This is a genomic window from Pseudomonas sp. NPDC088429, from assembly GCF_044753305.1.
Classification (GTDB): Bacteria; Pseudomonadota; Gammaproteobacteria; order Pseudomonadales; family Pseudomonadaceae; genus Aquipseudomonas; species Aquipseudomonas rustica.
This window is the reverse complement of sequence record NZ_JBIVMX010000028.1, coordinates 1-57,671: the sequence shown is the minus strand read 5'-3', so window position 1 is coordinate 57,671 and position 57,671 is coordinate 1. Positions and strand designations below refer to the sequence as shown.

Annotated in this window: 43 protein-coding genes and 1 pseudogene (1 of these 44 running past the window's edge); 22 read left to right on the top strand and 22 right to left on the bottom strand. The window is 58.7% G+C overall.

What is annotated here, in order from left to right:
- The 4 genes from ACIP66_RS15860 to ACIP66_RS15845 all read left to right on the top strand — a co-directional run.
- Window positions 1-4,449, top strand: the final stretch of a protein-coding gene (locus tag ACIP66_RS15860) for a retention module-containing protein (RefSeq protein ID WP_400649078.1). It extends 4,929 nt beyond the left edge of the window; 4,449 of the gene's 9,378 nt are visible here — the last part of the coding sequence; its start codon lies beyond the left edge, outside the window; its stop codon occupies window positions 4,447-4,449.
- 251 nt (window positions 4,450-4,700) lie between these two features.
- Window positions 4,701-6,635: a hypothetical protein gene (locus ACIP66_RS15855; RefSeq protein ID WP_400649076.1), complete on the top strand. Its 1,935-nt coding sequence runs from the start codon at window positions 4,701-4,703 to the stop codon at window positions 6,633-6,635.
- A 101-nt stretch (window positions 6,636-6,736) separates the two neighbouring features.
- Entirely contained in the window at window positions 6,737-8,662 is a 1,926-nt protein-coding gene (locus ACIP66_RS15850) for a hypothetical protein (RefSeq protein ID WP_400649074.1), read from the top strand.
- Window positions 8,663-8,950: 288 nt separating this feature from the next.
- A complete protein-coding gene (locus tag ACIP66_RS15845; RefSeq protein ID WP_400649072.1) occupies window positions 8,951-12,940 on the top strand; it encodes an autotransporter outer membrane beta-barrel domain-containing protein in 3,990 nt (1,329 codons plus the stop codon).
- A gap of 93 nt (window positions 12,941-13,033) precedes the next feature.
- On the opposite strand, the gene ACIP66_RS15840 is transcribed toward ACIP66_RS15845, so the two are convergent.
- A complete protein-coding gene (locus ACIP66_RS15840; RefSeq protein WP_400649071.1) occupies window positions 13,034-16,315 on the bottom strand; it encodes an Ig-like domain repeat protein in 3,282 nt (1,093 codons plus the stop codon).
- Window positions 16,316-16,850: 535 nt separating this feature from the next.
- Here ACIP66_RS15840 and ACIP66_RS15835 point away from each other — a divergent pair.
- Window positions 16,851-17,215 (top strand): annotated as a pseudogene (locus ACIP66_RS15835) (DUF6124 family protein).
- Window positions 17,216-17,630: 415 nt separating this feature from the next.
- Here ACIP66_RS15835 and ACIP66_RS15830 read toward each other — a convergent pair.
- The 3 genes from ACIP66_RS15830 to ACIP66_RS15820 all read right to left on the bottom strand — a co-directional run bounded on the left by ACIP66_RS15830 (window position 17,631) and on the right by ACIP66_RS15820 (window position 22,376).
- Window positions 17,631-21,263: a hypothetical protein gene (locus ACIP66_RS15830; RefSeq protein ID WP_400649069.1), complete on the bottom strand. Its 3,633-nt coding sequence runs from the start codon at window positions 21,261-21,263 to the stop codon at window positions 17,631-17,633.
- A gap of 119 nt (window positions 21,264-21,382) precedes the next feature.
- The gene (locus ACIP66_RS15825) at window positions 21,383-21,778 is read right to left on the bottom strand and encodes a YbaN family protein (protein WP_400649067.1); all 396 of its coding nucleotides are present in this window, start codon (window positions 21,776-21,778) and stop codon (window positions 21,383-21,385) included.
- Window positions 21,779-21,788: 10 nt separating this feature from the next.
- Entirely contained in the window at window positions 21,789-22,376 is a 588-nt protein-coding gene (locus tag ACIP66_RS15820; RefSeq protein ID WP_053118230.1) for a YecA family protein, read from the bottom strand.
- Window positions 22,377-22,754: 378 nt separating this feature from the next.
- Here ACIP66_RS15820 and recQ point away from each other — a divergent pair, with 378 nt between their 5' ends.
- From recQ to ACIP66_RS15805, 3 genes are all read left to right on the top strand, one after another.
- A complete protein-coding gene (gene recQ, locus ACIP66_RS15815) occupies window positions 22,755-24,884 on the top strand; it encodes a DNA helicase RecQ (protein WP_053118234.1) in 2,130 nt (709 codons plus the stop codon).
- Between the two features lie 415 nt (window positions 24,885-25,299).
- Window positions 25,300-25,734, top strand: coding sequence for a MarR family transcriptional regulator (locus tag ACIP66_RS15810; RefSeq protein ID WP_053118236.1), 435 nt, complete (start codon window positions 25,300-25,302; stop codon window positions 25,732-25,734).
- A gap of 127 nt (window positions 25,735-25,861) precedes the next feature.
- Complete coding sequence (locus tag ACIP66_RS15805; protein WP_400649064.1) at window positions 25,862-27,538, top strand: FimV/HubP family polar landmark protein; 1,677 nt, start codon at window positions 25,862-25,864, stop codon at window positions 27,536-27,538.
- Between the two features lie 125 nt (window positions 27,539-27,663).
- Here ACIP66_RS15805 and ACIP66_RS15800 read toward each other — a convergent pair whose 3' ends face one another.
- Complete coding sequence (locus tag ACIP66_RS15800; protein WP_282359075.1) at window positions 27,664-29,853, bottom strand: patatin-like phospholipase family protein; 2,190 nt, start codon at window positions 29,851-29,853, stop codon at window positions 27,664-27,666.
- A gap of 71 nt (window positions 29,854-29,924) precedes the next feature.
- Here ACIP66_RS15800 and ACIP66_RS15795 point away from each other — a divergent pair, with 71 nt between their 5' ends.
- On the top strand, window positions 29,925-30,212 hold the full coding sequence (locus ACIP66_RS15795; protein ID WP_400649062.1) for a SelT/SelW/SelH family protein: 288 nt from the start codon (window positions 29,925-29,927) through the stop codon (window positions 30,210-30,212).
- Here ACIP66_RS15795 and ACIP66_RS15790 read toward each other — a convergent pair.
- Entirely contained in the window at window positions 30,206-31,099 is an 894-nt protein-coding gene (locus ACIP66_RS15790; protein ID WP_400649060.1) for a DMT family transporter, read from the bottom strand. The two genes, ACIP66_RS15795 and ACIP66_RS15790, sit on opposite strands and share 7 nt — an antisense overlap.
- 180 nt (window positions 31,100-31,279) lie before the next feature.
- Complete coding sequence (locus ACIP66_RS15785) at window positions 31,280-32,044, bottom strand: AraC family transcriptional regulator (RefSeq protein WP_212550875.1); 765 nt, start codon at window positions 32,042-32,044, stop codon at window positions 31,280-31,282.
- A 133-nt stretch (window positions 32,045-32,177) separates the two neighbouring features.
- On the opposite strand from ACIP66_RS15785, the gene ACIP66_RS15780 reads away from it, so the two are divergent.
- Window positions 32,178-32,993 (top strand): UDP-2,3-diacylglucosamine diphosphatase, encoded by an 816-nt coding sequence (locus tag ACIP66_RS15780; RefSeq protein WP_053118250.1) that lies wholly within the window; start codon window positions 32,178-32,180, stop codon window positions 32,991-32,993.
- 77 nt (window positions 32,994-33,070) lie between these two features.
- Here ACIP66_RS15780 and ACIP66_RS15775 read toward each other — a convergent pair whose 3' ends face one another.
- Together ACIP66_RS15775 and ACIP66_RS15770 are read right to left on the bottom strand one after the other, a co-directional pair.
- Window positions 33,071-33,661 carry an HD domain-containing protein gene (locus tag ACIP66_RS15775; protein WP_212545153.1) on the bottom strand — a complete coding sequence of 197 codons (591 nt, stop codon included), beginning with the start codon at window positions 33,659-33,661 and terminating at the stop codon, window positions 33,071-33,073.
- Between the two features lie 25 nt (window positions 33,662-33,686).
- A complete protein-coding gene (locus ACIP66_RS15770) occupies window positions 33,687-33,998 on the bottom strand; it encodes a DUF962 domain-containing protein (protein WP_053118254.1) in 312 nt (103 codons plus the stop codon).
- Window positions 33,999-34,162: 164 nt separating this feature from the next.
- Between ACIP66_RS15770 and ACIP66_RS15765 the strand changes: the two genes are divergently transcribed.
- On the top strand, window positions 34,163-35,224 hold the full coding sequence (locus ACIP66_RS15765; RefSeq protein WP_218187425.1) for an AraC family transcriptional regulator: 1,062 nt from the start codon (window positions 34,163-34,165) through the stop codon (window positions 35,222-35,224).
- On the opposite strand, the gene ACIP66_RS15760 is transcribed toward ACIP66_RS15765, so the two are convergent.
- A complete protein-coding gene (locus tag ACIP66_RS15760) occupies window positions 35,181-36,635 on the bottom strand; it encodes a TrkH family potassium uptake protein (RefSeq protein WP_008087314.1) in 1,455 nt (484 codons plus the stop codon). The genes ACIP66_RS15765 and ACIP66_RS15760 overlap by 44 nt on opposite strands.
- A gap of 121 nt (window positions 36,636-36,756) precedes the next feature.
- On the opposite strand from ACIP66_RS15760, the gene ACIP66_RS15755 reads away from it, so the two are divergent.
- The gene (locus ACIP66_RS15755; RefSeq protein WP_400649058.1) at window positions 36,757-37,323 is read left to right on the top strand and encodes a nitroreductase family protein; all 567 of its coding nucleotides are present in this window, start codon (window positions 36,757-36,759) and stop codon (window positions 37,321-37,323) included.
- A gap of 224 nt (window positions 37,324-37,547) precedes the next feature.
- Here ACIP66_RS15755 and ACIP66_RS15750 read toward each other — a convergent pair whose 3' ends face one another.
- The 6 genes from ACIP66_RS15750 to ACIP66_RS15725 all read right to left on the bottom strand — a co-directional run bounded on the left by ACIP66_RS15750 (window position 37,548) and on the right by ACIP66_RS15725 (window position 42,216).
- Complete coding sequence (locus ACIP66_RS15750) at window positions 37,548-38,888, bottom strand: sensor histidine kinase (RefSeq protein ID WP_400649057.1); 1,341 nt, start codon at window positions 38,886-38,888, stop codon at window positions 37,548-37,550.
- A 196-nt stretch (window positions 38,889-39,084) separates the two neighbouring features.
- Complete coding sequence (locus tag ACIP66_RS15745; RefSeq protein ID WP_053118259.1) at window positions 39,085-39,534, bottom strand: Spy/CpxP family protein refolding chaperone; 450 nt, start codon at window positions 39,532-39,534, stop codon at window positions 39,085-39,087.
- A 254-nt stretch (window positions 39,535-39,788) separates the two neighbouring features.
- Window positions 39,789-40,466, bottom strand: a complete 678-nt coding sequence (locus ACIP66_RS15740; RefSeq protein WP_053118261.1) for a response regulator transcription factor — start codon at window positions 40,464-40,466, stop codon at window positions 39,789-39,791.
- A gap of 7 nt (window positions 40,467-40,473) precedes the next feature.
- Entirely contained in the window at window positions 40,474-40,884 is a 411-nt protein-coding gene (locus ACIP66_RS15735; RefSeq protein WP_400649055.1) for a translation initiation factor 2, read from the bottom strand.
- A 431-nt stretch (window positions 40,885-41,315) separates the two neighbouring features.
- Window positions 41,316-41,615, bottom strand: a complete 300-nt coding sequence (locus ACIP66_RS15730) for a YciI family protein (RefSeq protein ID WP_122661555.1) — start codon at window positions 41,613-41,615, stop codon at window positions 41,316-41,318.
- A 1-nt stretch (window position 41,616) separates the two neighbouring features.
- Window positions 41,617-42,216, bottom strand: a complete 600-nt coding sequence (locus tag ACIP66_RS15725; RefSeq protein WP_400649053.1) for a septation protein A — start codon at window positions 42,214-42,216, stop codon at window positions 41,617-41,619.
- An 87-nt stretch (window positions 42,217-42,303) separates the two neighbouring features.
- On the opposite strand from ACIP66_RS15725, the gene ACIP66_RS15720 reads away from it, so the two are divergent.
- From ACIP66_RS15720 to arfB, 8 genes are all read left to right on the top strand, one after another.
- Complete coding sequence (locus ACIP66_RS15720) at window positions 42,304-43,167, top strand: PHP domain-containing protein (RefSeq protein ID WP_159812589.1); 864 nt, start codon at window positions 42,304-42,306, stop codon at window positions 43,165-43,167.
- Window positions 43,168-43,180: 13 nt separating this feature from the next.
- On the top strand, window positions 43,181-43,810 hold the full coding sequence (locus tag ACIP66_RS15715; RefSeq protein ID WP_038363745.1) for an L-threonylcarbamoyladenylate synthase: 630 nt from the start codon (window positions 43,181-43,183) through the stop codon (window positions 43,808-43,810).
- Complete coding sequence (locus ACIP66_RS15710) at window positions 43,811-44,632, top strand: segregation and condensation protein A (protein WP_400649051.1); 822 nt, start codon at window positions 43,811-43,813, stop codon at window positions 44,630-44,632.
- Between the two features lie 11 nt (window positions 44,633-44,643).
- Window positions 44,644-45,636, top strand: a complete 993-nt coding sequence (gene scpB / locus ACIP66_RS15705; RefSeq protein WP_400649049.1) for an SMC-Scp complex subunit ScpB — start codon at window positions 44,644-44,646, stop codon at window positions 45,634-45,636.
- Window positions 45,637-45,740: 104 nt separating this feature from the next.
- Window positions 45,741-45,932 (top strand): DUF1289 domain-containing protein, encoded by a 192-nt coding sequence (locus tag ACIP66_RS15700; protein ID WP_016771121.1) that lies wholly within the window; start codon window positions 45,741-45,743, stop codon window positions 45,930-45,932.
- 143 nt (window positions 45,933-46,075) lie between these two features.
- Window positions 46,076-47,296, top strand: coding sequence for a 23S rRNA pseudouridine(2605) synthase RluB (rluB, locus tag ACIP66_RS15695; protein ID WP_400649047.1), 1,221 nt, complete (start codon window positions 46,076-46,078; stop codon window positions 47,294-47,296).
- 860 nt (window positions 47,297-48,156) lie between these two features.
- Window positions 48,157-49,569, top strand: a complete 1,413-nt coding sequence (locus ACIP66_RS15690; RefSeq protein ID WP_400649046.1) for an amino acid permease — start codon at window positions 48,157-48,159, stop codon at window positions 49,567-49,569.
- Between the two features lie 235 nt (window positions 49,570-49,804).
- Complete coding sequence (gene arfB, locus ACIP66_RS15685) at window positions 49,805-50,218, top strand: alternative ribosome rescue aminoacyl-tRNA hydrolase ArfB (protein ID WP_007920134.1); 414 nt, start codon at window positions 49,805-49,807, stop codon at window positions 50,216-50,218.
- Here the strand turns inward: arfB and ACIP66_RS15680 are convergent.
- The 6 genes from ACIP66_RS15680 to phhA all read right to left on the bottom strand — a co-directional run bounded on the left by ACIP66_RS15680 (window position 50,215) and on the right by phhA (window position 54,674).
- Entirely contained in the window at window positions 50,215-51,402 is a 1,188-nt protein-coding gene (locus ACIP66_RS15680; protein ID WP_178124172.1) for an MFS transporter, read from the bottom strand. The genes arfB and ACIP66_RS15680 overlap by 4 nt on opposite strands.
- A 115-nt stretch (window positions 51,403-51,517) precedes the next feature.
- Window positions 51,518-51,700, bottom strand: a complete 183-nt coding sequence (locus tag ACIP66_RS15675; RefSeq protein WP_053118279.1) for a hypothetical protein — start codon at window positions 51,698-51,700, stop codon at window positions 51,518-51,520.
- A 70-nt stretch (window positions 51,701-51,770) separates the two neighbouring features.
- The gene (locus ACIP66_RS15670; protein ID WP_008088845.1) at window positions 51,771-51,902 is read right to left on the bottom strand and encodes a hypothetical protein; all 132 of its coding nucleotides are present in this window, start codon (window positions 51,900-51,902) and stop codon (window positions 51,771-51,773) included.
- 361 nt (window positions 51,903-52,263) lie between these two features.
- Window positions 52,264-53,457 carry an amino acid aminotransferase gene (locus ACIP66_RS15665; RefSeq protein WP_400649044.1) on the bottom strand — a complete coding sequence of 398 codons (1,194 nt, stop codon included), beginning with the start codon at window positions 53,455-53,457 and terminating at the stop codon, window positions 52,264-52,266.
- A complete protein-coding gene (locus tag ACIP66_RS15660) occupies window positions 53,457-53,813 on the bottom strand; it encodes a 4a-hydroxytetrahydrobiopterin dehydratase (RefSeq protein WP_016771115.1) in 357 nt (118 codons plus the stop codon). The genes ACIP66_RS15665 and ACIP66_RS15660 overlap by 1 nt, the downstream gene beginning before the upstream one ends.
- A gap of 69 nt (window positions 53,814-53,882) precedes the next feature.
- On the bottom strand, window positions 53,883-54,674 hold the full coding sequence (phhA, locus tag ACIP66_RS15655; protein ID WP_400649043.1) for a phenylalanine 4-monooxygenase: 792 nt from the start codon (window positions 54,672-54,674) through the stop codon (window positions 53,883-53,885).
- 374 nt (window positions 54,675-55,048) lie between these two features.
- Here phhA and ACIP66_RS15650 point away from each other — a divergent pair, with 374 nt between their 5' ends.
- Both ACIP66_RS15650 and ACIP66_RS15645 read left to right on the top strand, forming a co-directional pair.
- Window positions 55,049-56,614 (top strand): sigma-54-dependent transcriptional regulator, encoded by a 1,566-nt coding sequence (locus ACIP66_RS15650; protein ID WP_400649041.1) that lies wholly within the window; start codon window positions 55,049-55,051, stop codon window positions 56,612-56,614.
- A gap of 326 nt (window positions 56,615-56,940) precedes the next feature.
- Window positions 56,941-57,671 (top strand): flagellar basal body rod protein FlgF (locus ACIP66_RS15645; protein ID WP_400649040.1); only part of this gene is annotated, 731 nt, incomplete at its 3' end.

The following is a 57,671-nucleotide window of genomic DNA, read 5'->3' as shown; positions in this document are numbered from 1 at the left end:
AGCAATCCCAATGCGGTGAACGGCCCGGGCGCGGTGGATGTGTTTACCTACACCGTGCGCGATTCCGACGGTGATGAAAGCACCACAACCATCACCATCGACGTCGCCAACAGCAAACTGTATGCGACCAGCGACACCGATGTGACCGTGTTCGAGAAAGCACTCGACCTGACCAAGGACGGCGCGGATCTGGCCCCCGGTACGGTCACCGGCAGCGACCCGAGCAACACCGGCGAAACCGCGTCCGGCACCCTGGTCGGCTCGGTCACTGGCGCGGTTGGCGCGATCAGCTATGCATTGGTCGGCAGTGCCACCGGCAACTACGGACAGATCGTCCTCAACCCCAACGGCACGTACACCTACACCCTGACATCGCCGGCGACCACCACGCCGCATGCCGACGACGGCGCCAACATCCTGACCGAAAGTTTTACCTATCAGGCCACCGATTCGCTGGGCAATATCGTCACCAGCACCATCGTCGTCAGCATCGTCGACGACGTGCCACATGCAGTGAACGACAGCAACGCCAACAGCGCTTCGGAAAGCCTGTTGACCCTCACCGGCAACGTGCTGACCAACGATGTGCAAGGCGCCGACGTGGTCGCGAGCGGGCCGATTACTCCCGGCACCTTCACCGGCACCTACGGCAAACTGGTGCTCAACGCCGACGGCTCGTACACCTACACGCTGGACACCAATGATGCCGACTTCAAAAATCTGCACGGCGGTGGCAACGGCACCGAGACGTTCACCTACACCCTGACCGATGCCGATGGCGACGTCAGCACCGCCAACCTGGTGCTGAACATCCACAACAATGACGATCCGGTGGTGCTCAACGGTCTCGACGTCAACGGCGGCGAACTCACCGTTTACGAGAAAAACCTCAGCGACGGCACCAGCCCGAACACAGCTTTGCTGACCCAAAGCGGCACCTTCACCGTGACCGCCCTCGACGGCCTGCAAACCCTGACGGTCGGCGGCATTGCCGTGGTGACCAACGGTGTCGCCGCAGGCTTCCCGCAATCGGTGGTTTCGCCGCTGGGCAGCACCTTCACCATCACCAATTACAACCCGACCACCGGTGTCGTGAGTTACAGCTACACCCTGGTCGACAACGAAACCCACCCGAACGCCAATGGTGCCAACAGCCTCACCGAGAACTTCAACGTGGTGGCGACGGACACCGACGGCAGCACTGCCAACGGCCAGATCAACGTCAACATCATCGATGACCTGCCGACTGCCAAAGCCGACACCGGCTCGGTGGCCGAGGGCGGTACCGTCAACATCAGCGTGCTGGGCAATGACGTCACCGGCGCCGATGGCGCAGCAACAGGCGGGGCGGTGGTCGGCGTGCGCGCCGGCAGCAACACCGGCACTTCGGCCATTGGCGGGCTCAACAGCAACATCAACGGCAACTTCGGTTACCTGACCCTCGATGCTGCAGGCAACGCCGTTTATCACAGCAATCCGAACTCGGTGAGCCCACCGGGCGCGACGGACACCTTCACCTACACCATTCGCGACAGCGACGGCGATGAAAGCACCACGACCATCACCATCAACGTCGCCGACAGCAAACTGATTGCCTCGGTCGATCAGGACGTCACGGTCTACGAAAAAGCCCTCGACCTGACCAAGGATGGCCAGGATCTGGCCGCCGGTACGGTCACCGGCAGCGAGCCGACCAACACCGGCGAAACCGCGACGGGCACGCTGGTTGGCGCGGTCACCGGCGGCAGCGGCGCGCTCACTTACACCTTGGTCGGCAGCGCCACCGGCAGCTACGGGCAGATCCAGCTGAATGCCGACGGCACCTACACCTACACGCTGACTTCGGCGCCGAAAACCTCGCCGAACGCCAACGACGGGGCGAACAGCCTCAGCGAAAGTTTCACCTACAAAGCCACTGACGCACTGGGCAACAGCACCACCAGCACCATCGTCGTCAACATCGTCGATGACGTGCCAAAAGCCGTGGCTTCCGATCGTTCGGTGGCGGCGGTGGAGATCGATTCCAACCTGCTGATCGTCCTCGACATCTCCGGCAGTATGGCCGACGCCTCCGGCGTGCCGGGTCTGTCGCGGCTGGCGCTGGCCAAGCAGGCCATTAGTGCCTTGCTCGACAAATACGACGATCTCGGCGACGTGAAGGTGCAACTGGTGACCTTCAGCAGCAGCGCTACCGATCGCACCTCGGTGTGGGTCGATATCGCCACTGCCAAGACGATACTGGCGGGTTTGACCGCGGGCGGCGGCACCAACTACGACGCCGCCGTGGCGACCATGCAGACTGCGTTCAACACTTCGGGCAAACTCACCGGCGCGCAGAATGTTGGCTACTTCTTCTCCGACGGTAAACCGACCACTGGCCAGGAAATCGGCACGGCGGATGAAACCGCGCTGAAAGCTTTCCTCGATGCCAATAACATTCGTAACTACGCGATCGGCCTGGGCAGCGGCGTGAGCAACGCCAACCTCGATCCAGTCGCCTACGACGGCATCACCCACACCAACACCAACGCGGTGGTGGTGACCGACCTTAACCAACTCAACTCGGTGCTCTCGGGCACGGTGGTCGGCGCACCGGTCACCGGTTCGCTGCTGGGTGAGGGCGGTACGTTCGGCGCGGATGGCGGCTTTATCAAAACCATCGTCGTCGACGGCACCACCTACACCTACGATCCGAAAGCCCTTAGCGGTCAGGGTTCGTTGACGGCGACGGTTGGCACCAACCACGGCACCTTCAACACCGTAAACAACTCGGTGAGCATTGCCACCAACAATGGCGGCACGCTGGTGGTCAACCTCGACACCGGCGACTACACCTACACTTCGCAGAAAACCACCGCCGTGGTGATTACCGAGAACATCGGCTTCACCGTCAGCGACAACGACGGCGACCTCGCCAGCTCGACGCTGACCGTGAAAGTCATCCCCAATGCGCCGCCGGTAGCGGCGGACGATCACGTCATCACCAACGTGCTGTCGAGCAACGTCGTGGTGCCGGGCGAATTGCTGCTGGCCAACGACACCGATCCGAATGGCGATACGCTCAACGCCACGCCGACGACGTTCAATACCGGTTGGATCTCGAAAGCGGCGGACTTCACCGGCACCGGGGCGATCAACTTCACTGGCACCAACGCCAATACCGCGGCCAACCAGAACCTGGCTAACGTGCGCAATTCGTTCAGTGCCAACGCGGCAACCATGACCGCTGTGCTGGTGGTCAGCGGTTATCTCGGTGCTGTGACCAACAGCAACGCCAACGATGAAGACCGCATCACCGTCAATCTGCGTCAGGGTGAGACCCTTAATCTGGATCACAACCTGGCGGCCGGTCACGTCACCATGGAGTACTCGATCAATGGCGGCGCTTACACCACGCTGGCAGACGGGCAAACGCTGACGGCAGCCGCGAATGGGACCTATCAAATCCATATCACCAACATCAACGACACCACGGGCAGCGGCGGTAACTCAGCGGAAAACTACCAACTGACCATGACCCTCAACTACGCCGGGGCCCACGACATCACCCCGGACTTCAACGGCACCTACACCGCCAACGACAACCATGGCGGCAGCGACACTGCCAACGTCAGCATCAGCTATCAGGATGGCCACACCCTCACCGGTACCTCCGGCGATGACATCCTGGTTGCAGGCACCGGTAACAACATCATCAACGCCGGCGACGGCAACGATGTGCTCACTGCAGGCTCTGGCAACAATGAAATGCACGGCGGCGCCGGCAACGATTTGCTCTACAGCGGCCCGGGCAATGACCTTCTCGATGGCGGCACCGGCACGGACACGGCGAGCTATGCCCACGCCACCGCCGGCGTCACGGTCAACCTCGGCCTGCTCGGTGCGCAAAACACCCTCGGTGCCGGAACTGACACCCTGACGGGCATCGAAAACCTCGTCGGCTCGAACTTCAACGACACGTTGACCGGTGACAACAATAACAACGTGATCAATGGTGGGCTGGGCAACGACATCCTCAACGGTGGCGGCGGTGACGACTTGCTGATCGGCGGCCTGGGCAACAACACCCTGACCGGCGGAGCAGGGGCCGACACCTTCCAGTACCTCAAGGGCAACAGCGGCCACGACACCATCACCGACTTCACCCCCGGCACCGACAAGCTCGACCTGTCGCAACTGCTGCAAGGTGAAAACGGCACCACGGCGTCGCTCGATGACTACCTGCACTTCACCGTCACCGGCACGGGCGCGTCGGTGCTCACCAGCATCGACGTCAGCGCCATGGCCGGTGCCACGCCAAACCAGACCATCGACCTGGCCGGCGTCAACCTCGCCAGCCACTACGGTGTAACACCGGGGGCCGGCGGGATGATTGCCAGCGGGCACGACACGGCGACGATCATCACCGGCATGCTCAACGATCATTCGTTGAAGGTCGATACCGTCTGATCCGAGGCTGAAACGACAAAACCCGCGCTCCCGGTTGAAAGGGAGGGCGGGTTTTTTTACGTCTGAAAATAATGGATCTCAATGATATTCCCGGCGTGTGAGGAAGCTCAGGTGGGCAGTTCTCCGACGAACGGTCGTAAAACCTGTAATTTCTGACAGTAGTCAGAACCTGCCCTCGCGCATTAAATGAAGCCATGCAGTGACGGCGCAAATCGCGCCGCTCCGCAACTTTCATAAGGGAAGGCCGGGAAATGGACAAGCATGAACATCCTGCCGAGCCGCCGATCGATGGCCTCGCTGAAATAGCTGCCGCGATGGAAGCACCCAAAGTCCCCGCTGTGCTCGATCCGGATGATCCCAGGGGATTGCTGCCGCTGACAGCATTGGGTGACAGGCTGGCGGTGACCTTCGAAGACTTCGGCCAAGGAATGGCACCGGGTGAGCTCGACCTTGTTGAATTGGGTTTTATGCCCAAAGGCGGGGTCTTCAATAACGTCGATGAGCGTTGGTACCCGACCAGCGACCCCATCAGCTGGCCACAAACCCTTTATGTGCCCCGGGATCTTCTGTCGCACGGCGTGTATGAAGTGGCGATCCGCGTCTCCATTTACGGCAGTAATCCGAATCCCGGAGACCGTAAAACCCTGACGATCGATACCAACAAGCCCAATTTCGGCAACAAGCCAGGGGCCGTGATATTCCCCGCCGAATTGGGCGGCACTGTCGACGAAATCTTCTTGGAGCAAGAGGGTGAGGTCAACGTGCTGGTGCCTTGGTATATCGACGCCGAAAGCGGCGATCGGGCAGTGTATTACTGGACATCGGAGCAAGACCCTCCGGACACCGAGACCCCGGTTCGTGAGCAGGAATTCAGTGCCGAAGACATCGCCGCGAAACGCCTGAACATCACGGTGTACGCCGATGAAATTCGTGCTGGTGGCGCGGGTAAACGCTTCCTTTATTACTTCCTCAGAGATCGCGCGGGGAATGAAGGGCGACACTCCTTTCTTTCGCCGATCAATGTTGATCTGACTCCCGCTCCCGGTGCCCTGCCACCTCCAAGGGTTCCGCTGTCCGCCAGAGGTCTGGTGGACCGGCAGCAGGCCCGGGACGGGCTGTTTGTTGAGATCGATCAATACGACCTTGCGGATTCGGCGCAATGGGTCGCGGTTTTCTGGGACGGTATCGCGCTTGCCGAGATTCCCGTGGATCTTGCCGGTTTTCCGTTGAAAGCCCCCGTGCCCTGGCCGGCGTTGCACGACAGAGGCGACGGGCCATTTCGAGCAAAGATTTACTACAAAATAAGGCAGGGAGCGGCGTACGGAAGGCCTTCGCCAGAGATATCGGTCGCAGTCAACCTGACGCTGGCGGGCCAGGATCATGACAAGGCACCCGCCCTGATTAATGAAGACCTCGCGTTGGTTGAGGTGTATGGGGAGCATTCAGCCACCCTCAACACGTTGCTCACTGAGGATCACGGATTCCCGGCCACTGTGTCACTGACGCTGTACGACGCACCCGAAGCGGGACAGTTGCTGGAACTTCACTGGGGCAGTTACACAGGGGCTGTTGCTCAGTACAAAGTTCAGCCTGGCGATGTGGCCGGTCAACCGATCTCCTTTATCGTGCCGTGGCATGTAATCGACAGCGATAAAAAGAATCCGGCCTTGCCGGTGTTCTACACCACCGACAACGGAGTGAATCAGCAACAGTCGCTACCGACCCATGTCAGGGTCGACATTGTCGTCATCGACAACATGAAGGAACCACTGTTTCCCCATGCCGGAAAGGAAGGCGTGCTCCATTGTTGCGCCAGACCCCGATTGTGGGAGGGCGTCACGGTAAGAATTCCCGCCGACCCGAATATCGAGCAGGGCGATACGCTCATTGTTATATGGCAAGGATGCGCGGGGCCCAACGGTACACGTCCTATTCCCGGAACTTACCGGGAAATTGAACACCCGCTGCCGACACGGGTACCTGGCACAGACATCGATATTGTCGTTGCGGATTACGACACGTTGATCGCCCCCATGGTCAATAACGGTTCCGCACTGGTGTATTACAAATTGCGTAAGTCAGGAGGAGGGCGCGGAACGTCTCGACCGGACTTTGTCATCATCAACCGGACTATGCCCAGCGGCGACATCTGTTCGCCAACTAATGATGTGTGTCAGGAAAACTGAAGCAGTTTCAAATCGTGTAATGCAGTGAATGCCGAGTCCGCTTCGTCAATCAGTAGTGGAAGCAAATGACTTGGCGCGTCTATTTGATCAGGAGATCGGTTATGACTTATTTGAAAGTGTTGTCGGCGGCAAAAAAATCTTCTCGCAAACAGTTGAGTGCCTTGCGTAAGTCCTTATTGACAGCCGGTGCGGCGCCGCAAGTTGAAGGGATGTTGGGCCCGATCGCGGGGGACGATATTCACAAGTTGCCAGTTATCCTTCAGGGGAAAGACTGCCCCGTTAAACTAAATAATGTGCAAGTTCCTCCTGGCGCAAAACCCGACGAAACATTTATCTCCCTTTGTAAAGACGGGGTACCGTTTGGGGGATGGGTAGACCTTCCAATGGTGCCAGACAATCCATTTCTAATGACATTGGGCGGAGCCTTTACGACGACGTCAGGGTTGTTCAATTTGTCTTACCAAATCGAATACGGGGGTAATGAAAGTCAATCAGAATCGTTGATATTTTTTATCGATACTACGGCTCCCGGTTTTGGATTACCCGCTACGCCGGGTACTCCTCCGGTTGAAGTTATTGATGGTCTGGTGACACGAGATATTCTGGCTGACCTCGATGGCATCACCATGACGCTTGATGCCCCAGGTGATATTAAGCCAGGTGATATTTACAACGGATATTATGGGAAGAGCGACCCTGGTGTGTCGGTGGGTTTTTATAAAGTCGTCGAAGACACGACGTTGCCCATTAAAATAAAAATTGAAAAAAACATTATCGAAACGATGGGCGAAGGCCAGCATATTTTTTATTGTAAATACGAAGATCGGGTCGGCAATATCGGGCCGTCATCCAATCCGTTTACATTCACTATTCAGCTTCGACCCACCCCAAGTGCTTTGAAGCCTCCAGAGGTTCCACTACATGAAGATGATGATCTGATAGATCTGGACGATGCAGTTCCCTCGTTAGGGGTCGTCATTCCGGTGTTTGATAATGGCATTCCAGGGGACGCCGTTCGCGTAACTTTTGATGGGAAAATTCAACCACTTCAACCTACTGACGGTAAGACTGCGGTGATTGTTGATGTGCCGTTTCTGGATGTGAAGGGTACTGATCCCGGGCCGAAAGACGTAACGCTTACTTACGAGATTGTACGGGAGGGCAAACCCTATCCCGAAGGAACCGCAGTGCCCCTCAAGGTTGACTTGTCTATTGCAGGTCCGGTTAACCCTGAGCCCGATCCGGAGTTGGGCAATCCGAACCTGACAAAACTGATTGTCAAAGGCAGCACCGGCAATGACAAGTTGGTAGAAGCGGACGTGGGCAACGATATTGATATTGATCTGACTATTTACACCGGTTACAAGGACGGCGATATCGTCGATCTTGTCTGGGAAGGCGTTAAGGTGCCACCGCCCAACGGGCAATACGAGGTTGACGGGACGGAGGCCGCAGGATTTAAAATTCCTTTCAAACTGCCCAAGGCAGTGTTCCTGGACAGTGGTAATGGTATTAAGTCAGCGCGGTATGTTATTTCCAACCCAACGGCAAATGGTGACAATGAAAACCCGTCGCCACCGACCGCGGTGGACGCTTATATTATTCCAATCGTCTTGCCAGCTCCCAAGATTCTGAATCTGTACACCAATCCTGCCAATCGCGAGTTCCTTAACTGCAGTTCACTTCGTAGTATTCCGGTGGTGGGCTGGGGTGCCATCGTTAAAGTTGACGGTGATACGGATTTTGCACCGAACATGAAATTAAAGTTCAAGTGGGTTGGTAAGTCCTCGGATCCAGGTGCTGATCCCATTGAGGATTTTCTGTTTGAAAAAGAGCTGAAGGGGCTAGAGCATGTTCTTGGGTTTGAGGTTTATTTGCCGTTCGAAACAGCGCTGAAAACGATCGTCGATGGAGATGGGGAAATCAGCTATGTCGCTGAGATTGATGGCAATGATCGATCGGGAGGGTCACATAAGGTCAGGGTTGTAATGATCAATAATGAAGGTGGTTTCTGCCCTCTTCCTTAAATATTTTGTGTGCATTTTGAAGTTGACAGGCGGGGGGCTTTGTCGTCTGTCAATTTCTTACATTTGCGGAGGTGAATTCTTGCTTAACTTAAGATTAGTCCTACAGAGTAATTACCTGATTCCTTGTATCGTGCGCCCGTCTTAATCATCTGCTTCGTGGGAAGGCTTGTCTTCTGGAAGTTTCAAGGAGGTTTCATGGACGTCTGTACACGTCATTTCTCGTTACGATTGATCAGTAAAAACTTTATCTGGTTAACCTTGGTACCCATTTTTTCGTCAAGTCCCTCAGTGTTCGCAGCGACCTTTATCGAAGCGGGCGAAACGCTGAATATTGATCAGACTACGGCGCAGGACAACTACCTCGCACGCAACGGCGGTGTATTGAATGCCAACGGTGCCAATACGTTCGAGGTGTTAATAAACAGCGGATCCGTTCTTAACGCAGTAGGTGGAACCTATGCCGGACGCTCCGGCAACGCTGGCGTATCCGTCACCAACGCCAGTGCCAGTCTGACCGATGCCATTGTGACGGGTGATCGTATGGGTATGTCGGTCAATCGGGTGGCGGGCAGCCCCACCGGCTCCAGCGCAGTAATCAGTGGTAGCCAGATCACTGGCCGAACGGCAGGGCTCGAAACGTCCGGCGGCAGCACGACCGTCATGACCGATACTCACCTCACGGCCACTGCGGCCACGGGGGTGGGCCTGAATTCCTTTGGGGGAGAAGTGCATGCCAAAGGCGGCAGCATCACGGGTGGTTTGCATGGCATTCGCTTGCGGCCCGACACTCAAGGCATAGGCAACGGCGCCAACGTGATTCTTGATAATGTCCAGGTGCAAGGACAGACCGGCGCGGCGATCCTCGCGACATCCGGGGTGACCTCTCATATTCAAGTGCTTAATTACACACGCCTGCTTTCCGGCAATGGCATCTTGCTGGACGTTCAGGAAGCTTCGAATGTAACGATGGAGGTGGTCGGCAGTACGCTTGAAGGCAAGCTGAACGTCGCTGACAACAGCACGGCCAATCTCGCGTTCCAACATGGTCTTATGGCGGGCGACGTGCTGGTTGGTGAAGCCTCCACCACTGCCCTGCACCTTGACCGCAGCGAACTTCGCGGCAATATCGATATCGCAGATAACAGCAAGGGCGACCTTATCTTCGACCAGTCTCAAATGACAGGCGACGTGTTGGTCAATGACTCGACCGCGACCGTCGTGTTTACCAACGGCAGCAATCTGGAAGGCAACGTCAGCTTCACCGGCAACAGCAGCGCTGGCCTGACCTTCGATCAGAGCCAGATGAAAGGCGATGTACTGATCGATAGCCTGCCCGACACGACAACCCTGAACTTCGCTAACAACAGCAGCCTCACCGGCAATGTGGACGTTGCGGGTGGCAGCCACGTCGATCTGAACTTCGATCAAAGTCAACTCGCCGGCGATGTCCGGGTCGCCGGTAACTCGACGACGCAGATGGCGCTGAACAACAGCACGTTTCTCGGCAACCTGAATATCAGCGATGGCAGCACGGGCCATCTCAACTTCGATCGGGGCAGCCTGGCCGGTACCGTGCTGGTCGATGGCTCTACTGCAACCCTGACCATGGGTAGCGGCAGTGTCCTGGAAGGCAACGTCAATATTGCGGGCAACAGCATTGCTGAACTCGCCTTCGATCAAAGCCGAATGACCGGTGACGTGATCGCCACGGGTGGTTCGACGACAAACCTTTACGTGAGCGCCGACAGTTTATTAACCGGCGCCGTGGACATCGCCGACGGCAGCACTGGCAACCTCAAATTCAATCAGGGCCACATGGCGGGCGATGTGCGGGTCAATGATTCGACTGCCACCGTTGCGTTTGCCAATGGCAGCAGCCTGGAAGGCAACGTGAATTTCACGGGCGACAGCGTTGCTGAACTTACCTTTGATCAGAGCCAGATGAAGGGCGATGTGCTGATCGATGGCTTGCCCGACACGACGGCCGTGAACTTTGCCAACAACAGCGTACTCACCGGCAATGTGAACATCGCGGGCGGCAGCAACGTCGATCTGCGCTTCGATCAAAGTCAGCTCACCGGCGATGTCCGGGTCGCCGGGAACTCGACGACGCAGATGGCGCTGAATAACAGCACGTTTCTCGGCAATTTGAATATCAGCGATGGCAGCACGGGCCATCTCAACTTCGATCGGGGCAGCCTGGCCGGTAACGTGCTGGTCGATGGCTCTACTGCAACCCTGACCATGGGTAGCGGCAGTGTCCTGGAAGGCAACGTCAATATCGCGGGTAACAGCATTGCTGAACTCGCCTTCGATCAAAGCCGAATGACCGGTGACGTGATCGCCACGGGTGGTTCGACGACAAACCTTTACGTGAGCACCGACAGTTTATTAACCGGCGCCGTGGACATCGCCGAAGGCAGCACCGGCAACCTCAAATTCAATCAGGGCCACATGGTCGGCGATGTGCGGGTCAATGATTCGACTGCCACCGTTGCGTTTGCCAATGGCAGCAGCCTGGAAGGCAACGTGAATTTCACGGGCAACAGCCGCGCCGAACTCACCTTCGATCAGAGCCAGATGAAGGGCGACGTACTGATCGATAGCCTGCCCGACACGACGGCCGTGAACTTTGCCAACAACAGCGTACTCACCGGCAATGTGAACATCGCGGGCGGCAGCAACGTCGATCTGCGCTTCGATCAAAGTCAACTCGCCGGCGATGTCCGGGTCGCCGGTAACTCGACGACGCAGATGGCGCTGAATAACAGCACGTTTCTCGGCAACCTGAATATCAGCGATGACAGCACCGCCAATCTGACGCTCAATCAAAGCCAGATGACAGGTGACGTACGGGTCGATGGGTTAAACACAACTGAGTCGGTCACCCTGGAAAATCAGTCGCAACTCACCGGGCGTCTCGACAAGGTCAACAGCGTTAACATCAAAAGCGAATCAAACTGGACGCTGACGGGTAACGACAACATTGGTACGTTGGCCATGAATGGTGGCAGCGTCACGTTTGGCGCTGCCGAGGCAACCAGCACTTATTACACGCTCAACGTCGGCACGTTGGCAGGTACCACCGGTACGTTTGTGATGAAGGGCGATTTTGTCAGCGGTGACAGTGACAAACTCATAGTGGCTGGACAATCGACGGGGACTTACGGGCTTGCCGTCGCGGCCTCCGGGCGGGATGCGGTAGCCCCCGAGCAGGTTGTGCTGGTGCGTACCGGCACCACCGATGGCGCCAGTTTTACGTTGGCGGGCGATCGTGCGGTGGATCTCGGCACCTGGTCTTACAGCCTGGCCAGTCGAACCAATGCCGAGGGCGGCAAAGAGTGGTATCTGGATCCGACTACCGAAGTCATCAGCCCCGGTGCGCGGTCGATTCTGGCCTTGTTCAACACCCCGGTCACCAGTTGGTATGGCGAACAGTGGTCACTGCGCACTCGCATGGGCGAGCTGCGTCTTAACGGCGGACAGTCCGGCGGCTGGATGCGCACCTACGGCAGCCAGTACAACGTTGCTGATGGCTCGGGCGTGGGCTATCAGCAAAACCAGCAAGGGATCTCGCTGGGCGCTGATGCGCGAGTCGGCGACAGTCAGTGGCTGGTCGGTGTGCTGGCGGGGACGAGCAAGTCGGATCTGAATCTCGATCACGGCACCACGGGCACCGTAAAAAGCTACTACGTCGGGCCCTACGCAACCTGGCTGGACGCCGACACCGGCTACTACTTCGACGGTGTGCTCAAGTTCAACCGGTTCCGCAACGAGTCCAAGGTTAACCTCAGCGATGCCACCCGCGCCAAGGGTGATTACGACAACTGGGGCCTCGGCGCTTCGGCGGAATTTGGTCGGCAATTCAAACTCGCCGACGGCTACTTCATCGAACCGTTCACCCAATGGTCTGCGGTGCAAATTCAGGGCAAACGCTACACCCTGGACAATGACATGACCGCCGATGGGGACACCACACGTTCATTGCTCGGCAAGGCGGGCGTTACGGTTGGCCGTAACTTCGAGTTCGGCAAGGCCAGTATTGCGCAGCCTTATCTGCGCATGGCGGTCGCTCATGAGTTTGCGAAGAATAATGAAGTGAAGGTCAACGACAACGTGTTCAACAATGACCTGTCTGGCACACGCGGCGAGTTTGGCGCAGGTGTGGCAGTGGCGATGTCCGAGAAGTGGCAGGTGCATGCGGACTTTGATTACTCAAATGGGGAACATATTGAGAAGCCGTGGGGGGCGACACTTGGATTTAGGTTTTATTGGTAATCGTGTGGTTTAGCCTGTTAAAAAACCGCTTTTCCTTTAAGGGAACAGCGGTTTTTTTGTGCCGTAAATCATGTTGTGTTCGAACGTGCTCCCTTAACGCTCAAATGTGAAGTGATCGAGTAAATAGGCGTCATTGGCGCCACGAATTTCGATGGCGGTTATTCCGGCGTAGGCACCCTCAATTCTTTCCAGCGTCGATGGGCTTTCTGATTGAGTGAAGGGTTTCGAGCCGAGTAGCTCATTTTTTTTGAAAAAGTAGACCGACGTAGAGTTTTTGGTTTGGTTATACCAAAAGCTGACTTTGGAAAACTCTGCTTTGAAGTCCAGGCGAATGGTGGATTGCACGCCGGACGAGGGTTCAAGAAAAAGCACATTGTTTTCCATCTTTCCAGGCTGAGGTGACGGTTTGGGATAAGGCGGAGCAGCTTTGCTTAATGCAATGACCCGTAATGCAGCTTGTTGTGTCAGCAGACGTATTGTCATAAGCGGAGTTTCGATACTTCCACCGAACCCCACTGACTGTTCCGGGACGTTATCGAAGTTTTCCTGGGGGAGTTCAACGGTAAAGGTGCGTGGAGGGGCGGAGATGTTCCCATCGCCATAGAGTGCGCGCGCGGTGAGGCTGTAACGCTTGACGGCCAATGAGCTCATCACTTTGCTCCAGCTACCGCTGTCTGTGACATCTGCGGTTTCGTGTGAAGCGGTACCATCGAGCAACTCGATCCGCTCTCCTCGGGTTGCTGTCCCTTTGACAGTTACCTGTTTATCAAAAGTCTTGCCGCCCTCAGCGATCAGACCTTTTGAATCATGTACTTCGGTAATCGTTGGAGTGACGTAGTCGTAACGCGTTCTAACGGTCAATTCCAATACCGGAAAAACAATCGCTGCCGATTCCACCGTCCCGCCATCGAAGGCAACCTTGCAGATCACCTTCGCCGACGTGGCATGTCCCAATTTCACCAATTCGCTTCTGAGTAACCCTGCATTGAGCCCGTTGCTGACCTGCGCATCAGACATTTCAACGCCGTCGAGCAAGATCACTCGATGGCCTGCGCCGGTGCTTGTTTGCCCCTCGAGTGCCAGCCACACGCGTTGCTTGAGCGCAATTAACGGCCAGACAGACACGCGTGTCGTCGCATCGCCAGTAAACGTCGTCAAGTCGAGGACATTGCCCGTTGCCTGTACGACCAGGGGGCGGGGCAGTTCGGTTTCGGGGTTTTGAAATCCCGAGACCAACAGATCCAGGGTTTGCGAAGGGGTTGGCCGTGAATGACGCTTCACTTCGTATTCAACCTCGACGCGCTTGGAGAGGTTGGCAGCGACCACGGTCGGAGGCAGGTGAAACGCAACGGTGCCACTCGCGTGGCCTGGCAGTTCCAGGTCGTCGGAAGTTCCCGCGTCCGGCGTGCCAAGCCATTTCAGCCGGATGATGTCTTGATCAGGCTTCATGTCGGGATAGCTGACGTTGATGTCGACACCCTTCAATGCATCCATCGGGTTTAGTGTGCCGTCAGCGGCCTGAATAACGGTCGGTGCAGGCAAAACGCCGACCTGTTCGCCGATCAGCAGGTCGAGCGTCGTTGAATATTCAAACTGATTTGTTGCCGCGCGCAGCAAGGTATAGCGCACCTTGACTGTCTGCCCGATATTGGCGTGTACGTATTGAGCTGCGACCCGAAAAGGTACGGGTTTGCCCACAATCAATGTTCTAATCGGTATCCAGTCGGAAGTACTGGCACCGGGGCCAGTCCAATAGTAGGTGAGGATGTCATCCTTGTGCGTTCCGGGGAAATTCACCAGTACGGTGACGTTGTCGCTGACGTTGTCAGGGTCGAGCACGCCGTTGATTGCCTCCGGAACTTGGGGCGCCGGCAGTGTCGCGTGAATGGCTTGAACCTTGGCCAGCAGCCGATCGGACTCGCTCACGCCATACAGCGTCACGTTGTCATTGCTCACGCGATAGGACAAATCCAGGCTGCCGCCATCAAGCACCTTGATATGTTGGTGCTTGATCTGAAAGGTAATGAGCTTCGCTTCGGCTTCATTGCTGCTGACCGTGTGTTGTTCTTCATGCGGGTAAGGCGCGCCGTCCGCTTGAGTGCCCAGCCAGATCAAGTTGATGAAGTCGCCGTTGGCCATGCCCGGATAGCGGACATCCACAGTCGCCAGCGGGGTATCCGGTTCGAGCGTATCGCCGATCAGCTCACGGATCGTCGGCTCCGGTAGCATCACCACCGCCCCCACCACATCGGCGAACGTGCGCTTGGACGACAACGGCGGGCCACCACTGTTTTTGCGCAGCACATAAGAAGCATCAGCGCGGCCCATGGCAATGGCGCGGACATCCTCGTAGGGCACGTCTATTTCCACAATGCTCGGGACAGATTCGATCGTGCGCGACTCGCTGTGAATCAGCGGCTGGCCGCTAAACGGCGTGCCGATCCACGTCATGGTCAGCGTATCGCCCCGCGCGAAATCCGTACCCGCTACACGCACCTGAACCGTGACCGGCTGCTTGTTCAGATCCTTGACGGTAATGATCCCGTTGATGGCTTCTTTGATGATCGGCGCGTCCAGTCGCCAGGCACCGGCGTCCACGTCGATGTGGGTGCGCTTGGAATGGCGCACCGCCCAGTTCCAGGTTTCATCGTAAAGGTCGTATTTGATCTCCAGCTTTTTGCCATCGCCGCCCGCCAGAATCGCCTCCTGATCAACCACGATGACGATCGGTTGCAGTCGGTCGACATGCGCCTGGGTGACCCGATAAGGGGTCAGCGCGACACTGCCCCAACGCAGCAAAATCGAGTCGCGCAGGGTCATGTCCGGGTAGAACGGAATCGTCACAGGCACACCTTTTTCCGCCCATGCGGCATCGATGACACCTTGGTCGACCAGATCCGGGGGCAGTTGCACAATCTTCAATTCCGAGTGGCCATCCGGCAGATGCGGTTCCCGGTCGCGCCCGCCCGGTCGAAAGAGTTTGACCAGCAATCGCAAGGGCACAGAAGGATCGTCCGGCACCGTTGCACCGGCGCGAGTCAGTTGGTAATAACACTGCTCGACCCAACCTGAGGCCAGACCATCGACGGGCAGGAAAAAGTACATCGGCTTATCGACGTCGCCGGGCTCGACGATCCTGCGGAAAATCACTTTGGTTTCCCAATAAATGTCATGGGTGTCGCCAGCGCGCATGCCCAGATACGGATTAATCAAGCAGAGCAAGCCTTCGGCATGGTCACTGACGACGGCAATATTGATCCCGCCATCGCCCTCGACAATCGGCTGCACCATGCCCGCGATCAGTAAGGGGCGCAGGGTAAACGGCGCGTTTTGGTCATCGCAAGGCGGGAACAGAAAGGGCGAGTGGCTGGGCATGGCAAGCTTCCTTGCTGGGGGAGGGGGCGATCGTTGGCAGACGCGCCGGGTCTTGTGATTGAGCCTTACGGGTGGCGGGTTGGCTACTGTCAGATCTGACAGGGGCGGGGTGGTTTGAGACGAACGGTCGGTGGGGGTGGGGCGAAGTCTGTCGGACGGTTCGCCAAATCGCATAGGCAATGAGCGCCGTTTAATGTGCGCGTTTAAAAGACACCGGGTGTTACGTCCTGAAGCCCACAAAACGTTGCGCCATTGCCTACGCGTAAGACAGAATCCGCCGGCTTGTGCGTCTTGGGGCGGGTCGGTAACGTTGATCGGGTCACTGATTTCCAGTGATCGGGCTTAGCGGCTCGGTATGTTCTCGGTTGCATAGGTCTTACCAGACAGGCATACGCCTGAGCTTGATGGTGGCTGTGCGCTTGGCACCTTCGGGTGCGCCGGGTTTCGAGAACTTACCGGTCCGCTAACTTGCGCACAGCTGCCACCCCTATGCTTAGCGGCGAGGAGGAAGCGGCTTTATAGAGGTAAGTTCTTTATTTTCAAGGTAACGCCAAACCCGCCGGCCACCGATCCGGCATCGCCCTACGAATCCCCCGAATCAAAGAAATTCCACGAAGCCGCCGAGCGCGCCCTCGACCACTACCTCGGCCCTCCAACTGCCGAAATCATGGCCGCACCGTATGTGTCCAATCGTTTGTTCATGGTTAACCCAGCCAGCGCAAACGAACCTCTATTGGCCGACGCCAGTGAGAGCCTCGGTTCGGCTTGCGTAATGATTACGACTTGGCGGGGATGCTTGAAGGCACTCATCGCAGGACGTTGTTAGGGATTGCGCAGGTTGTGATGCTTGGCGAACTAGCCGTCAATCAGGTATTGGATAATCTGGTTCCGGTGGGTTAGGTCTGGTTGCGGCGAAGTCGTTTACCCCGCCAACATTCTGATGTGGGGACAGATTTATTGTCTGAAGATAAATCTGTCCCATTTTTATTTAGTATTCATCTACGCTCGCTGTTGGCTTCGCAACTTCTTGCGGGCTGGATTTGAGAGAAGGGCGACTGCTCTGTTCATTCGCTCAGCGCAGGCGTCCTTTCCCTCAGTGCTTACCCGGACGTGTCCGCGCTAGAGTTTGGTACACAATTTATGAAGTTACGCCAGCTCACCCGCTCCTCGATCCATTATCATCCTGCAAATGATCTGAATAAAAATAAATCTCAGTAGGTCACGGTGCTTGGTATCATATTCGTATCGGATTGATTAAGTTGCTATAAATTAATGGAAAATTTGTTGCCTATGCTCACGGGGTGGCTGTTTTTTTTCAGCTCCAGATAATATTTGTGACTGCAATGCCGTTAATTCTTTCGTTTGCAATGTAAAGCTTAAATCTTGAGCAACCGCCGTCATGTTCAAAAGTAAGGGTCTGGGGTATTTCGAAGGGCGCTATAATGAGGTTTTCTTGATGAATTAAGGCATGTGATTGGTTGTAAAATCCTATTTCGTTTGTGGCGTCTAACGATTGTCGGTAAGTAATGCTTATTTTTCTCGCAGGGCCCCCAAATTCATATTCAGTAATAGTGTACGCACCGGTAGCGAGCATCTTTCCTAACTCTGGTGCCGAATGCGGTATATAAATTTCGGACTCGGTTGCTTGTGTTGTCAATTTAGTTACAGTGAATGTCAATCCACTGGAGAGTTTCCATGGAGCATCGAAGGGTATCAAACCTAGTGGTAAAAGAGCCCAATTCTCTGATCCAGACACGGCTTTTATGATCGTGAATGTTCTAGCTGAAGACACCGGTTCAGATTCATAGAGAGCTTTAGCGGTGAAGTTATGCACGGCCACGCCCAAGTTCCTGACCGTCGCTGTCCAGATCCCTGTCTCCACACTGGCATGCGGCTTGTCTTTGGAGATCGTGCCATCCAGCACATCGACCTTTTGTCCTTTGCTCGCCGTCCCGGTGATCGTCACGCTGGTATCAAAGGTTCTGCCACCCTGTGGAATCTCGACACCCTTGCTGTCCTTGATTGAGGTGATAGTCGGCGTGACCAGTGGCGTGACGATGATTTTCCACTCGGCTGACTCTAGACCGGTGCCGTACTGTGCGACAGCAGTAAGTTTGCATTCACCCTGTACCAGTCCGATCAAATCCCGGTTCCAGTTGCCCTGGTCATCTGCTGTCGCAGAACCTCCAGTGCTGACACCGTTGTTGTAAATCAGGATGGTCTGATTGCGAGCTGCGGTGCCGCTGACCTTGACGTTGGGGTCGACGGTGAAGCTGTTCTGGGGAATTGCGATGCCTTTGGAGTCTTTGATCGAAGTGATCGTGGGTTTTAGATCTTCCACCGCCAGAATTTTATAGCGTTTAACCGGGGCGATAATCGCGTCTGTTTCTGTTGGGCTCAAGCTCAGCGCAGCTTTGAAGTGCAGCTCCAGATCCGTGCCATCCGCCAGATCCTTGATGTCGTTGTAAGCCAGCGTGTGGGCATATCGGCCGCTGTCAATCCAGTTCTGATTAACATTGGAACTCGGCCACGGCCACACGTCCAGATTCAACGCTTCGCCGTTATTTTTTTTACCCGTGAGAGTCAGCTTGACTCGCTGCTGCACGGCAATAAACGCCCAGATTCCCGAGACAATCGTTGCCCCCGCCGTTACCTTCGACAGATCCAGTACCAAGCCCTCGGCTTGTTCGATGCTGATTTTGTCCAGTTCGGCTGCCGGCAATGGCGTCACCGTTACCGTCAACGGCAGCGACGGAATTTTGTTGCTGCCCAACGTCACTTCGTACGAGAGCGTGAACGTTGTCGAGCCGTTGCCGATGTTCGCGGCGATGGCTTCCGGCCCAATCAAAAACTCGATGCTGCCGCTGCTTGAACCCTGTTTGGCCGGGATGATTGGCGAACCTGCTCCGGGTTTGCCGACCACGGTCAGTTGGATGGAGTGGCCGTCGTTCATGCCGGTGTAAGCCACGATAACTCGGGCACCCGTGATCGCGTCGAGTGGCGCCAGCGTCACACTGGCGCCGGTTCCTGAAGCCTGCGGGAGCCGGGCGACGGGCAACGGATTCTCAAGCGCGTTGCCGACACTGAATTGCAGCGCATTCGAATAACTGGTTGTGTTCGTCTCCGCACGCCAAATCCGGTAACTGGCGGTGATCCTTTTGCCGCGGTTGGGCTCGATGTGTTTGGCGACGAACGCGGCGTCAAGACGGAAGTTCACATCCTTGCCTGCGGAAAGCGAGCTGAGCGTGATCGAGCCTTCTTCCTTGCCGCTAGCGTCGCCGATCCAGGTGTACGTCACCACATCCCGAGGTTTGGTCGGATTGATGGCCGCTTTCGGCGCGGTCAATTGGCTGGTGCCGTTGGGCAGATCGTTGGGTTCCAGCGCACCATTCTGCTCGCCGAGCACCAGCGGTGCGACGAGTTCCAGTGCCGGTTCGCCTACGGTCAATTGCGCAGCCTTGTGCGATTCTCGACGCTGGATGTCGCCGTTGTCTTTTTCGCTCAGCAAGGTATACGACAGATCCAGTTGGCCGCCCTCAAGGGTCTTGAGGTGAATGCCGTCAACCGTGATAGAAAAGCCTTGCGGGTCGTCAGCTTCACCTTGACTCGGGAAGTACCACTCCAGTTCGGGATCGTAGGTGCTTCCGTCGGGACGGTAGCCGCGCCAATTGAGTTCGATCGCCATGCCGACCTGAATCGCCGGGTCGAATGGAATCCGGATGCGCGGGGCGGGGAGGTCGGGGTTGATCGCGCCTTGTTGGGCATCCTCGGCAATCGGTGCCGCCAGGCGATCCGTCTCGCCTTCGATCTGCACGAACTGGTTTTTCGAACGCAACGGCTCGGTACTGCCGCTGCGCGCCAGCGTGTAGGAAAAAATCACTTGGGTCTTGACCAGTCTGCGGGCAGCCGCATTGTTCAGCAGCAGTTCATAAGTGTGAGGCAGATTGTCGATTGTCTGGGTGGGTGCCTCTACCTCAATCGCCTCACCCTCAACGCTCGTGCCACGCATTTTCAGGTGGATGATGTCCCCGAGTTTGAAGCTTGGGGAACTGGCCCAGACTTGAATCGTGAGGTCTTTATTGCCCAACAAATCAAGGTCGATCTTGTTGTTGAAAGCGTCTTTGGCGATCGGGGCGGTCAGCGAAACGGTGCCGATTGAAACGGTGATGCGCGTCTCTGCGCACCAGTCTTCCGATTGATTGCCGACGATGTCAGTGACCAGAAAGGTCACCGCCAGACCCGCGACGTCGGTATCGCCGGCCTCCTCGATGGTGACTTTGTCGACCATGATGGTGATTGGAAGATTGGCGGGATCGCTGATCTGCTCGGCGCTCAGCGGCGGGGACGCGAGCAAAATACCGCCCCAGCTCAGCGTTATCACATCGCCCACAGCGGCATCGGGATAAGGCGCGCCGCTGCCTGACGAGGCACGAATGACAATCGGCACACCGGCCTCGGCGATGTCCTTATCAACGCCGCCAATGACGATTTCCGGCGGGATGTACATGAAAAGGTTGGAATGACCGGGTTCAGGATCAATGTCTTGCCCACCCGGGATTTCAATCTTTACGTAGATTCGGGTGGGTGGCGTCTGGGTTTCGGCCCCCTGATTCAGCCGGGTGACGCGGTACGTCAGGGTATGCGAGCCCGTCTGCAAATGGCGGGGGGCTACAAATAGCGTCACGCGTTGGCCCACATCGGCGTCTTTGGCGATGGTGAGTTGATCAACGACATTGTTGCCGTTCAACAACAACTCGACCAGATCCCCCTTGCCCATGCTGGACCATGGATGCAGAAAAATCTGCAGGCCTTTTTCAGGGAAGACCAGCCATGCCGCCGCACGATTGATCCCCCATTCCCCGGAAGGCAACACCGGTTGGGTGCGCGTTGGGATCTCCAACTCGCGCAGGATCAGCGTGGATGTTCCTCTCGGCGGTTGGACAAGCATCCCGATCACTCCTGTGTGCGTTAGGCAACGGAGTGATTTATGGCTGGAAAGGAGAGGGCTGTCACCTGTCAGATCTGACAGGTGTGGGCGATTTCAAGACGAACGGTCGCGTCGTTTACTCAGCGTTTAGGCCGCGTCTTCTGTCGCAAAATATAAACCGTCACCAACACCGCACTGGTCAACATAAACCCGCGCGCCCACGGCATTGGCACCAGATAACACGAGAACAGAATGCTCGCCCACATCAGCCCGATCGCGTAGACCTTGCCCTTGAGCGGAATGCCGTTGCCTTCGAGATAGTCGCGAATCCATGGCCCGAGCCGGGGATGCTCGACCAGCCAGCGATAGAAACGCGGCGAACTGCGGGCGAAGCACGCGGCGGCCAGCAGCAGGAAAGGCGTGGTCGGGAGAACAGGCAGGAAAATACCGATCACCCCCAATGCCACGCTGAGCCAGCCGATGGCCAGCAGGATGTAGCGCAGCATCAGGGAGCGGTTGCCTATGGGGTTGTCCATAGGCCGGATCTTAGTGGTGACGTGGCTTGAGGATCGCCGGTTTTTCGTCTGGCGCCTGGCACAGCAAGTACAGCGCGGTCAGGGCTTCCGGGATCTGCACGATCATGTCGTCCATCAGGTTGGCGTCTTTGGCGATGTCTTCGAACTCAGGCTGTTCGTCGAACAGGCCCGAACCGACCATGATCGGCAGAAGCATTTCGCTGACTTCTTCTTCAGCGGTTTCGAACCAGGCGGCTTCGCGCAGGAACACGCCTTCCATGAAACCGATGCACCAGCCGCGCAGTTCGGAATCGTCCGGATCTTCACCCAGATCCAGTTCGCACGGCAGCTCGAATTCTTCATCCGACGCCAGTTGACGGGCGATGTGCGCCTTGAGGCCGATCAGCGTGGCTTCGATTTCTTCGCGCTGGGCTTCACCGCTGTAGTGCGGCTCTTCGGCGAACAGCGCGTCGATCCACTCGCGATCCGGCACGACGTCCGAGCAGATCGACAGGGCGGTCAGGTAGCCGTGAGCGGCCACGTAATCCAGCGCCTCGTCGTGCAGCTCGTCGGCGTCGAGGAAGACTTGCAGGCGGGTTAGTTGCTCAGCGAAGGACATTACGGGGCTACCTTGGGGGAATAAACAATGCGGGAATTCTAGGCCTTCTTGCGCGCTCAAGCCAGCCGCACGGCAGATTTGCCGGGCAGAACAACCTAATCCCCTGTAGGAGCTGCCGAAGGCTGCGATCTTTTGATCTTTTAAAAACCACATCAAAAGATCGCAGCCTTCGGCAGCTCCTACAGGAGACAGGGGCGCATCGCAGATTGTATCGACGGGTGTCGCCCTGTGCAGGGAAGGCCTCGGGTATACTGCCGCGTTTTGCGATCCCTGCCCGCATTGCGGCCGTCATGCAATGCGTTCTTACGATTCAGCGGTGCAGCTTTGCCCGTCATGAACCAGCCTTGCAGGGATGTTTTTGTGATTTTTGGAGTTTCTATGCTCGAACAGGCTCAACGCGTCCTCAAGGACATCTTCGGCTACGACAGTTTTCGTGGCCGTCAGGGTGCAATCATTGAGCGCGTGGCCAGCGGCGGTGACGCACTGGTTCTGATGCCTACCGGTGGCGGCAAATCCCTGTGCTTCCAGGTGCCGGCGCTGTTGCGCGAAGGCCTGGCGGTAGTGGTCTCGCCGCTGATCGCGTTGATGGACGACCAGGTCGCCACTCTTGAAGAGCTGGGCGTCGCTGCGGCGGCGTTGAACTCGACACTGAGCGCCGAACAGCAGCGCGACCTCGCCGCACGAATCAAACGTGGTGAAGTGAAAATGTTGTACCTGGCGCCCGAGCGTCTGGTGCAACCGCGCATGCTGTCGTTCCTGCAAAGCCTGGACATCGCGTTGTTCGCCATCGACGAAGCGCACTGCGTGTCGCAATGGGGCCACGATTTCCGTCCGGAATACCTGCAACTCGGTCAACTGGCGGAACTGTTTCCCGATGTGCCGCGCATCGCCCTGACCGCCACCGCCGACAAACGTACCCGCGAAGAAATCGTCACGCGTCTGCACCTGCAGAACGCCGAGCGTTTCCTGTCGAGCTTCGACCGTCCGAACATTTTTTACCGCATCGTGCCGAAAGAGCAGCCGCGCAAGCAGTTGTTGGCGTTTTTGGCCGAGCGACGCAGCGACGCCGGCATCGTCTATTGCCTGTCGCGCAAGAAAGTTGAAGAGGTCGCGACGTTCTTGAGCGAGCAGGGTTTCCCGGCGCTGCCGTATCACGCCGGTCTGCCCAATGATTTGCGTGCCTTCAACCAGAAGCGCTTCCTTAATGAGGAAGGCCTGATCATGGTCGCCACCGTGGCGTTCGGCATGGGCATCGACAAGCCCAACGTGCGCTTCGTTGCGCACCTCGATCTGCCGAAATCCCTTGAGGCGTATTACCAGGAAACCGGTCGCGGCGGCCGGGACGGTCTGCCGGCGGACGCGTGGATGGCCTACGGTCTGCAAGACGTGGTGATGCTCAAGCAGATGCTGCAAAACTCCGAAGGCGACGAGCGCCACAAGCGTCTGGAGCAGCACAAACTCGACGCGATGCTCTCGCTCTGCGAAGAAACCCGCTGCCGTCGTCAGACCTTGCTGGCGTATTTCGACGAAGACATGCCCGAGCCGTGCGGCCACTGCGATAACTGCGTCGATGGCGTGCAGACGTGGGACGCCACCGAGCCTGCGCGACAGGCGTTGTCGGCAATTTTCCGTACCGGTCAACGTTATGGTGTCGGTCATTTGGTCGATGTGCTGCTGGGCAAGGACAACGAAAAAATCCGCAGCTTCGGTCATCAGCATCTGTCGGTGTGGGGCGTTGGCAAGGCGTTGAGCGAGAGCGAATGGCGCTCGTTGTTCCGTCAGTTGGTGGCGCGGGGTCTGGCGGATGTCGATCACGAAGGTTATGGCGGGCTGCGATTGAACGACAGTTGCCGACCATTGCTTAAAGGCGAAGTGAGCCTGGAGCTGCGCCGCGACCTCAAGCCGCAAGTCACCGCCAAAAGCGGCAGCAAGAGCCCGGCCAGTCAACTGGTGCGCGGCGAAGAGCGCGAACAGTGGGAAGCCCTGCGTGCGTTGCGGCGCAAACTCGCCGAAGAACATGGCGTGCCGCCGTACGTTATTTTCCCGGATTCGACGTTGCTGGAAATGCTCCGCAGCCAACCGACCTCGCTGGCGGAAATGGCCCGGGTCAGCGGTGTTGGTGCGCGCAAACTTGAGCGTTACGGCGATGCCTTCCTCGAAGTACTCGGCGGTGAGGTCGAGGCGCCGAAAGTCGTGGCCGATGTGCGCCATGAGCTGATTACACTGGCTCGGGCGGGTATGACGCCGTTGCAGATTGCCGGTCAGTTGCAATGTTCGGAGAAGAACGTTTACACCATGCTCGCTGAAGCGATTGGCAAGCAGCAGTTGTCGCTGGAACAGGCGCTGGATCTGCCTGAAGAGCTGATGGGTGAAGTGCAGGATGCGTTTCTTGATGGTGAGGGGGAGTTGCCGTCGGTCGCTGAGATTGCCGAATTGTTTGCCGGGCGGGTTCCGGAAGGCGTGCTGTATTGCGTTCGGGCGGCGTTGCAGTCGGAATTTGAGATGTAATTTGCTGCAGGCCCTCATCGGAACGCCGCCCGCCCAGCCCTCTCCCAGAGGGAGAGGGGGCCGACCGAGGTGTCTTGCGCCATACATCGATCTGAAGATCCCAGTCGATTATGGATTCAACGCTGAGCTATCACGTCGGCGTAATTCCCCAATATCCCCCATTCAGTTCCCTCTCCCTCCGGGAGAGGGCTAGGGTGAGGGCTTTCCAATTTTGGATTCAGCAAAGCCCATTCAAGTCGGCGTACCTCCCGCGCATCCCCCATTCAGTCCCCTCTCCCTCCGGGAGAGGGCTAGGGTGAGGGGCTTCAAGATGTAACGATTCAGTACAGAGCGACTCTTGCCTATAACTGCAGCTCATGCTTAGCTGGCTAATAATTAGAAATTCCTTATTTTTCAGACTAACCGTGAGTGTTTTATGCCGTTAACCGATCAACACCGCTTTGGCATGCAGCTGGCCCAGATGTCCCGTGGCTGGCGCGCCGAACTGGATCGCCGTCTCGCCGGGCTGGGCCTGTCCCAGGCGCGCTGGCTGGTGCTGCTGCATCTGGCGCGTTTTGAAGAGGCGCCGACCCAACGTGAGCTGGCGCAGAGCGTCGGCGTTGAAGGGCCGACCCTCGCGCGCTTGCTCGATAGTCTGGAAAGCCAGGGCCTGGTGCAACGGCAGTCCGTGATGGAAGACCGTCGGGCGAAAAAAATCGTCCTTTGCGCCCCCGCGCTGCCGCTCATCGAACAAATTGAAACTATTGCCACGCAGTTGCGCCACGAATTGTTCGAAGGCGTCGACGAGGCGGATTTGAAGGTGTGCATGCGCGTCCACGCGCACATTCTGACCAACCTGGAAAAATCTTGAGGCACAACCCTGTGCCGATTTTTTGAGAGATCGCACTGAGCCGACTATAAGAACTACTGGGCAATATCGTGTTCGTACCGGATGTGCGAACGCATAGAAGTCGGTTTTGCTTATTTAAGGGATGCTCATGCTCGCAAGTTGGCACGTGATACGGCGCAGTGGCGGCAAATGGCTGCTGCTGGCTGGGCTATTCAGTTACTCGACGTGGTCGATGGCGTTGGGGCTGGGTGACATTACGATTCATTCAAGCCTCAATCAGCCGCTCAAGGCCGACATCGCGTTGGTGGATGTTGGTGGGCTGACACAAAACGATCTGTCCGTGCGCCTGGCGACGGCGGATGAGTTCGCTGAGGCCGGGGTCGAGCGGGTGTTCTTCCTCAACGACCTCAAGTTCATCCCGATCCTGCATGGCAATCGCCAGATGATCCGGGTGACGTCCAGCAAACCGGTTAACGAACCCTTCCTCAATTTCCTCGTGCAGCTCAATCAGCCCAACGGCCGATTGCTGCGCGAATACACGGTGCTGATTGATCCGCCGGGTACGCCGGGAATCGAGCCGGCCACTGATGAGCCGGATCCCCGCGCGCAGTCTTCTGCGTTTCCGATTGTCGAGCCTGCGACTGCGCCGGTTCAGGCCGCGCAGGGCAAGCGCGAAACTGCTCCGCCCCCACCAGCCCCGGCCGCACCGGCCAACGATGCAGTCGCTGAACAGTTAGCCGCCAGCGTGTTGCTCAACCAGCAATTGCAAAAAACCATCGAAGAGCAAAACGCCAAGTTGCAGGAGCAACAGGCGCTGATCACCGACGGCAAAAAACAAATGGGCGAATTGCAGACGCGTCTGGCCGAGCTGCAGAAACCGCCGCCAGCTGTGACGGCAGCACCCGCTCCGGTAATTGCGCCAGTCGCTACGGAAGATGATTCGCCCAACTGGCTGCTGCTCGGCGGATTAGTGCTGTTGTTGGTCGCGCTGATTGGCGGGTTGATCGTGCGCCGTCGCCAACAAACGCAAACCGTTGCCGCGCCGGCGCTGCCACTTGGCATCGAGCCCGACACGGAGGAAACGCAGAGTCCCGATTCATTCAGACACCACGCCTCAGCCGAACACCGCGAAGAACCCGCAGCAGGCGATGTGTTGGAAGCGGTGGGCATTTATCTGGCGTACGGCCGGCTCGGCGAGGCCGTCGGCTTACTGCGCGATGCCTTGGCCAAGGAACCGGAACGCATCGACCTCGGGGTGCAACTGCTCGAAGTTTTAGGGCGCCAAGGCGATAACGCCGCGTACGAGCAACAGGAAAACCACTTGCGACAGCTTGGAGTCGATGAACACGAATTGCAGGCAGTTCGCGATCGGCATCCGAAGCTGACGAATGTTGCGCCGGTTCTGGTGGCCGCACCGATCGCTGCCGCTCAGCCCGAACCCACGCCGCCGGTGGATGATTTCGAATTGAATCTGGGCGAGCTGTCGATGGATTCCAGTTGGGATCTGCAGGACAACTCTCCAGCGCCGGTTCAGCCATTGTCGGAGGAGTCGGAGCTGGAATGGATTCCCGAGCCGGATGCGCAGCCGCTGGATGATGACTTCCTCAATGAGTTTGGTGATTCGCAGGCGTTGACGCTGGAGCCGCTGGATTTGCAGCTGTCAGAGCCTGAAATGGAGGAGGGCGCCGGCAAGCTTGAGCAGGCGCAGAACTGCATTGATGACGGCGATATCGACAGTGCGATTGCGTTGCTTAATGAATTGCTCAAAGAGGGCGATGAACCACTAAAGCAGACGGCGCGGACGTTGTTAGCCGGGATTCGCTGATTTGAGCGAGGCGGTGAATGTACTGACGCTATCGCGAGCAGGCTCACTCCTACATTTGAATTGTGTTCGCAATTCAAATGTAGGAGTGAGCCTGCTCGCGATGGCGCCAGATCAGACAACGCTAATCAAAAAGTCTGCCCAAGATTCAGATAAACCGCCTGCTCATCCGCATCATTCAACCCATACGTGAAATTCAACGGCCCCAGCGGCGTGTCAAACCCGATAAACACACTCGCCGCATTGATGTAACCACTGTCGAACTCATTGTCATTGTTCCACGCCCGCCCACGCTCCAGCGAAGCACCGGCGTACAGCGGGAAGTCCAGCGGCAAGTACGAACGCGGCGTCAGACGGCGGAAATACACGGCACGCATCAGGCTGACGTTCTGCCCGGAAATCGCATCTTCCCGGAACCCCGACAACTGCCGCGCGCCGCCGAGCAGGAAGCTCGATGTCACCACATTGGCGTCGTCCAGCGTGCGCCCGTAACGACCGCCAAGGATCAACGTGTCGGGGCCATGACTCATGGCTTTGTCGATTTTGAAATCCCACTGCCGGTAACGTGTATCCGAGCCCAGGCTCGGTTCGAATTGCGTCAGCGTCAGGCTGATGTCCTTGCCTTCGTGAGGGTAGTAAACGTTGTCCAGCGAGTCATACGAGTACTTCAACGAGTAGAAGCCTTCGTTGAAGCTTTCGCTCGGCAGATCCTGATCGCCAATGCGCACATCGGCCTTGCCCCACGCTTCGCCAACGCCGAAACGCACTTCGCCGTTGTTGCCGATCTGCCGACCGAGGTTGAGGCCGAAACCGTAGCGCTCGACGCGGTATTGCGCGATCGGATCGTTATCGAGAATCGACTCGACGTTCTGCGCTTCGAACGATGCATACGGGGCGACGAAGTAGCGCGAACCGACGTCCAGCGGCTGATAGAACTCGGTGTACAACTCTTGTTTGTCGCCGATCTGCGCACGCGTCAGCCATTCCGCGCCGAGACGGTTGATGCCGTTGACGCGGTAGCTGGCGCCGAGGTTGAAGGCGCTGTCGCCGCGCATGTCATCCGACAGATTGAGGCCGACGCGCAGGTAATCGGTGCCGCTGCGTTTGCCGCGCGCGCTGATCACCAGGGTGTGATCCGGGCCTTTGTGCACCACGCGGTATTGCACCTGCTCGAAGTAATCGAGGCCGTACAAGGTGCCCATGTCCGAATGCAGTCGGCCCAGATCCAGCGGTTCGCCGATGGGTTGACGGATGTAGTAGCGGATCACGTCATCATCGACTTTCGAATCGTTCTCCACACGAATGGCGGTGATGACCGGCGTGCGCTGGCCCGGCGAGCGGGCGGCGTTGAGTTCGGCGTCCTGGGATTCACTCGGTTTGAGCTGTGCGAGGCGGGCGTCGAGGGCTTTGGTCGCGCGGTAACCGGCTTCGATCATTTCCTGGGCCTTGCCGAAATCGGTGACGCCGAAGGCGGCCAGTGCCGGCTGAATCAAAACGTCATCGGCGTGCAGCGCGGCGAGTTGTTCTTCCGAGTTGCGCCGGGTCATCAGGGTGATCGACTGATTGAGCACGTCGACCACGGTGGTCAGTTGTTTGCGGTTGCGCAGCGGCGTACCGATGTCGACGACGATGGCGATGTCGACGCCCATTTCCCGCGCCACATCGAGCGGAATGTTGTCGGTCATGCCGCCGTCCACCAGCAACCGGCCATCGAGTTCGACCGGCGCGAACACAGCGGGGATCGACATGCTCGCGCGAATCACCTGCGGCAGATGGCCTTTGCGGAAGACCACTTTTTCACCGTTGGCGATGTCGGTGGCCACGGCGCGGAACGGGATCGGCAGTTTGTCGAAATCGCGGGTATCACTGGTGTGCGCCAACAGACTTTCCAGCAGCAACGAGAGGTTTTGCCCTTGAATCACGCCCAATGGCAGGCCGAGGCTGCCGTCGTCGCGAAAGCTGAGTTTCTGTTTCACCAGAAAATCGCGGTCGTCCTGCTTGCGTCGAAACGGCACGTCTTCACGCGGTGGCGCGTCGGACAGCGCGGCTTGCCAGTCGATGTTCAGCGCGAGTTTTTCCAGCTCGTCGATCTTGTAACCCGAGGCGTACAGGCCGCCGACCACCGCACCCATGCTGGTGCCGGCGATCGCATCGATCTTGATGCCTTGCTCTTCCAAAGCCTTGAGCACGCCGATGTGCGCCAGCCCGCGCGCGGCGCCGCCGGACAGCACCAGACCGATTTTCGGGCGCGGCGCTTCAGTGGCATGGACGAAGAGGGGCAGAAAACCAAGCAGCAGGCAGAACAGCAGACGGCGCATTGTGAGTCTCGGGGCAAGCGGTAAAGCCGGCTATTATAGCGGCGCCCTCTGTCTCAGGAGTTGTCGCGAACATGACTGTCGGAAAAGCAGAAGTTGTCATCACTTATTGCACGCAATGCCAATGGCTGTTGCGCGCCGCGTGGCTGGCGCAGGAGTTGCTCAGCACCTTCGGCGACGATCTCGGCAAAGTCTCGTTGGTGCCGGGCACTGGCGGGGTGTTTCAGATCACCTGCGCTGGCGTGCAGATCTGGGAACGCAAGGCCGACGGCGGTTTTCCGGAAGCCAAGGTGCTGAAGCAGCGGGTGCGCGATCAGATCGATCCTGACCGCGACCTCGGCCACAACGATCGCACTCAGTGAGACGCGGCCTCGGCGGCGACGGTTTTCTTGTCGGCATTGCCTGACATCCGCGCCGAGACGACGATGGCGACAATGATCAGCGCGCCGCCGATCAACATCTTCGGCGTCGGGTTTTCATTGAACAGCAGCGAGGCGACGGTGATGCCGTAGACCGGCTCCATCGCGAACACCACCGCGGCGGTGCGCGCCTTGATCACCGCCAGACTGGCCACGAACAGGCTGTGAGCGACGCCGGTGCAGAACACGCCGAGCAGGGCGATCCACAACCAGTCCAGCGCGCGCACTTCGCTCAATTGCGGCGCCGCGACCGGCAGCAGACACAGCGCCACCACCACGTTTTGACACAGCGCCGCCTGTACCGCCGGAATGCGTCCGGAGCTGGCGCGGTTGGTCAGCGACAGCAAGGAGAACAGCAGCCCCGACAGCACCGACCAGAGCAAACCAACGGTGGCGCCGCTGCCCAGATCGAACGCCGGAGTCACCAGAATCAGGCCGACGCTGACCAGCACCACCAGCACAATCTCGTTGGTGCGGATGCGTTCACGGAAGATCAGCCCTTCAAGAATCACCGTGAATGCCGGGAAACTGGCGAAGCCCAAGGTCGCGATGGCCACGCCGGCGACTTTCACCGAAATGAAGAAACTCACCCAATGCCCGGCCAGCAATACGCCGCTGAGGATCAGTCGACGCCAGTCCACGGCCTCGAGTTTTCGCCAGCCATGCTGGCTGGCGAAACGGGCAAAAAACGCCAGAGCGAGCACGGCAAAAGCGGCGCGGCCGAAAACGATCACGGCGGGGGAGGCGGCAGCGAGTTTGCCGAACACACCGGTCAGGCCAAACATCAAAGCACCAATGTGCAGAGCGCCGAGGGCGGTACGCGGGGTCATTGCAATCCTTAATCCAGACACGATTCGTTGTGATGCATTGATCGTTCCCACGCTCTGCGTGGTAACGCCTCTAGGGACGCTCTGCGTCCAGTGACGCGGAGCGTCACGGGCTGCATTCCCACGCAGAGCGTGGGAACGATCACATTTAAGCGTGTGGAGATCAGTAAGTCTGTCGGCGGACTATCGTCTTTTGTCGCCGGAATCGCGCCGAAGCTGGCCGGGTGATGAGCCGAACTCGCGCAGGACGGCGGCCGAGAAGGCACTCTGCGAGCTGTAACCGACGCGGCTGGCAATCTCGCCCATCGGCAACACCGTGTCGCGCAACATTTGCACCGCCAGATGCAGGCGTCGACTGCGCATGTAATCCATCGGCGTCTGCCCGCACTCCGCCATAAACCGCGCATGCAGCCGCGCACTCGACAGCCCGGCAACCCGCGCCAGATCGGCAACTTGCAGCGGATAAGCCGCGTTCTGCTCGATGTGCGCATCCAGCGCCGCATAAGGCAAACGGCGGGCAGTCAGTTCGGCCGGTTTCGCATGATTGAGACTGGCCAGCAGCAATACCGAGCCTTGCTGCGCGATCAACGGATCGCTGACCGGGCTGTTCGCCAGCCAACTGACCAACTGACTCTGCCCGGAATCCAGCGACAAACGCGCAGGCTGATCGAGCAAACGGCGGCTGGTCTCGGCATGTTCACCCAACGAATCCACCAGCCATTGCCCGTCAGGAATGTCCATCACCAGACAGCGGCTGCCATCGGGACTGCCGCACGCGTGGTGCGCACCCGAAGGGATCACCACAAAACTTTGCTGACGCACCTGACTGCCACGGCCCTCGACCTCGAAGTCCAGCGCGCCGGACAGCCCGAACACCAGTTGGGCGTGCTCGTGGCTGTGGACGATCAGATCGCGGGTGTACTGACGCAGGGTGAGAATCGGGCGCATAAACAAGTCTCCGGGCAGGCCTGCAGTCTACACCGGCGGGCGCTGTGTGCGCTGTCACAGGACTGACTCGCGCTTGTCATGGTCGATTCACCGGATGCGCGCAGAGTGGCGAAAACATCGCAGAGGGTTGCCCATGACCAGCGCCGAGCTCGCCAGACCCAGCCGCAAACAACGGGTGCGAACCCTGTGGATCTCCGACGTGCACCTGGGCACGCGCGATTGCCAGGCCGAGCACTTGTCAACGTTCCTCAAGGGCTACCACGCCGACAAGGTGTATCTGGTCGGCGACATCATCGACGGCTGGAAACTGCGCGGCGGCATGTACTGGCCGCAAGCGCACACCAACGTGATTCGTCGATTGCTGACCATGAGCAAGCGCGGCACCGAAGTGATTTACGTCACTGGCAATCACGACGAGTTCTTGCGCCGTTACTCGAAGCTGATTCTGGGCAATATTCAATTGGTCGACGAAGCGGTGCACGTCACCGCGGACGGTCGGCATCTGCTGGTGATTCACGGCGATCAGTTTGATGTGATCACCCGATATCACCGCTGGCTGGCCTTCCTCGGCGATTCGGCCTACGAATTTACCCTGACCCTGAATCGCTGGCTCAACCATTGGCGTGCGCGTTATGGCTACGGTTACTGGTCGCTGTCGGCGTACCTGAAGCACAAGGTGAAGACGGCGGTGAGTTTTATCAGTGACTTCGAAGAAGCCATCGCCCATGAGTGCGTGAAGCGCGGGTTGCACGGGGTGGTCTGCGGGCACATTCACCATGCCGAGATTCGTAAGGTCGGCGAGGTGGATTACCTCAACTGCGGCGATTGGGTGGAGTCGTGTACGGCGCTGATCGAGCATTGGGATGGCACGATCGAGTTGTACCGGCTGGCGGATGCGCAGGCGCGAGAGGCGGAGCTAAAAGCGGCCAAAGTCGCCGAACTCGCTTAAATGCAAAAGATCGCAGCCTTCGGCAGCTCCTACATGAGACCTGTGTAGGAGCTGCCGAAGGCTGCGATCTTTTGATCTTAGGCGGGGCTATGTTCTTCCATCGCCGCCTTGTAAATGGAGTTCTTCGGCTGCGCAAACAACCGCTCCATCATCGGTTCAAAAAAGCTCAACGGCAGCGTGTCATACGCCGGATCAAACGCCGCCGCATCGTACTTGGCGCAAAACTCGGCCGTCGCCTGATACTGCGGATGCCCGGCGAACTGCTCGCGCAAATGCCGATCCATGCCCAAATGATGAAAGAAGTAGTAGCCCTGAAACACCCCGTGTTTCTCCACCATCCACAAGTTATCAGCACTGACGAACGGCTTGAGAATCGCCGCCGCAATGTCCGGATGGTTGTACGAACCCAGAGTGTCGCCAATGTCATGCAGCAACGCGCAGACCACGTATTCCTCGTCGCGACCATCACGAAAGGCGCGGGTTGCGGTTTGCAGCGAGTGGGTCAAGCGATCCACCGGGAAGCCGCCGAAGTCGCCTTCAAGCAGTTTCAGGTGAGCCATGATCCGCGAGGGCAATTGTTTGGCGTAGGCGCTGAAGTCCGAGGCGATGATCGCCCAGTCTTCCTGCGTGCCATCCTTCATATGGGTGAAACGGGCATTGGCATTCATCGGCAAACCTCGTGTTTCTTATTGTTTAGAACGCCACGCGACCCAGAATCATGTCGCGGTACATGACGAAATCGCCGAGCAGGCTGTACAGCGGATGCTGGAAAGTCGCCGGCCGGTTCTTCTCGAAAAAGAAATGCCCGATCCAGGCAAAGCTGTACCCCGCCAATGGCACGGCCAATAACAGCAGCCAGGCGCCTTTGGCGATGGTCATCGCCAGAATGAAAATAACCAGCGTTGTACCGATGAAATGCAGACGCCGGCAGGTGCTGTTGTTGTGCTCACTGAGGTAATACGGATAGAACTCAGCGAAGCTGTTGAATTGCTTGATGTTTTCCACGACCGCGTTCTCTGTGGTTATTGTTCTGGCGACGAGTTGTTCTGCGGGTAGCTTATTTGAGTCTAGAGTGATCATTGGCGTGGGCCAGTGACAATCGGCGCCACTTTAGTATCCTTCGCAAATCAGGCCGTAACATGCGGCCCATCATGTAAAAGAAAAACGCCATGAGCGAACGAACGACTTCTGCAAGCTGGGCGATGGGGATTGTCAAAGCATTGGAGATGGACGGCCTGGATTGCCGGGTTCTGTTCAAGCAACTGGGGCTCGATTACACGGCTCTGGATGATCCGGATGCGCGCTTTCCGCAAGATTCCATGACCCGGCTCTGGCAACGGGCGGTCGAGCTGTCCGGTAATCCGGCGATCGGCCTGAACATGGGCAAAGTGGTGCGACCGGCATCGTTTCATGTCGCCGGTTACGCGCTGATGTCGAGCAATACGCTGGCTGAAGGCTTTCAACGGCTGGTGCGCTATCAGCGGATCATCGCCGAAAGTGCCGACCTGAGTTTTCGTCTGCTCGAAGAAGGCTATGCGCTGATTCTGACTGTGCATGGCGATCATCTGCCGCCGACCCGACAAAGCGCTGAAGCCTCGCTGGCCTGTGCATTGGGCCTGTGCGGCTGGTTGAGCGGGCGTACGCTGCACCCGGTCAAGGTGCTGGTGCAGGGCGCTCAACCCGCCGATCTCGAACCGTATAAACAAGCCTTTCACGCGCCGTTGGTGTTCAACGCACCGTACGATGCGCTGATCTTCGAACGCGCCGACATGGAAGCGCCGCTGCCCACCGCCAACGAGGCGATGGCGCTGCTGCACGATCGTTTTGCCGGGGAATATCTGGCGCGGTTTTCCGAGAGCCGGGTCACGCACAAGGCACGGCAGGTGCTGTGCCGTTTACTCCCGCAAGGCGAGCCGAAGCGCGACACCGTGGCGCAAACTCTGCATTTATCTCAGCGCACATTGCAGCGGCGGTTGCAGGAGGAGGGGACGAGTTTTCAGCAGTTGCTCGATGACACCCGTCGCGAACTGGCCGAGCAGTATTTGGCGCAACCGAGCATGACCTTGTTGGAAATCGCTTATCTGTTGGGCTTCGCTGACCCGAGCAACTTCTTCCGCGCCTTCCGCCGCTGGTTCGACACCACGCCCGGCGATTACCGGGCGCGGCTGTTGCAGGCGCCGAACGCGGTCAATGACGCCAAAATGCCGGAATACACAGCACAAACACAGTAATGATCTCGAGTCGGCCGAGCAGCATGCCGAACGACAGGATCCACTTCGCCGCATCCGGCAGGGTGGCAAAGTTACCCGCCGGGCCAATGGTCTCGCCCAGGCCCGGGCCAACGCCGGACACGGTGCTGGCAGCGCCGGTCAGCGCGGTCATCCAGTCGACGCCAAGCAGCGATAGCAGCAGGGCGATCACGCAGATGGTGATGGCGAAGAAGAACGAAAAGGTCAGAATCGAACGCACGATCTCTTCGTCGAGACGGTGACCGTTGTACTTCTGCTTGATCACCGCGCGCGGGTGAATCAGCTGATTAAGGTTGGCCTTGAGCAGGATGTAGGCAACCTGGAAACGGAAAATCTTGATCCCGCCCGCCGTTGAGCCGGAACAGCCGCCGACAAAACCCAGATAGAAAAACAGCATCAGCGAGAAGTTGCCCCACAGGCTGTAGTCGCCGAGGGCGAAACCAGTGGTGGTGACCACCGAGGTCACGTTCAGCGCTACGTGGCGCAGCGCGTCCAGCCAATGCAGGTTGGTCGTCCACCAATACCAGGTGCCAAGCACCAGCCACGTCACCAGCAACATCCCCAGCAAACCCTGCACCTGCTGATCGCGGATCAACGCCTTGCGGTTGCCGCGCATGGTCGCCACGTACAGGGTGAACGGCAGGCTGCCGAGAATCATGATCACCACCGCAACCCAGTGCACCGCCGGTTGCGTCCACTTGGCCAGCGACTGGTCGGAGGTCGAGAAACCGCCGGTGGAAATCGCCGACATCGCGTGATTGATCGCATCGAACGGGCTCATCCCGGCCCACCAGAACGCGAGGCTGCCGACAATGGTGATGCCGACGTACGCCGCCACGATCAGGCGCGCCACCATGTGCGAGCGCGGCATGACCTTCTCCGAACGGTCGGACGATTCGGTCTGGAACAGGCGCATGCCACCGATGCGCAACAGCGGCAGAATTGCCACCGCCATACCGATAAAGCCGATGCCGCCGATCCAGTGCAGCAACGAGCGCCACATCAGGATGCCGGGGGACATGTCGTCGAGATGATTGAGCACGGTCGAACCGGTGGCGGTGATCCCGGACATGCTTTCGAAAAACGAGTCGGTGTAGCTGATGTGCTGGGTCAGCAGAAACGGCAGCGCGGCGAAGATACACACCACCAGCCAACTGCTGACGGTGAGCAAATACATGTCACGCGGGCGCAAATGAATGTGTTCGGGCCGACCCGGAATCACCAGCGCGAGGCCGGCGACGAAGGTGATCATGCTCGCCCAGAGGAACGACGGCAGATCGCTGGTGCGATCGAAAATCACCAAGGTGGCCATGGGCACGACCATGGCAACAGCCAGCGTGATCAGGAAGATGCCGATGATGAAACCAATGATCCGTAAGGTCGGCAACGCCATGAAGTCCGCTCGGGCTGTGGTGGGGAGGGCGCCATTCTACCTGCGAGGCAGGGCATGTAAACCGGCATCCTGTTGGCAGTTACAGCTAGAATAGCCGCACATATTTTTCAGGAGGTGGCCGATGCAGGCTCTCGACGCGTTGCTCAACCGTGTTTCCGTTCCACGACTGGTCGAACCGGCCCCTACTGCCGAACAGCGCGAAGCCTTGTTTGGTGCAGCCTTGCGTGCGCCGGATCACGGGCATTTGCAGCCGTATCGCTTCCTGACCGTCGAAGGCGCGGCGCGCGAGCAAATGGGCGAGTTGTTGGCCGAAGCGGCGCAGCAGCAAGAAGGCGAAGTCACCGAACCGATGATCGACAAGGCCCGCAACGGCCCGCTGCGAGCGCCGTTGGTGGTTGTGGTGATCGCTAAATTGCAGGAACACGTGAAGTATCCGAAAGCTGAGCAATTGCTCGCCGCCGGGTGTGCGGCGCACGGGATTTTGCTGGCGGCGTATGCGCAGGGGATTGGCGCGGTGTGGCGCACCGGGGATTTGGCGTATTCCCGGCACGTGGCGCAGGGTTTGGGTTTGGTTGAGGGTGAAGAGGTGATTGCGTTCTTGTACCTCGGCACCCCGCAGAAAGAACCGCGTGTGGCGGAGAAGGTTGATCTGGCCGAGTTTGTCAGCGCCTGGCCCGGTCAGGCGTAAAGCGAAGAGCCCCTCACCCTAGCCCTCTCCCCGAGGGAGAGGGGACTGATTGGGGGATGCTGTTGGGGTGCGCCGACCTGAAAGTGCTCGGCTGAATCCGGAGTTAATTACGGTTCAGAATCCATAATCAACGCAGTGTTTCAGGTCGATGCATGACACCAGACACCGCGGTCGGCCCCCTCTCCCTCCGGGAGAGGGCTGGGGTGAGGGTAGCTTTTAGGCTCTTAAAGTTGCACCACCGCTCCCGGCACCAGCGGCAATTCCAGACTGGCAATAAACCCGCCCTGCGGATGATTGGCCAACGTCAAACTCCCGCCATGCCGTTCCGCCGCCCTGCGTGCAATCGCCAGTCCCAAGCCATGTCCCGCCGCCGTCTGCCCCGGTGCCCGATAGAACGGTTCACCCAACTGACTCAAATGTTCGGCCTGCACTCCCGGCCCATGGTCGCGCACGCTCACAATAATTTTCTCGCCCTGACGTGACGCCTGCATTTCAATCGCCTGCCCCTCCGGGTTGAAACGCTGAGCATTACGCAGAAGATTATCGACGGCCCGCTCAATCATCGTCGGCCAACCTTTGAGTTGCAGATTCGGTTCAACGTCCAGACGCACTGTCTGCTCGGGCGAACCGAGTTTCGCGTCCTTCTGCAAAGTGCCGAGCAGCGCATTCAAATCCACGTCTTCCGCACTGGCGTTGTCTGCATCGACCCGTGCCAACACCAGAATCTCGCTGATCAACGCTTCGAGGCGGTCGCACTCGCGGGTCAGGCGCGGCCAAAGCTTTTCGCGTTCTTCCGGATTGGCCCGTTCGGCCAGCGCCAAAGCAATGCGCAGCCGCGCCAGTGGTGAACGTAATTCGTGGGAAACGTCGCGCAGCAACTGGCGCTGGCTGCCGATCAGGCTTTGCAAGCGCGCGCCCATGCGGTTGAAGTCGGTGGCGAGTACGCCGAATTCATCGCGGCGGTTGGCCAGTTTGGCCAGGCTGTTTTGCTGATAGGTGGTCTGCCCCAGATCATGCACCGCGCCGCGTAATCGACTGAGCGGGCGGGTGATGGAGAAAGTTACCAGCAGGCTGAACAGGGTCAGTACGACCAGCGCGATGCCCAACGCACTCAGCGGCCAAAGCAGGCTTTCGCGGTGCCAGGCGTCGAGTTCCGGGTGCGGGATGCGGTAGATGAACAGGTAGGTGTCGCCGGTTTTTTCGCTGGTGAATTCGTCTGTGAGGCGGTGCCATGGCAGGCGGCGGTCATCGTTGTTCTGTCGGGCTTCGAAGGCGGCGGCGCGGCGCGGGAAGGTGCCGCGTACGACCGGATCGCCGGATTCGTTCAGCACCTGGACGTCGATGTGATATTGACGTTTGCGTTGTTCGAGGATGTCCTGAGCTGCTTCCTCGCCCTGGGCTTCGTAGGTTTGCGTCCAGTCGCCGGCCAAGGTGTTGAGGCCCGGATGGCGGCTGAGGATCCACGCGTCCTGATTGAGCATATGCCCGAGCAGAATCGACAACCCGGCCACCAATGCGATGGCCAGCCAGAAGCTCGCGAGAATACGCCAGAACAATGAACGCACAGAAAATCCTCAATCAAACATAAACCACTGTAGGAGCTGCGGCACGCTGCGATCTGATCGTTCCCACGCTCTGCGTGGGAATGCAGCCGGGGACGCTCTGCGTCCCACAGTCAAAAGATCGCAGCGTGCCGCAGCTCCTACAGGGGCAAGTGCAAAAAGGCCCAACGGGGTTAGCCGTTGGGCCATGGTCAGAACATTATTGCGCTTTTTGCGGCTGTTGCGCTTTCCACGCCTTGAACTCGGCCCATTCGGCACGGCGTTCAGCCTGTTTTTTCTGGATCTCGTCGAATTTCTTCTGTTGATCCGGCTTCAGCACCGCACGAACATCGGCCTCGCCTTTCTTGTGGTTGGCGGCCATCTCGTCTTTCAGGGCTTTCTGATCCGCTGGCGAGAGTTTTTCCAGGTACTTGTCGACCACTTGCTTACGCTCGTGCATCTGCTCGCCCATGATCTTGCGAATCTGCTCACGCTGTTCGCGGGACAGGTCGAGTTGGCTGTACGGGCCTTTGCCGTGCATGCCGTGCATCTGACCGCCGTGGCGTGGGCCGTCGAGCGGGCCACCCATCGGGCCGCCATCTTGCGGCATGGCCATGGCAACGGTTGGCAGAGCGGCAGCGAACATCAGAGCGATAAGAGTCTTGCGCATGGTGTATCTCCTTGTCTCGTTCCCGGTACGTTCCGGATGAGTTCAGATTACGGAGATCAAGGTCAGCGGCGGTCAGCGCTACGTAAAGCTTGGGTAAAGACGTTTCGTCATCAGCCTTACACATATCCCTGTAGGAGCTGCGGCACGCTGCGATCTTTTGATCTGTCTTTTAAAAACAAGATCAAAAGATCGCAGCCTTCGGCAGCTCCTACAGGGGGCGATTTATCGTCATGCCCGTGCGGGACGGGTGTAATTCAGAGGCTGTAGTAGTAACCCCGGCTGCGCAGGGCGACGATGCGTGGGCGGCCGTCGGGGTGGGGGCCGATCTTTTTGCGCAGGTTGCTGACGTGCATGTCGAGGCTGCGGTCGTACAGGGTCAGTTTGCGGCCGAGGGCGATCTGCGCCAGTTCCTGCTTGTCCAGTGGTTCGCCGGGCTGCTTGAGCAGGGCTTCGAGCAAACGACTTTCGGAAACAGTGAGGGTCAGTTCTTTCTCGTCGATGCTGACCACACCGCGCACCGGGCTGAAACTCAGGTCGCCCAGCTCCAGTTGCGTCGAAACGGCGGCCGGGTGACTGCGGCGCAATACGGCGCGCAGGCGCGCGGTCAGTTCGCGCGGGTCGCACGGTTTGGCCAGATAATCGTCGGCGCCGAGTTCCAGGCCGAGGATACGATCCAGTGGCTCGCCACGGGCCGACAACATCAACACCGGCAGATCAGCATGATCGTTGCGCAACTGCTTGAGCAGTTCCAGACCGCTGCCGTCGGGCAGCATCACGTCCAGCACCACCGCCGCCGGAGCGGTTTCGGCCAACGCTTTACGGGCGCTCTGGCCATCGTGGCAGGCGCGCACCTGGAAGCCTTCCTGGCTTAACCAGCTACTCAGGAGTTCGCACAACTCCTGGTCATCATCAATCAGTAACAGCTCGCTCATGACTCACTCAATTTAGCCATTGCCGACGTTTTCGGCTTGCTCCACTGGCAAAGATACCGCAGAGCAGCGCCAATAGCGCTACCCCGGCTCCCGTGACGAACCACTGCTGTTGATCGGTCAACAAACGCGGGAGCGGGCTGGCCTGTGCTTCCTTGAGTTGCAGCTTGAGGCGCTGGTTCTCCTGGCGCAACCGGGCGAGCTGAGCGCTTTCGCGTTCGTTGTCGACATTTTGCAGTTGTTTGCTCAGTTCTTCTCGCTGCTGCTCGCTGGCCTTGAGGCGCTGCTGCAACTCGGTGATCTGGCTGCCGGCGCTTAATGACAATGGCGTGGAATTGCCGCCTTCGGCGATTTCCTCACCATGGGCGGGCGCCATGATCGACAGCGTGATCAACATCAGACACAACGAACCCTTGCGCATCGCAACACCTGCTTCCCAATGGATAGTGGGCAGGTTGTCGGCAGACGAACGAGAATAATGAGCGATTGAGATGGGTGAGAAGCGAGAAGGTTCAGTGCGCGGGAGGTGATGTTGGTGGCTGATGGGATTTTTATGGCAGATGAGGGTTTTGTGGCAGGTGGGTATTTTTGGATAGATGAGTATTTGAGCCAGATGACTATTTGTGCCAGATGAGTATTTGTGGCGAGGGGATTTATCCCCGCTGGACTGCGTAGCAGTCCTGAAATGGGAGCATGCGGTGTGTCAGGCACACCGCATTGGATGGCATTGGGGCCGCTTCGCGACCCAACGGGGATAAATCCCCTCGCCACATAAATTCCCTCACCACAGGAATCCCCTCACCACAGGAATCCCCTTTGTCACAGTAGTCCCGTAAGGCCCTGTCTTCAGCGTTAAGGCAGAACCTGTTTGAACGGTTTGACGACCACATTGGCATACACACCCGCCGCAATATACGGATCAGCATCAGCCCATGCCTGCGCAGCACTCAGGGATTCAAACTCGGCGACGATCAGGCTGCCGGTGAAACCTGCGGCGCCCGGATCATTGCTGTCGACGGCCGGGTGTGGGCCGGCCAATACGATGCGGCCTTCGCCCTTGAGCGCTTGCAGGCGTTCCAGATGCGCAGGGCGCGCGGCCAGGCGAGCTTCCAGTGAGTTGGCGACGTCGGTGGCAATGATTGCGTAGAGCATGTCAGTCCTCGGTTTTTGGTGTTGTTGGGGTATCGGCATCGTGCAGGTGGCGCGACAGGTAAATGCCCTGTGCGACCAGGAACACCAGGGTCATGCCCAGGCTGCCGAACACCTTGAAGTCCACCCAGTAGCTCTGGAAGGTGAAGGCGACGAACAGGTTGGCGGCCCCGCAGAACAGGAAAAAGGCGACCCAGGCGATGTTCAGGCGCGTCCAGACCGGATCCGGCAGGGTCAGCGCGTGGCCCATGATGCGTTTGATCAGCAGGCGGTCACCGATGAAGTGGCTGCCGATGAATGCGACGGCGAACAGCCAGTTGACCACCGGGGCTTTCCACTTGAGGAAAGTTTCGCTGTGGAAGGCCAGCGTCAGGCTACCGAACACCAGACACGCGATCAGGGTCAGCCACTGGCTCTTTTCCAGCTTGCGCTGTTTGATGAAAAGCGCGCCGTACACCACCAGGGAGCTGATGATGAGCATCGCGGTGGCGCTGTAAATACCGCCTACAGTGACTTCATGGCCCGCGACATCGACCACCCGTGGATCAAGTTTGTAAACGATGAAAAACAGCAGAAGCGGGATGAAATCGATGAATTGTTTCACAGTAAGAGCCAGAAGCTGGATGTGGCGGCATAATAACAAACATATGGGCGCGCGATAGCGCCAGCTGATTTGAGGTTACAACTCTCCGTGAATGTTGATTTGCACTGCCATAGCACGGCCTCCGATGGCGCACTGGCGCCTGCGGTTCTGGTTGCGCGTGCGTTCGAAAACGGCGTGCGAGTCCTGGCGTTGACCGACCACGACACCCTCGAAGGCCTCGCTGAAGCGCGCGCGACCGCCAAAGAATTGGGCATGCAACTGGTCAACGGCGTCGAATTGTCCTGCACTTGGGGCGGCGCAACCATTCATGTGCTGGGCTACGGTTTCGACGTCAACGCCGCGCCGTTGGTCGAGGCCATCGCCAAATTGCACGATGGGCGCTGGCTGCGGTCGGAAGAAATAAGCCGCAAGCTCGCCCTCAAAGGCATGCCCGGCGCCCTCGACGGCGCGCGGAAAATCCAGCAGGAACTGGGCGACAGCGGCAACGCGCCGGCCCGTCCGCATTTCGCTGACTGGATGGTACGTGAAGGTTTCGTCAAGGATCGCGCCGAGGCCTTTCGCAAGTGGCTCGGCGCCGGCAAGTTGGGCGACGTCAAGCTGCACTGGCCGACGCTGGAAGACACCGTCGGGACGCTGCGCGCCGCCAATGCCTGGGTCAGTCTGGCGCATCCGTGGCACTACGATTTCACCCGCAGCAAGCGCCGAAAGCTGATTGCCGACTATATTCAAGCAGGCGGGCATGCAATCGAGGTGGTCAATGGCCACCAGCCTGCGGAACAGGTGGGCAGCCTGGCAATCCTTGCCCGTGAGTTCGGTCTGCTGGTCAGCGCCGGCAGTGACTTCCATGGCCCTGGCGGCTGGTCCGAGATCGGCCAGTACCGGCCGGTTCCCGAGGACCTTCCACCCCTGTGGTGTCGGTTCAAACATGACACAGATATTGCCGCCGTCTGAACAGGTAGAGAATGTGAGTCAATTTTTCCAGATTCATCCGGAAAACCCGCAAGCGCGCCTGATCAAACAGGCGGTCGAGATCATCCGCAAGGGCGGGGTAGTGGTGTATCCCACTGACTCTTCCTACGCGATCGGTTGCCAAATCGGCGACAAGACCGCCATCGAACGCGTGCGACGCCTGCGTCAGCTCGATGAAAAGCACAACTTCGCGCTGATTTGCAGCGACCTGTCGCAACTGGGCAATTACGCCAAGATCGACACCGGCACCTTCCGCATTCTCAAGGCGCACCTGCCGGGGCCTTACACTTTTATTCTCAACGCTACCCGCGAAGTGCCGCGCCTGTTGCTGCATCCGAAGAAACGCACCATCGGCCTGCGCGTGCCGAGCCATCCGATTGCGCTGGCGCTGCTGGCCGAACTGGGCGAGCCGCTGATGAGCGTGACCCTGATCATGCCCGGCGATGAAGACCCGCTCAGCGATCCGTACGAAATGCGTCAGTTGCTCGAACACCAAGTGGATTTGATCGTGGATGGCGGTTTCGGCGGCATCAAAGCCTCCACCGTGATCGACCTGACCGGCGACGACCCGGAAGTGGTGCGCGTCGGTTGCGGCGATCCGACGCCGTTCATGGTCGAGGCCTGAATGTCCGCAGTGGAAACCGTTGTCGATCCCCAGGCCGATGCTCAGCAGGAACTACCGTTCGCCATGGTCTATGGCCAGGCGGTCATGGAAATGCCGCTCGACCTGTACATCCCGCCGGATGCGCTCGAGGTGTTTCTTGAAGCCTTCGAAGGCCCGCTCGACCTGCTGCTGTACCTGATCCGCAAACAGAACATCAACATCCTCGACATCCCGGTGGCGGAAATCACCCGCCAGTACATGGGTTACGTCGAGTTGATGCAGTCGGTGCGCCTGGAACTCGCTGCCGAGTACTTGGTGATGGCCGCGATGCTCGCCGAGATCAAGTCGCGCATGCTCCTGCCGCGCGCTGAAACTATCGAAGACGAAGAAGACGACCCGCGCGCCGAATTGATCCGCCGTTTGCAGGAATACGAGCGTTTCAAGGCTGCCGCCGAAGGCATCGACAACCTCAGCCGCGTCGGCCGCGACGTGATCGTGCCCAAGCTCGACGCCCCGGAAGCCCGCGCGCGCAAGCTGTTGCCGGATGTCGCGCTGGAAGAAATTTTGATGTGCATGGCCGAAGTGCTGCGCCGTGGCGATATGTTTGAAAGCCACCAGGTCAGTCGTGAAGCACTGTCCACCCGCGAACGCATGAGCGATGTGCTGGAACGCCTCAAGGGCGGCGGTTTTGTGCCGTTTGTCGAGTTGTTCACTGCCGAAGAGGGCAGGCTGGGTGTGGTGGTGACCTTTATGGCAATTCTTGAACTGGTCAAGGAATCCTTGGTCGAGCTGGTGCAGAATGAGCCGTTCGCCGCGATCCACGTGCGAGCCCGAGCCGAATAACGAGTCGAAACATGAACCTGACTGAACCCCGCGAGCTGGCACCCCTGCTTGAAGCCTTTCTGTTGGCCTCGGGAAAGCCGCAATCCCTTGAGCGTCTTTTTGAACTGTTCGAAGAGGGCGAACGGCCCGAACCGGCAGTGTTCAAGAAAGCCCTGACCCTGCTCGGCAAGTCCTGCGAGGGCCGTGCGTTCGAGCTCAAGGAAGTCTCGTCGGGCTATCGCCTGCAGATTCGCGAGAAGTTTTCGCCGTGGGTTGGCCGACTTTGGGAGGAGCGCCCGCAGCGTTATTCCCGTGCCTTGCTGGAAACCATCGCGCTGATCGCCTATCGCCAGCCGATCACCCGTGGCGAGATCGAAGACGTGCGCGGTGTGGCGGTGAACAGCAACATCGTCAAAACCTTGCTGGAGCGCGAGTGGATTCGTGTCGTCGGCTACCGCGACGTGCCGGGCAAACCGGCGATGTTCGCCACCACCAAGATGTTTCTCGATCACTTCAACCTGAAGAACCTCGAAGACCTGCCGCCACTGGCCGAACTGCGCGAAATGGAAACCGACCCGGTGCTCGATTTCGACGACGCGCCGGTGCCGCAGAGTCTGCAGGAACTGGCCGACGCCAGCGCCGAGCCCGAGGAGGAGAAGGAAGAAACCAGTTTCCATACCTTGCTGCTGGAACTGGACAGCATGGAGGAGGGGATCAAGACCGACTTCGACGATTTGCTGCGGGATGCGGCGGACGGTGAGGCGCCGATGCCCGAAACAGAAATTGAGTCTGAGCCCGAGCCCGAGCCCGAGCCCGAGCCCGGCATTGAAGTTGAACTTGAAGCCGAGCCAGAAGCCGAACCGGAAGAGGACATTCTCGGCGTCGCCGAAGCGCGCGAAAAGCTGTTGGCCGCCGTCGCCGCCCTCGAACAACCCGCGCCCGAACCCGAGTTGAGCGAAGAAGAAGCCGAAGCCCGCGCACTGGCCGAAGCCATCGAAGCCGAACGCCGCGAGTTCGAAGACTGAGGGGCGCCGAAAAGATCGCAGCCTTCGGCAGCTCCTACAAGGGCCGCATTCCAATGTAGGAGCTGCCGCAGGCTGCGATCTTTTGATCTCCCAAAGGTACCCAAATGAGTTCGACAAAAGACCCGTGCATCAGCCTCTGCAAATTCAGCGACGACATCTGCCTCGGCTGCGGCCGCAGCAAGCGTGAGATCAAAGCCTGGAAGAAACTCGACAAGGACGACAAGCGCACGGTGCTGGCCGAAGCCGCGCTGCGCCTGATCAAACTCGGTGGCGCCGGTCGGCGGAAAAAGAAATAACTGTCCATTGATCAGCTAGTCTCTGATGCGCGATGGCGCACATCCGCGTATGATTCGCGACCCTTCGCCGATCCCTTCGGCCGAGAACCCAGATTTCAATGCTTCAGGCCCTGCCTGAACAGACCACACCGGGAGGTGCCCAGATGAGTATCAAAGATCAGCAAGACGACCAGCCAATCGGCCCAGCAGGCGAAAAACTGCAGAAAGTCCTCGCCCGTATCGGCGTCGGCTCGCGCCGTGACGTGGAATCCTGGATCAGCCAGGGCCGGATCAAGGTCAATGGCAAAGACGCCACCCTCGGTCTGCGTGTCGATCTGCACGACGCCATCACTATTGATGGCAAGGTGATCAAGCGCGAAGAAGCGGCCGAATCGGTTCGCCGCGTGATCATGTACAACAAACCCGATGGCGAGATCTGCACCCGTGACGACCCGGAAGGCCGTCCGACCGTGTTCGACAAGCTGCCGCGTCCGAAAGAAGGCCGCTGGATCAACATCGGTCGTCTCGACATCAACACCACCGGTTTGCTGATGTTCACCACTGACGGTGAGCTGGCCAACCGCCTGATGCACCCGTCCTACGAGATGGACCGCGAGTACGCCGTGCGTGTACGCGGTGAAGTCGACGACGAGATGATCGAGCGACTGAAGGCTGGCGTGGTGCTGGAAGACGGCCCGGCCAAGTTCACCGACATCAAGCAGGCGCCAGGTGGCGAAGGCTTCAACCACTGGTACCACTGCGTGGTGATGGAAGGTCGTAACCGTGAGGTTCGTCGTCTGTGGGAATCGCAGGGTCTGGTGGTCAGCCGTCTGAAGCGCGTGCGTTTCGGTCCGGTGTTCCTCAACTCCGACCTGCCGATGGGCCGCTGGCGCGAAATGAGCCAGTACGAAGTCGACATCCTCAGTGCTGAAGTCGGCCTGACGCCAGTGGCGATGCCGCAACTGAACGCCAAGAGCAAAGACAAGCTTGAGCGTATGCAGCGTAAATCGTCGCGTCCGATGGGCAAGACCGAGCGCGTACGGACCCTGCGTCCAGCCGCTGGCGCACCGATCGGCCCACGCCCAAGCCGTGAGCCGCAGATCGAAGGCGAGCGTCCAGCCCGCAAGCCGGTTGCCCGTGACGGCGAGCGCGCTCCGCGTCCGGCCAACGGTCGCACTGAACGTGGCGAACGTGGCGCGCCTGCCGGTCGCGGTACGCCAGTGGCGGATCGTCCAGCGGACACCACCAACAAGCGTCCGGCTAAACCGACGTCGAAGCGTCCGGGGATCAAGCTGGTTGATGGCGACAAGCCGTCGGGCAAGCGCCGCGGTGCGCCGGCCGGTTCCGGTCAGCGTCCGGGGTTTGGTCGTCGCAAGCCTGAATAAGGCGGCTGTGAGCTTCTAGCGGCAAGCTTCAAGCTTCAAGCTCGAGCAAAAACGCCAACCGCAGGGTTGGCGTTTTTTTTGTCTGAAGAAAGGTGTTCGGTGTCTGATCGGGCCTCTTCGCGAGCAAGCCAGTGGTCTCAACAAATTAATTCCTGGCTAAAATCCCGATGACCGTTAACCAGCAGACGTCCTACAGAAAATTCTGAAATGGAAACTCTACGTTACGACTCGTAAAGAAATGTTTACGAAAAATCCGCTAAATCCCCGTGAATGGCAGGTTCCCGCGTGGGTGTAAGGAAAAGCTTCCGAAGCCCAATGGGCCGAGCCCGACGTAAGGCTCTGGGCCGCTTGTTTCAGCGACGTTTGCAGGGTGAGATGCGCCCCATGCCTGCCGTGCAGGTGCATAACAACAAGGAGGCGCAATGAACGCCGTGACTGATTTCCACTTCTCTCCGTGGGACGGTTTTTTCCTCGTCCACGTCGATGGCCCGCAAAGGTCTGACTCAAATTTTGCAGCCGTTCGAGCCTCTCGAAACGGACACACGCAATCCCGGCAACCGACACGCTGATCCAGCGGGGTCTGGCAGCAGGGGGTTAGCGGTGTACAATGCGCCGCGTTTTAACTGTGACCCTCTGCGTAATCGCGCAAAACTCAAGGCTACCCGCCTTGTTCACTCCGTCGCGCCACAAGCGTTTCGGGTTCGATTTCGTCACAGATAAAAACAAACAGGTGACGCATGACCGTTGTAATTGAGCTGAACTCCTGGTGCCTGCGCTGGGGTTTGATCGGGGCTGCTTGAAATCGCAACCTTGCAGCAACGTCTACTGAACATCATCAAACCTTGCGTGAGACCTTTTTCATGAGTGGACAACCCTCGCAATCAGGCGAGCTGAAACGCGGCCTGAAAAATCGCCACATTCAACTGATCGCCCTCGGTGGCGCGATCGGTACCGGATTGTTCCTCGGCTCGGCCGGGGTACTGAAATCCGCTGGCCCGTCGATGATCCTCGGCTACGCCATCTGCGGCTTCATCGCCTTCATGATCATGCGCCAGCTCGGCGAGATGATCGTCGAAGAGCCGGTGGCCGGTTCCTTCAGCCACTTCGCGCATAAATACTGGGGCGGCTTTGCCGGTTTCCTGTCGGGCTGGAACTGCTGGATTCTGTACATTCTGGTGGGCATGTCGGAGCTGACTGCGGTCGGCAAGTACATCCACTACTGGGCGCCGGACATTCCGACCTGGGCCTCTGCGGCAGCCTTCTTCGTGCTGATCAACGCGATCAACCTGGCCAACGTCAAAGTCTTCGGTGAAGCCGAATTCTGGTTCGCGATCATCAAGGTTGTAGCGATCGTCGGCATGATTGCGCTCGGCAGCTACCTGCTGGTCAGCGGCAACGGCGGCCCGCAAGCGTCGGTAACCAACCTGTGGTCGCACGGCGGGTTCTTCCCCAACGGCGTCAGCGGTCTGGTGATGGCCATGGCGATCATCATGTTTTCCTTCGGCGGTCTGGAAATGCTCGGTTTTACCGCAGCAGAAGCCGACAAGCCGAGAACCGTGATCCCGAAAGCGATCAATCAGGTCATCTACCGCATCCTGATTTTCTACATCGGCGCACTGGTCATCCTGCTGTCGCTGACCCCTTGGGACAGCCTGCTGGAAACCCTCAACGCGTCCGGCGATTCCTACAGCGGCAGCCCGTTCGTGCAAGTGTTCTCGATGCTCGGCAGCAGCACCGCCGCGCACATTCTCAACTTCGTGGTACTGACCGCGGCGCTGTCGGTGTACAACAGCGGCACTTACTGCAATAGCCGCATGTTGCTGGGCATGGCCGAGCAGGGCGATGCGCCGAAAGGCCTGGCGAAGATCGACAAGCGCGGCGTGCCGGTACGTTCGATTCTGGCCTCGGCAGCGGTGACCGTGATCGCGGTGTTGCTCAACTACCTGATCCCGCACAGCGCGCTGGAACTGCTGATGTCGCTGGTGGTTGCGACGCTGGTGATCAACTGGGCGATGATCAGCTTCTCGCACTTCAAGTTCCGTCAGCACATGAACAAGACGAGGCAGACGCCGCTATTCAAGGCGCTGTGGTACCCGTACGGCAACTATGTCTGCCTGGCGTTCGTGGTGTTCATCCTTGGCGTGATGCTGCTGATCCCGGGGATTCAGATCTCGGTATACGCGATTCCGGTGTGGGTCGTGTTCATGTGGGCTTGCTACGTGATCAAGAACAAGCGCAGTGCTCAAGCTGCGGTGCCTGCAACCGCGAAGTAATCGCGCGAGCGGAAACAACAAACCCGGCCACAGTGCCGGGTTTGTTGTTTATGGGCGCAATGGAAGGATGCCGAATCCTGTGGGAGCGAGCTTGCTCGCGAAGAGGATATTGAATCCAGCATCATCGTTGCCTGACACCACGCCTTCGCGAGCAAGCTCGCTCCCACAGGGTGTTGTGCCGAATCCAGAATGATTTTCGCGGTATCCTGCAGGCTCTGAATACGGACGCTTTTCCATGCTGGTGATTTCCAACAATGTGCATCTGCCGGATGCCGAGATCGAATTGACCGCCATCCGCGCGCAAGGCGCCGGGGGGCAGAACGTCAACAAGGTCTCCAGCGCCATGCACCTGCGCTTCGACATCCCGGCCTCGTCCTTGCCCGAGTTCTACAAGGAACGGCTGCTGGCGCTGCGCGACAGTCGCATCACCAGCGATGGCGTGTTGATCATCAAGGCCCAGCAATACCGCACGCAGGAGGCCAATCGCGCCGATGCGCTGGAACGGCTGGTCGAACTGATCCTCAGCGCCACCAAAGTCGAAAAGAAACGCCGCCCGACCAAGCCGACCCTCGGTTCAAAGAAGCGCCGGCTCGAATCGAAAACCAAACGCGGCAGCATCAAGGCCGGGCGCGGCAAGGTGGATTTCTAGTCTTCGCGGTACTTGGCCGTGTGCTTGTACAGATAGACGCTTAGCGCCAAACCGCTCACCGCGGCGAGAGCGGCGAAGAGGAAGATCGAGGCAAATCCGAATCCCGCCGCAATCGCGCCGGCCAATGGCCCGGTGATCCCCAGCGACAAATCGATGAACAGCGAATAAGCCCCAACCGCCGCGCCACGGCTGGACGCCGGCACCAGATTCACTGCCTCTACGCCCAACGCCGGGAATACCAGCGAGAAGCCGAAACCGCTCAACGCCGCACCGGCCAGTGCCCAGTGTGCGTCCGGCGCCAGCCACAACAACAGCAAGCCCAGCGTTTCCACCGAGAGGCAGGCAATCGCCACGCGGAAGCCGCCGAGGCGGTTGATCAGGTTGCCGAACAGCAATCGCGCACCGATGAAGCTGGCGCCGAACAGGCTCAAGCACAGCACGGCGTTTTCCCAGTGCTGAGTCGCGTAGTACAAGGTGATGAAGGTGGCGATGGTGCCGAAACCGATCGAGCCCAGCGCCAGGCCGCAGCCGTGGGGAAATACTTTACCGAGCACGTGCATGAACGGCAGGCGTTCGCCGGCGACAATCGGCGCGGCGGTTTTCGGCCATGCCAGCGCCAGACCGAGAATGGCCAGCAAGATGATGCTGACGCCCATGCTCCACAGCCCTAGCTCGCCAACCAGCCATACGCCGAACGGTGCGCCGATCGCCAGTGCGCCATAGCTGGCGATGCCGTTCCAGGAAATGACCTTGGCGGTGTTGGCCGCACCCACGCGGCCGATGCCCCAGCCAATCGAACCCGAGCCAACCAGGCTTTCAGCGCTGCCCAGCACCAGTCGACCGATCAACAAGCTGATCAAACTGAGCATCGGCATGTTCGGAGTCCACGCCGAAATCAGCATGAACACGCCGCTCAAGCCACAACCGGCCAGGCCAATCATCACCGCCCGTTTGCTGCCCTTGTTGTCGATGATCTTGCCCGCGTACGGACGGCTGAGCAGGGTGGCGAGGTATTGCACGCTGATTACCAGCCCAGCGATTACTGCGCCGAAACCCAGATCGCTGTGGACGTAACCCGGCAGCACCGCCAACGGAATGCCGATGTTGAGGTAACCGATAAAGGTGAACAGGACGATGGAAACGACTTGCAGCGTAACCGCCAGGGGGCGCTGGGGCTCGGACATAGAGGACGACATGGGTAAAGATCCACGGGAGCGGCAGATTAGATAGGCTGCTTATGATACCGGCGTGGAGGAATCTGGGGCGGGGAAAAGTAAAACTATTTGCCGGATGGCAGATTCACGGCTTGGCCGGCGCAACCAGTTGCGTGGTGACGAGTGCGGCAAGGGCGTTTTCTTCAGTACCAAAACGGGCGAGCAGGGCGGCCTGTTTTTCGGGGGAGAGACGGTTCCAGATATCGATCATCTTCTCGGTGGCACCGATCAGTACGGCGGCTTGGCTTTCGGAGAATTCGTCGGTCATGGCGGGCTCGGGGTTCAGGCAGTGTGGAAAGCGCATGTTAGCGCTTTCCACACGGTCTGTACGACGGGTCTTACTCTTCGTTGTCGGCCGGACGGCTCTCAACGGCTTCTTTCGGCTCGGGCTGTTGGGCGCCGGCTTGTTGCGTGGTCGTCTGCTCAGGTACGTGCAGGCTTGGGAAGGGGAGATTAGGAATCTCGTGCATGGTTGCGCTCCTCGCTAAGTCTGTTGATAGATCTGGTAGATCCGCGCTTTTACAAAGCCTGCGCAGGATACAGCAGGAAAAATGACAATCAGACTTTTAATTCAAAATAATGCGACAGATGGCCGCAGGGGAGGGCAAAAACTGTGGTGATTGATCGTCCCCACGCTCTGCGTGGGAACGCCTCAATGGACGCTCTGCGTTCGCTGTTGGGACGCAGAGCGTCCCGGGCTGCATGCCCACGCGGAGCTTGGGAACGAGCAACTGTAGGAGCTGCCGAAGGCTGCGATCTTTTGATCTTTGTTTTTAAAATCAAGATCAAAAGATCGCAGCCTTCGGCAGCTCCTACAGGGGGATTGCGGTGTTATTTGCTGACGCTGGCGATCGCTTCGGCCAGCAGCGCGAGGCGGGTGGCGTCGATGCCGGCGACGTTCGCGCGGCCTGAGCTGACCATGTACACGCTGTGCTGCTCGCGCAGTTGTTTCACTTGCTCCGGCGACAAGCCGGTGTAAGAGAACATGCCGCGCTGCACGCCAATGTGTGCAAAACGTTCGCGCAAACCGTGAGGCTCCAGTGCTTCAACCAGACCGCTGCGCAACTGCGCAATACGCAAACGCATGGCTTCCACTTCATCAGCCCAGCGCGCTTTCAGCTCTGGATCAGCGAGGATCGTCGCAACAACAGCGGCACCGTGATCCGGCGGTGTCGACCACAAGTTACGGGCGATATTGGCCAACTGGCTGCGGATGTCGATGAGCTTGTCAGCGCTTTTCGCGCAGACAATCAGCGCGCCGGTGCGGTCGCGATACAAGCCGAAATTCTTCGAGCAAGAACTGGTGATCAGCAGCTCGGGGATCTCGGCCGCGAACAGCCGTGTCGACCACGCATCCTGTTCCAGACCGTCGCCAAAACCCTGGTAGGCAAAGTCGATCAGCGGCAGCAGATTGCGGCTGCGCACCACATCAAGCACGCGCTGCCAGTCGTCGTGGTTCAAGTCGAAACCGGTCGGGTTGTGGCAGCACGCGTGCAGCAGCACCACATCACCTTTCGGCACTTCGTTGAGCACGGCGAGCATGGCTTCGACGTCGAGGCGGTTGTCGCTGCCCACGTATGGGTAGTGACTGACCTTGACCCCGGCTGCAGCGAAAATGGTTTCGTGAATCGGCCAGGTAGGGTTGCTCAACCACACACCTTTGCCTGGCAGGCACTGAGCGATGAAGTCAGCGGCCAGACGCAGCGCACCGGTGCCGCCCGGCGTCTGGGTAGCGCCGGCACGTTGTTCGGCGATCAGTTTCGAGTCGGCGCCAAGCACCAACTCGTTGATGACTTTGCCGAACAGCGGGTTGCCGTGGCCACCGATGTAGGTCTTGGTGTCCTGGCTTTCGACCAGTCGCGCTTCGGCGATTTTCACCGCTTCCGGGATCGGCGTCAGGCCCTGGGCATCCTTGTAGACGCCAACGCCCAGGTCGAATTTGCGCGGGTTGGTGTCCTGCGCATACGCCTCCATCAAACCGAGGATCGGGTCGCCGGGTACCCGGCCGATGGCGTCGAAATGCATTACTTGCGTCCTTCTGCAGTCTTGGCCACTTCGTCAGTGCGCGCGGCCATGATGAAGTCGTTGCGGTGCAGGCCTTTGATCGAGTGGCTCCACCAGGTCACGGTGACTTTGCCCCACTCGGTCAGCAGACCCGGGTGGTGACCTTCGGCCTCGGAGATCTCGCCAACAGCGTTGGTGAACGCCAGCGCGTGCTTGAAATTCTTGAACAGGAAAACTTTTTCCAGCTGCATGATGCCGTCGCGAACTTCGATGTTCCAGTCAGGGATCTGCTTGATCAGGATCGGCAGTTCTTCGTCGCTGACTTGTGGTGCATCGGCGCGGCAGGCTTCGCAGTGGGCTTGGTTCAATGTGGACATGGTCGGTTCCTGAATTCGATTCTTGTTGGAAATTACTATCTTTGCACGCAAGTCGCGAGCGGGTTCTGCTCAGGCCGCTTTCGGCTTTGGCGGAAATTTTGGCGCGTGCAGACCCAGCTGCATGCCGTGTTTGACCATGGCCATGATGTCTTCATGGGCCACGTCGAACAGGCGCTTGAGGTTCGGCAGGACGAAGTACAGCGGTTGCAGGATGTCGATGCGGTACGGCGTGCGCATCGCTTCGAGCGGGTCGAAGACTTGATGCTCAGGCTCGTCCGACAGCGAATAAACGGTTTCTTTGGGCGAAGACAGAATGCCGCCGCCGTAGATGCGTTTGCCTTGTGGGGTGTCGACCAGGCCGAACTCGATGGTCATCCAGTACAGACGCGCCAGGTACACGCGTTCTTCCTTGGTCGCTTGCAGACCGAGTTTTCCGTAGGTGTGGGTGAATTCGGCGAAATACGGGTTGGTCAGCAGCGGGCAGTGGCCAAAGATCTCGTGGAAAATGTCCGGCTCTTGCAGGTAGTCCAGTTCTTCGCGAGTGCGGATAAACGTCGCGACCGGAAACTGCTTGCTGGCGAGCAATTCAAAGAAAGTCTGGAAGGGAATCAGCGCCGGAACACGGGCGACCTGCCAACCGGTGGTCTCGCCGAGCACCTTGTTGATCTCGCCGAGTTGCGGAATGCGGTCGTGGGGCAGACCGAGTTTTTCGATACCGTCCAGATACTCCTGGCAGGCACGCCCTTCGATCACTTTCAACTGGCGAGTGATCAGCGTGTTCCACACCGCGTGTTCTTCGGCGGGGTAGTCGATAAAACCTTGCGCATCGGGCTCGCGGGCCACGTATTGCGTCTGCTTCATACTGCTCTCCTGCTAGGGGAATTCGTTCTTGTTATGTCCAGCGATGGACTCAGAATTACCTGAGAGAGAGGTTGTGTGCAGTAGGTTGGATCGCGACCGCGTAGGAAATTTCCGTAAATTTCGTAAAGTAATCGTTACGGTTTAGGCGTTATCGCGCATTTACGGTGATTCGGTGGTTTGAAAAGGTCGGCGACTGTCACATAATCTTGACAACTGTTTGCGCACCACCAAAGAAAACTGGCGGCGCTGTCCCCTGTAGGAGTGAGCCTGCTCGCGATTGCGATGAATCAGTCGCCATCAATATCAGCTGACCGACCGCCATCGCGAGCAGGCTCACTCCTACAGGTTTCTCATCGTTTATTCGGGCGATTTATATGCGTATCAAAGTCCACTGCCAGAACCGCATCGGCATTCTGCGCGACATCCTCAACCTGCTCGTGGCCTACGGGATCAACGTCGCGCGAGGCGAGGTCGGTGGTGAGCATGGCAACGCGATCTACTTGCACTGCCCGAACCTGATCAACATCCAGTTCCAGGCGCTGCGCCCGAAATTCGAGGCGATTGCCGGGGTGTTTGGCGTCAAGCGCGTCGGGCTGATGCCAAGCGAACGGCGGCACATGGAATTGAACGCGTTGCTCGGCGCGCTGGAGTTTCCAGTGCTGTCGATCGACATGGGCGGCTCGATCGTCGCGGCCAACCGCGCGGCGGCGCAGTTGCTCGGTGTGCGCGTCGATGAAGTACCGGGGATTCCGTTGTCCCGCTACGCCGAAGACTTCGATTTGCCGGAACTGGTGCGCGCCAACAAATCGCGAATCAACGGCATGCGCGTGAAGGTCAAGGGCGACGTGTTTCTCGCCGACATCGCGCCGCTGCAATCGGAACACGACGACAGCGAAGCCATGGCTGGCGCGGTACTCACGTTGCACCGCGCCGACCGTGTCGGCGAGCGTATCTACAACGTACGCAAACAAGAACTGCGTGGCTTCGACAGCATTTTCCAGAGCTCTAAAGTCATGGCCGCCGTGGTACGCGAAGCGCGGCGAATGGCACCGCTCGACGCACCGCTATTGATTGAAGGCGAAACCGGCACGGGTAAAGAGTTGCTGGCGCGCGCCTGTCACCTCGCCAGTCCGCGCGGGCAATCGCCGCTGATGGCGCTTAACTGCGCCGGGCTGCCGGAGTCGATGGCCGAGACCGAGTTGTTCGGTTACGGCCCCGGTGCGTTCGAAGGTGCGCGTGCGGAAGGCAAACTCGGCCTGCTGGAATTGACTGCGGGCGGCACGCTGTTTCTCGACGGCGTCGGCGAAATGAGTCCGCGCCTTCAAGTGAAGCTGCTGCGCTTTTTGCAGGACGGTTGCTTCCGCAGGGTCGGCAGTGATGAAGAGGTTTATCTGGATGTGCGGGTGATCTGCGCGACGCAGGTCGACTTGTCTGAATTGTGCGCGCGCGGCGAATTTCGTCAGGATTTGTATCACCGCTTGAACGTGCTCTCGCTGCACATTCCGCCGTTGCGCGAATGCCTTGATGGGTTGACGCCGCTGGTTGAACACTTCCTCGATCAGGCCAGTCGGCAGATCGGTTGCCCGTTGCCGAAACTCGCACCGGCGGCGATGGATCGGCTCAGTCATTACCATTGGCCGGGCAATGTGCGGCAACTGGAGAACGTGCTGTTTCAGGCGGTTTCGTTGTGTGACGGCGGCACGGTCAAGGCTGAGCATATTCGCCTGCCGGATTACGGCGTGCGTCAGCCGCTTGGCGATTTTTCGCTGGAGGGCGGGCTGGACGAGATTGTTGGGCGCTTTGAGAAGGCGGTGCTGGAGCGACTGTATTCAGAGCATCCGAGCAGTCGGCAGTTGGGTAAGCGGCTTGGGGTTTCGCACACGACGATTGCCAACAAATTGCGCGAATACGAAGTCGGCAAAGACCCGGGCAGCACGTGATCGTTCCCACGCTCTGCGTGGGCATGCAGCCCGGGACGCTCCGCGTCCCAAAGCGGACGCAGAGCGTCCATTGAGGCATTCCAACGCGGAGCGTGGGAACGATCATCTAGGAGCTGCGGCACGCTGCGATCTTTTGAACTGTTGCCGCCAAGCGGCATAACACCGCCGGTTTTTCGACTTCGATACATTTCCCCAATCCTCTAAATCTCCCCCAAGTCCTTTGTTTACCGGGCCGCGTGCCGCCAGAAAAAAGTTGGTCTGCAAATTGCTTATGGCTCAGCAGTACAGCAGTGGGCGGCAAACGTCCGGCATGCAGAGGAAAGAGTGTGGACAAGTACCTTTATGTGGCAATGACCGGTGCCAGCCAGAACGCGCTGGCGCAAAAGGCGCATGCCAACAACCTGGCGAACATCTCCACCAACGGTTTTCAGAAGGACCTGGAACAGGCCCGTTCGATGCCGGTGTTTGGTGACAGCTTTCCGGCGCGTGCGTTTGCCATGAGCGAACGGCCGGCCACTGACTTCTCGCCGGGCTCGCTGGTCGAGACCGGTCGCGACCTCGACGTCGCCGTGACCGGCAACGGTTTTATCGCCGTACAGAACCCGAACGGTGGCGAAAGCTACGTGCGCACCGGCAGCCTCAATATCGACGCCCTCGGCGTATTGCGTGCCGGCAACGGCATGGCGGTGATGGGCAATGGCGGGCCGATTGCCGTGCCGCCCGAGCAGCAAGTCGAAGTCGGTGAAGACGGCACCATCAGTATTCGTGCGATGGGCGAAGGCCCGCGCGTCATGGCGGAAGTCGACCGGATCAAACTGGTCAATCCGGACATCAAGAACATGAACAAGGGCCTCGACGGCTCGATTTACACCAAGGACGGCCAGCCTGCGCCGGCCGATGCCAACGTCAAACTGGTCTCGGGTTTCCTGGAGTCGAGCAACGTCAACGCCGTCGAAGAGATGACCTCGGTGCTGGCCCTGGCCAAGCAGTTCGAGTTGCACGTCAAGATGATGAACACCGCCAAAGACGACGACCAGGCCATGGCTCGGGTCTTGCA

What these genes read in the sequence shown, in the direction of transcription:
- ACIP66_RS15855 (WP_400649076.1), top strand. Translation starts at nt 4,701, where the DNA reads ATGGACAAGCATGAACATCCTGCCGAGCCGCCGATCGATGGCCTCGCT.
- ACIP66_RS15850 (WP_400649074.1), top strand. Translation starts at nt 6,737, where the DNA reads ATGACTTATTTGAAAGTGTTGTCGGCGGCAAAAAAATCTTCTCGCAAA.
- ACIP66_RS15840 (WP_400649071.1), bottom strand. Translation starts at nt 16,315, where the DNA reads ATGCCCAGCCACTCGCCCTTTCTGTTCCCGCCTTGCGATGACCAAAAC.
- ACIP66_RS15830 (WP_400649069.1), bottom strand. Translation starts at nt 21,263, where the DNA reads ATGCTTGTCCAACCGCCGAGAGGAACATCCACGCTGATCCTGCGCGAG.
- ACIP66_RS15825 (WP_400649067.1), bottom strand. Translation starts at nt 21,778, where the DNA reads ATGGACAACCCCATAGGCAACCGCTCCCTGATGCTGCGCTACATCCTG.
- ACIP66_RS15820 (WP_053118230.1), bottom strand. Translation starts at nt 22,376, where the DNA reads ATGTCCTTCGCTGAGCAACTAACCCGCCTGCAAGTCTTCCTCGACGCC.
- recQ (WP_053118234.1), top strand. Translation starts at nt 22,755, where the DNA reads ATGCTCGAACAGGCTCAACGCGTCCTCAAGGACATCTTCGGCTACGAC.
- ACIP66_RS15810 (WP_053118236.1), top strand. Translation starts at nt 25,300, where the DNA reads ATGCCGTTAACCGATCAACACCGCTTTGGCATGCAGCTGGCCCAGATG.
- ACIP66_RS15805 (WP_400649064.1), top strand. Translation starts at nt 25,862, where the DNA reads ATGCTCGCAAGTTGGCACGTGATACGGCGCAGTGGCGGCAAATGGCTG.
- ACIP66_RS15800 (WP_282359075.1), bottom strand. Translation starts at nt 29,853, where the DNA reads ATGCGCCGTCTGCTGTTCTGCCTGCTGCTTGGTTTTCTGCCCCTCTTC.
- ACIP66_RS15795 (WP_400649062.1), top strand. Translation starts at nt 29,925, where the DNA reads ATGACTGTCGGAAAAGCAGAAGTTGTCATCACTTATTGCACGCAATGC.
- ACIP66_RS15790 (WP_400649060.1), bottom strand. Translation starts at nt 31,099, where the DNA reads ATGACCCCGCGTACCGCCCTCGGCGCTCTGCACATTGGTGCTTTGATG.
- ACIP66_RS15785 (WP_212550875.1), bottom strand. Translation starts at nt 32,044, where the DNA reads ATGCGCCCGATTCTCACCCTGCGTCAGTACACCCGCGATCTGATCGTC.
- ACIP66_RS15780 (WP_053118250.1), top strand. Translation starts at nt 32,178, where the DNA reads ATGACCAGCGCCGAGCTCGCCAGACCCAGCCGCAAACAACGGGTGCGA.
- ACIP66_RS15775 (WP_212545153.1), bottom strand. Translation starts at nt 33,661, where the DNA reads ATGAATGCCAATGCCCGTTTCACCCATATGAAGGATGGCACGCAGGAA.
- ACIP66_RS15765 (WP_218187425.1), top strand. Translation starts at nt 34,163, where the DNA reads ATGAGCGAACGAACGACTTCTGCAAGCTGGGCGATGGGGATTGTCAAA.
- ACIP66_RS15760 (WP_008087314.1), bottom strand. Translation starts at nt 36,635, where the DNA reads ATGGCGTTGCCGACCTTACGGATCATTGGTTTCATCATCGGCATCTTC.
- ACIP66_RS15755 (WP_400649058.1), top strand. Translation starts at nt 36,757, where the DNA reads ATGCAGGCTCTCGACGCGTTGCTCAACCGTGTTTCCGTTCCACGACTG.
- ACIP66_RS15745 (WP_053118259.1), bottom strand. Translation starts at nt 39,534, where the DNA reads ATGCGCAAGACTCTTATCGCTCTGATGTTCGCTGCCGCTCTGCCAACC.
- ACIP66_RS15740 (WP_053118261.1), bottom strand. Translation starts at nt 40,466, where the DNA reads ATGAGCGAGCTGTTACTGATTGATGATGACCAGGAGTTGTGCGAACTC.
- ACIP66_RS15735 (WP_400649055.1), bottom strand. Translation starts at nt 40,884, where the DNA reads ATGCGCAAGGGTTCGTTGTGTCTGATGTTGATCACGCTGTCGATCATG.
- ACIP66_RS15730 (WP_122661555.1), bottom strand. Translation starts at nt 41,615, where the DNA reads ATGCTCTACGCAATCATTGCCACCGACGTCGCCAACTCACTGGAAGCT.
- ACIP66_RS15710 (WP_400649051.1), top strand. Translation starts at nt 43,811, where the DNA reads ATGTCCGCAGTGGAAACCGTTGTCGATCCCCAGGCCGATGCTCAGCAG.
- scpB (WP_400649049.1), top strand. Translation starts at nt 44,644, where the DNA reads ATGAACCTGACTGAACCCCGCGAGCTGGCACCCCTGCTTGAAGCCTTT.
- ACIP66_RS15700 (WP_016771121.1), top strand. Translation starts at nt 45,741, where the DNA reads ATGAGTTCGACAAAAGACCCGTGCATCAGCCTCTGCAAATTCAGCGAC.
- rluB (WP_400649047.1), top strand. Translation starts at nt 46,076, where the DNA reads ATGAGTATCAAAGATCAGCAAGACGACCAGCCAATCGGCCCAGCAGGC.
- ACIP66_RS15690 (WP_400649046.1), top strand. Translation starts at nt 48,157, where the DNA reads ATGAGTGGACAACCCTCGCAATCAGGCGAGCTGAAACGCGGCCTGAAA.
- arfB (WP_007920134.1), top strand. Translation starts at nt 49,805, where the DNA reads ATGCTGGTGATTTCCAACAATGTGCATCTGCCGGATGCCGAGATCGAA.
- ACIP66_RS15680 (WP_178124172.1), bottom strand. Translation starts at nt 51,402, where the DNA reads ATGTCCGAGCCCCAGCGCCCCCTGGCGGTTACGCTGCAAGTCGTTTCC.
- ACIP66_RS15675 (WP_053118279.1), bottom strand. Translation starts at nt 51,700, where the DNA reads ATGACCGACGAATTCTCCGAAAGCCAAGCCGCCGTACTGATCGGTGCC.
- ACIP66_RS15670 (WP_008088845.1), bottom strand. Translation starts at nt 51,902, where the DNA reads ATGCACGAGATTCCTAATCTCCCCTTCCCAAGCCTGCACGTACCTGAG.
- ACIP66_RS15665 (WP_400649044.1), bottom strand. Translation starts at nt 53,457, where the DNA reads ATGCATTTCGACGCCATCGGCCGGGTACCCGGCGACCCGATCCTCGGT.
- ACIP66_RS15660 (WP_016771115.1), bottom strand. Translation starts at nt 53,813, where the DNA reads ATGTCCACATTGAACCAAGCCCACTGCGAAGCCTGCCGCGCCGATGCA.
- phhA (WP_400649043.1), bottom strand. Translation starts at nt 54,674, where the DNA reads ATGAAGCAGACGCAATACGTGGCCCGCGAGCCCGATGCGCAAGGTTTT.
- ACIP66_RS15650 (WP_400649041.1), top strand. Translation starts at nt 55,049, where the DNA reads ATGCGTATCAAAGTCCACTGCCAGAACCGCATCGGCATTCTGCGCGAC.